The sequence below is a fragment of the Embleya sp. NPDC001921 genome (assembly GCF_053594475.1).
This window is the reverse complement of sequence record NZ_JBSFEO010000068.1, coordinates 1-45,119: the sequence shown is the minus strand read 5'-3', so window position 1 is coordinate 45,119 and position 45,119 is coordinate 1. Positions and strand designations below refer to the sequence as shown.

34 protein-coding genes, 4 pseudogenes and 4 CRISPR repeat arrays are annotated in these 45,119 nt (G+C 69.5%); of the genes and pseudogenes, 18 read left to right on the top strand and 20 right to left on the bottom strand.

Annotation, left to right across the window (positions count from 1 at the left end; genetic code table 11):
- Positions 1-693: 693 nt before the first annotated feature.
- The 5 genes from ACWCPW_RS46685 to ACWCPW_RS46665 form a co-directional block, all read right to left on the bottom strand.
- Complete coding sequence (locus tag ACWCPW_RS46685; protein WP_449767722.1) at positions 694-1,857, bottom strand: cytochrome P450; 1,164 nt, start codon at positions 1,855-1,857, stop codon at positions 694-696.
- 122 nt (positions 1,858-1,979) lie between these two features.
- Positions 1,980-3,053 carry a terpene synthase family protein gene (locus tag ACWCPW_RS46680; protein WP_449767721.1) on the bottom strand — a complete coding sequence of 358 codons (1,074 nt, stop codon included), beginning with the start codon at positions 3,051-3,053 and terminating at the stop codon, positions 1,980-1,982.
- Positions 3,054-3,067: 14 nt separating this feature from the next.
- Positions 3,068-4,537, bottom strand: a complete 1,470-nt coding sequence (locus tag ACWCPW_RS46675; protein WP_449767720.1) for a hypothetical protein — start codon at positions 4,535-4,537, stop codon at positions 3,068-3,070.
- A gap of 152 nt (positions 4,538-4,689) precedes the next feature.
- Positions 4,690-5,820 carry a polyprenyl synthetase family protein gene (locus tag ACWCPW_RS46670; RefSeq protein WP_449767719.1) on the bottom strand — a complete coding sequence of 377 codons (1,131 nt, stop codon included), beginning with the start codon at positions 5,818-5,820 and terminating at the stop codon, positions 4,690-4,692.
- Positions 5,821-6,002: 182 nt separating this feature from the next.
- Positions 6,003-6,533: a hypothetical protein gene (locus ACWCPW_RS46665; RefSeq protein WP_449767718.1), complete on the bottom strand. Its 531-nt coding sequence runs from the start codon at positions 6,531-6,533 to the stop codon at positions 6,003-6,005.
- 1,376 nt (positions 6,534-7,909) lie between these two features.
- Between ACWCPW_RS46665 and ACWCPW_RS46660 the strand changes: the two genes are divergently transcribed.
- Both ACWCPW_RS46660 and ACWCPW_RS46655 read left to right on the top strand, forming a co-directional pair.
- Complete coding sequence (locus ACWCPW_RS46660) at positions 7,910-8,212, top strand: CU044_2847 family protein (protein ID WP_449767717.1); 303 nt, start codon at positions 7,910-7,912, stop codon at positions 8,210-8,212.
- 83 nt (positions 8,213-8,295) lie between these two features.
- Positions 8,296-12,498, top strand: a complete 4,203-nt coding sequence (locus ACWCPW_RS46655) for an nSTAND1 domain-containing NTPase (RefSeq protein ID WP_449767716.1) — start codon at positions 8,296-8,298, stop codon at positions 12,496-12,498.
- Positions 12,499-12,500: 2 nt separating this feature from the next.
- Here ACWCPW_RS46655 and ACWCPW_RS46650 read toward each other — a convergent pair.
- Together ACWCPW_RS46650 and ACWCPW_RS46645 are read right to left on the bottom strand one after the other, a co-directional pair.
- Positions 12,501-12,773 (bottom strand): annotated as a pseudogene (locus tag ACWCPW_RS46650) (DUF6009 family protein); the annotation flags it as partial.
- 31 nt (positions 12,774-12,804) lie between these two features.
- Positions 12,805-13,185, bottom strand: coding sequence for a MerR family transcriptional regulator (locus tag ACWCPW_RS46645; protein WP_449767715.1), 381 nt, complete (start codon positions 13,183-13,185; stop codon positions 12,805-12,807).
- 207 nt (positions 13,186-13,392) lie between these two features.
- On the opposite strand from ACWCPW_RS46645, the gene ACWCPW_RS46640 reads away from it, so the two are divergent.
- Positions 13,393-14,049: an SDR family NAD(P)-dependent oxidoreductase gene (locus ACWCPW_RS46640; protein ID WP_449767714.1), complete on the top strand. Its 657-nt coding sequence runs from the start codon at positions 13,393-13,395 to the stop codon at positions 14,047-14,049.
- 419 nt (positions 14,050-14,468) lie between these two features.
- Complete coding sequence (locus tag ACWCPW_RS46635) at positions 14,469-14,639, top strand: hypothetical protein (RefSeq protein ID WP_449767713.1); 171 nt, start codon at positions 14,469-14,471, stop codon at positions 14,637-14,639.
- A gap of 228 nt (positions 14,640-14,867) precedes the next feature.
- Here ACWCPW_RS46635 and ACWCPW_RS46630 read toward each other — a convergent pair whose 3' ends face one another.
- Both ACWCPW_RS46630 and ACWCPW_RS46625 read right to left on the bottom strand, forming a co-directional pair.
- The gene (locus ACWCPW_RS46630; protein ID WP_449767712.1) at positions 14,868-16,907 is read right to left on the bottom strand and encodes an NACHT domain-containing protein; all 2,040 of its coding nucleotides are present in this window, start codon (positions 16,905-16,907) and stop codon (positions 14,868-14,870) included.
- Positions 16,908-17,667: 760 nt separating this feature from the next.
- On the bottom strand, positions 17,668-18,114 hold the full coding sequence (locus ACWCPW_RS46625; protein ID WP_449767711.1) for a DUF4267 domain-containing protein: 447 nt from the start codon (positions 18,112-18,114) through the stop codon (positions 17,668-17,670).
- Between the two features lie 155 nt (positions 18,115-18,269).
- Between ACWCPW_RS46625 and ACWCPW_RS46620 the strand changes: the two genes are divergently transcribed.
- The 3 genes from ACWCPW_RS46620 to ACWCPW_RS46610 all read left to right on the top strand — a co-directional run bounded on the left by ACWCPW_RS46620 (position 18,270) and on the right by ACWCPW_RS46610 (position 20,562).
- Entirely contained in the window at positions 18,270-18,455 is a 186-nt protein-coding gene (locus tag ACWCPW_RS46620) for a hypothetical protein (protein WP_449767710.1), read from the top strand.
- Positions 18,456-18,566: 111 nt separating this feature from the next.
- Positions 18,567-18,963: a CRISPR direct-repeat array (repeat unit 30 nt; unit sequence GGGGAGCATCCCCGCGTTCGCGGGGCCAAC).
- 400 nt (positions 18,964-19,363) lie between these two features.
- Complete coding sequence (locus ACWCPW_RS46615) at positions 19,364-19,744, top strand: hypothetical protein (RefSeq protein ID WP_449767709.1); 381 nt, start codon at positions 19,364-19,366, stop codon at positions 19,742-19,744.
- A 194-nt stretch (positions 19,745-19,938) separates the two neighbouring features.
- Positions 19,939-20,562 (top strand): DUF6000 family protein, encoded by a 624-nt coding sequence (locus tag ACWCPW_RS46610; protein WP_449767708.1) that lies wholly within the window; start codon positions 19,939-19,941, stop codon positions 20,560-20,562.
- Positions 20,563-20,816: 254 nt separating this feature from the next.
- Positions 20,817-21,149: direct repeats of the CRISPR family, unit length 28 nt; unit sequence GGACCATCCCTGCGGACGCGGGGCCGAC.
- Between the two features lie 484 nt (positions 21,150-21,633).
- A CRISPR array of direct repeats spans positions 21,634-22,028; the repeat unit is 28 nt.
- Positions 22,029-22,303: 275 nt separating this feature from the next.
- Here the strand turns inward: ACWCPW_RS46610 and ACWCPW_RS46605 are convergent.
- The 5 genes and pseudogenes from ACWCPW_RS46605 to ACWCPW_RS46585 all read right to left on the bottom strand — a co-directional run.
- Positions 22,304-22,549 carry a hypothetical protein gene (locus tag ACWCPW_RS46605; RefSeq protein ID WP_449767707.1) on the bottom strand — a complete coding sequence of 82 codons (246 nt, stop codon included), beginning with the start codon at positions 22,547-22,549 and terminating at the stop codon, positions 22,304-22,306.
- A complete protein-coding gene (locus tag ACWCPW_RS46600; RefSeq protein WP_449767706.1) occupies positions 22,549-22,863 on the bottom strand; it encodes a hypothetical protein in 315 nt (104 codons plus the stop codon). Before ACWCPW_RS46600 ends, ACWCPW_RS46605 begins: the two co-directional genes overlap by 1 nt.
- A gap of 297 nt (positions 22,864-23,160) precedes the next feature.
- A CRISPR array of direct repeats spans positions 23,161-23,620; the repeat unit is 28 nt.
- A gap of 96 nt (positions 23,621-23,716) precedes the next feature.
- The gene (locus ACWCPW_RS46595; protein ID WP_449767705.1) at positions 23,717-24,916 is read right to left on the bottom strand and encodes a methyltransferase domain-containing protein; all 1,200 of its coding nucleotides are present in this window, start codon (positions 24,914-24,916) and stop codon (positions 23,717-23,719) included.
- Between the two features lie 1,047 nt (positions 24,917-25,963).
- Positions 25,964-27,148 carry a VWA domain-containing protein gene (locus tag ACWCPW_RS46590; RefSeq protein WP_449767704.1) on the bottom strand — a complete coding sequence of 395 codons (1,185 nt, stop codon included), beginning with the start codon at positions 27,146-27,148 and terminating at the stop codon, positions 25,964-25,966.
- A 76-nt stretch (positions 27,149-27,224) separates the two neighbouring features.
- A pseudogene (locus ACWCPW_RS46585) lies at positions 27,225-27,530 on the bottom strand (histidine phosphatase family protein); the annotation flags it as partial.
- A gap of 173 nt (positions 27,531-27,703) precedes the next feature.
- Here ACWCPW_RS46585 and ACWCPW_RS46580 point away from each other — a divergent pair.
- The 3 genes from ACWCPW_RS46580 to ACWCPW_RS46570 are packed head-to-tail and all read left to right on the top strand — an operon-like array spanning position 27,704 to position 30,152.
- Positions 27,704-28,648, top strand: coding sequence for a phosphotransferase (locus tag ACWCPW_RS46580; RefSeq protein WP_449767703.1), 945 nt, complete (start codon positions 27,704-27,706; stop codon positions 28,646-28,648).
- Positions 28,563-29,657: a hypothetical protein gene (locus ACWCPW_RS46575; protein ID WP_449767702.1), complete on the top strand. Its 1,095-nt coding sequence runs from the start codon at positions 28,563-28,565 to the stop codon at positions 29,655-29,657. Before ACWCPW_RS46580 ends, ACWCPW_RS46575 begins: the two co-directional genes overlap by 86 nt.
- Positions 29,658-29,672: 15 nt before the next feature.
- Positions 29,673-30,152 carry a hypothetical protein gene (locus ACWCPW_RS46570; protein ID WP_449767724.1) on the top strand — a complete coding sequence of 160 codons (480 nt, stop codon included), beginning with the start codon at positions 29,673-29,675 and terminating at the stop codon, positions 30,150-30,152.
- A 56-nt stretch (positions 30,153-30,208) separates the two neighbouring features.
- Here ACWCPW_RS46570 and ACWCPW_RS46565 read toward each other — a convergent pair.
- Positions 30,209-30,295 (bottom strand): annotated as a pseudogene (locus ACWCPW_RS46565) (YnfA family protein); the annotation flags it as partial.
- Between the two features lie 250 nt (positions 30,296-30,545).
- Between ACWCPW_RS46565 and ACWCPW_RS46560 the strand changes: the two are divergent.
- A complete protein-coding gene (locus tag ACWCPW_RS46560; RefSeq protein ID WP_449767701.1) occupies positions 30,546-32,099 on the top strand; it encodes a protein kinase domain-containing protein in 1,554 nt (517 codons plus the stop codon).
- Between the two features lie 192 nt (positions 32,100-32,291).
- Here ACWCPW_RS46560 and ACWCPW_RS46555 read toward each other — a convergent pair whose 3' ends face one another.
- The 3 genes from ACWCPW_RS46555 to ACWCPW_RS46545 form a co-directional block, all read right to left on the bottom strand.
- Entirely contained in the window at positions 32,292-32,504 is a 213-nt protein-coding gene (locus ACWCPW_RS46555; RefSeq protein ID WP_449767700.1) for a recombinase, read from the bottom strand.
- Between the two features lie 493 nt (positions 32,505-32,997).
- Entirely contained in the window at positions 32,998-34,737 is a 1,740-nt protein-coding gene (locus tag ACWCPW_RS46550; RefSeq protein WP_449767699.1) for a hypothetical protein, read from the bottom strand.
- Between the two features lie 968 nt (positions 34,738-35,705).
- A complete protein-coding gene (locus ACWCPW_RS46545) occupies positions 35,706-36,092 on the bottom strand; it encodes an ATP-dependent DNA ligase (protein WP_449767698.1) in 387 nt (128 codons plus the stop codon).
- A gap of 558 nt (positions 36,093-36,650) precedes the next feature.
- On the opposite strand from ACWCPW_RS46545, the gene ACWCPW_RS46540 reads away from it, so the two are divergent.
- The 4 genes from ACWCPW_RS46540 to ACWCPW_RS46525 all read left to right on the top strand — a co-directional run bounded on the left by ACWCPW_RS46540 (position 36,651) and on the right by ACWCPW_RS46525 (position 40,802).
- Positions 36,651-37,451 (top strand): hypothetical protein, encoded by an 801-nt coding sequence (locus ACWCPW_RS46540; RefSeq protein ID WP_449767697.1) that lies wholly within the window; start codon positions 36,651-36,653, stop codon positions 37,449-37,451.
- 45 nt (positions 37,452-37,496) lie between these two features.
- On the top strand, positions 37,497-38,534 hold the full coding sequence (locus ACWCPW_RS46535; RefSeq protein ID WP_449767696.1) for a hypothetical protein: 1,038 nt from the start codon (positions 37,497-37,499) through the stop codon (positions 38,532-38,534).
- 448 nt (positions 38,535-38,982) lie between these two features.
- The gene (locus ACWCPW_RS46530) at positions 38,983-39,972 is read left to right on the top strand and encodes a hypothetical protein (protein WP_449767695.1); all 990 of its coding nucleotides are present in this window, start codon (positions 38,983-38,985) and stop codon (positions 39,970-39,972) included.
- Entirely contained in the window at positions 39,912-40,802 is an 891-nt protein-coding gene (locus ACWCPW_RS46525) for an NEW3 domain-containing protein (RefSeq protein ID WP_449767723.1), read from the top strand. Before ACWCPW_RS46530 ends, ACWCPW_RS46525 begins: the two co-directional genes overlap by 61 nt.
- A gap of 432 nt (positions 40,803-41,234) precedes the next feature.
- Here ACWCPW_RS46525 and ACWCPW_RS46520 read toward each other — a convergent pair whose 3' ends face one another.
- Positions 41,235-41,696 (bottom strand): DUF5959 family protein, encoded by a 462-nt coding sequence (locus ACWCPW_RS46520; protein ID WP_449767694.1) that lies wholly within the window; start codon positions 41,694-41,696, stop codon positions 41,235-41,237.
- Between the two features lie 481 nt (positions 41,697-42,177).
- Positions 42,178-42,567 carry a hypothetical protein gene (locus ACWCPW_RS46515; protein WP_449767693.1) on the bottom strand — a complete coding sequence of 130 codons (390 nt, stop codon included), beginning with the start codon at positions 42,565-42,567 and terminating at the stop codon, positions 42,178-42,180.
- Positions 42,568-42,710: 143 nt separating this feature from the next.
- Between ACWCPW_RS46515 and ACWCPW_RS46510 the strand changes: the two genes are divergently transcribed.
- From ACWCPW_RS46510 to ACWCPW_RS46500, 3 genes and pseudogenes are all read left to right on the top strand, one after another.
- On the top strand, positions 42,711-43,790 hold the full coding sequence (locus ACWCPW_RS46510; RefSeq protein ID WP_449767692.1) for a hypothetical protein: 1,080 nt from the start codon (positions 42,711-42,713) through the stop codon (positions 43,788-43,790).
- A 240-nt stretch (positions 43,791-44,030) separates the two neighbouring features.
- Positions 44,031-44,822 (top strand): annotated as a pseudogene (locus ACWCPW_RS46505) (IS5 family transposase).
- A 69-nt stretch (positions 44,823-44,891) separates the two neighbouring features.
- On the top strand, positions 44,892-45,119 hold a 228-nt coding region (locus ACWCPW_RS46500), incomplete at its 3' end, for a transposase (protein WP_449767691.1).

Sequence of the window (45,119 nt, the reverse complement as noted above, 5' to 3'; positions counted from 1 at the left end):
GGCAGGCTGCCACAGCTCGCGGTCGCAGACCCGGAATATCGGCTGGGCCCAGTTGACGGGGCACGGGGCGCCAGTGCTTACGGGACAGCCCTTAGGGGTAGCGCCGAGATACGGGTCAAAGGGGCAATGAGTTGATCTTGAACGCTTGATGCCGGGCGCGATGGCTGATCGTGGCCTACGTTGAAGAGGCCGGCCGGACAGCCCTCCGGGCCGGTGCGGGCTCCGGTTCCCCCGAGATCGGAGCCCTTTTGTGCGTCACAGCCTGGTCGGTGGTCCGGGTACGAGGTCGCGGAATGTCGTCCGCAGCGGTGAGGGTGGCCTGCGTACTCGGCACGGGCCTGCTCGACGGCTTCGGGGTACGCCTGGGTCTTGTCGTGTTCGGCGAGGGCCCGGTAGATGCTGGCGACGCTTGGGCTGAGCCCTTGCGTTTGCCGGTGGGGATGATCAGGTCGGGTTGGGATCTGCTCGACCGACTCGCCGTTCGCGCGGCGCCGGAGCACGGTGTGCAGCATGGCGTCGGTGATGACCTGGGGCCGGCCGCCATGCTTGCCCTTGCGGGCCGCGGCGTTCGGAACTTGGCCTTGGTGACTGGGCCCGGGTATCGGGCCATGTGCTGCGCGAGTTCTTGGTGGAGGGCGGCCGTTGCCCATCCGAAGGGTGCGTCGGGAAGTCTTTGACACGCCCCGATGTGCCCTATTTCCACCGCAGGGGGAGTGTGTCGATCCCCAGGACGAGGCTGGCGTGTTCCATTGGCTGGGTGTCTTCGCTGATCTGGTAGTTGGGGATGCGTTTGTGCCATTCGCGCAGGGCGGTTTGGATTTCGAGGCGGGCCAGGTGTGCGCCCGGGCAGCGGTGGGGTCCGGCGCCGAAGGACAGGTGTCGCCTGAGCGGTCGGTCGAAGTCGACAAGTGCGGGGTCGGGATAGGCGCGGGGGTCGCGGTCGGCCATGGCCAGCGGCAGCATGACCATGTCGTCCTCCTTCATCGCGCAACCGTCGACTGTGTGGTCGGCAGCGAGTTTCCGGGCGGTCAGCGTCAGCGTGTGGGCGCGCAGGAACTCCTCAACGGCAGCGGGGGCGAGGTCCGGGGCAGCGGTGATTCGGGCCCGGTCGGCCGGGTGGCGGGCCAGGTGCCAAAAGGCGTACGACAGTTGGGCGGCGACAGTGTCCATGCCGGCGAGGAAGAGCAGCATGCACAGTTCGAGTACTTCGGCATCGCTGACGGGCCGATCATCGATCGTGAACGAGAGAGCGGCGCTGACCAGATCATCGCGGGGCCGGGCACGGCGCTTGGCGATGAGATCGGTGAAGCAGTTTCGCAGGTCGTTCTTTGCCTCCGTGTTGCCTGGGCCGCCGGGGGTGGGATGCAGGATGGCATGCTCCCAGGTCAGAAACTGTTCGAGTTGGCTGGTGGGCAGCCCGATCAGCTCCAGGAAGATCGTCGTGGGATAGCGGCGGGCGAAGTCGGCCACGAAGTCGCACGACTGCCGGTCGACGAGGTCGTCGATCAGCACGGCGCACTGCCTGGTGAGGCGGTCCTGCATCGCTGCGGCTCTGGCCGGCGTGAACAGCGGGCGCAGCAGGCGCCGCCAGGTGGTGTGAGTCGGCGGGTCCATCATGATCGGGATCCACTGGTAGGCCGGATCGGGGTCCATGACGGAGATCGAGCGGCTCGAGAAGATCTGCGGATTCTGCAGCGCGGCGAGGATGTCGTCGTGGCGGGTGAGCACCCAAAACCCCTGGCCGGCGGTGCTACGGAAGACGCTGTGCTGCTCCCGCAGTTCGTCCAGGGCAGTGTGGGTTCGCCCGGCCGGGCAGGGCTCGGTGAACGGGTCGAAGCGCAGATGTGGCGCGGTCAAGTCGCCCTCCTCTGGTACATGGTGCCACCTGGCGGGTGCTGTGCCGGCCTGTCGACAGCAGGGGAAGGCGCGCCGTCCATGGGCCGACTCGGACATGTCGCGGGCTCGTCGGGGATCTGCCGCTACCTCGCTCGCGGTTGCGTCTCGCTCCGTGCGCGGCGGTCCAGGTCCTCGGGGAGGTAGTTGTGTGTGTCTTGGTTCAAAACCCAGTTGCAGTAAAAGTGCGTGGCGTTGATGAGGGCCTCTCGGGCCGCATGGAGCTTGGACGGGAGCGGGCGAGCCGTCATGTGTAGAGAGGTCATGGCCTGCTGGGCGGCGGCAAGGAGCGAACCAGTCGCCTGGTGCGGGCTCTTCCCCTCGTCAAGGAGCAGGGCATAGGCGTTTGGTGTGCCTTCGAGTTCTTCCCGTGCGGCCGAACGCAGGTCGTTGCAGAGCCTGACGGCACGCGTCGCGTGCAGCACTGCCGTGGTCCAAGCCCCGTGCTCCGGCGGCGTGAGGCCGGGGACGTCTGTCACGATGACGTAGACGGCGGCGAAGGCCGGCGTGAAGATCGAGAAATCTCCGTTCTCGATGTAGCGGTCATAGCTGGGTGGCGGGTCGAGGCGCAGCCGCCAGCGGGTTTCCTGCCGCATCGCGTCGATACATTGCGCCCAGGAAGCCGCGAGGTAATCCCGAGCCCAGTCGAAGGCGGAGTAGCGGGCGAGCCTGGAGAAGATGTCGTGGAGCGCCTGGACGACCAGTCGGTCGTCGGGGGCGAGTCCGTCGCCGGCGGAAGGGTCTGAAAGGGCGTTCTTGCATGCGCGGGCGAATTCTTCGATCTCGGGATGCGTATGTGTACCGAGGACGCCGTCCATGAGGTCGTCCAGGGAGAAGACCACCAGGGTGAGGGCAGCCAGTTCGAAGGCTTGTTGCCGGGTTCCCGAGGCGAACGCCGTCGCGTAGTGCAGGCTGCTGTAGGTGGCGCGGCTGGAGATATCGCCGGGGTGCCCCATGACGGGGTAGTTGGCCGTCCAGCGGGTGATGTCGGCGAGCACGGCACGGGCGGTCTGCAGGACACCAGCGCGGTCGGCCGGGGCAACGCATCCCAGCGGGTCGGGCTTGCTGGTGAGGGTCGAGTCCAGGGCGTGGTTGCGCACTCGGAAGTACCGGTCCGCCTCGATCGCCTCGGTGGCCGGCTTGCGACCGGATAAAGACATCTCGTCCTCCGTACTCAGTTGGCGGCGGGGTGCGAGGTCGGGCTGCCGAGGTGTCGATCGATGAGGAAGCGGGCGGCGAGCACCGCTGACCGCACGATCGCTGCGGGCCGGTAGAGGTCTTTGTCGTGCCACAACGCGGGCGGGTTGTCGGGGGCGTCGGCCAGGTGGTGTACGGCCCGCCAGGCGGCGCGCCGGGCCGGTTCGGCGGCGGGCGCCCCCGTGGTCAGCAGGATCTGGACGGCGTAGGCGGTCTCTTCGGCGCTGCCGCCGTCCTGTCCCCAGGATCCGTCACGGTGTTGGGTGTTCAGGACCCAGGCCAGGGCCCGGCCGATGCAGTCGCGTACATCCGGTCCGTCGTAGGCATTCAACGCCAGGGTCGCGGTGGCGGTGGCGTAGTAGGGGGACGCGTGCCAGCGGTCGGTCCAGTAGCCCTCGTGGTACTGGACGGAACGCAGCCAGGAGGACGTCTTGCGGATGGCGGAGCGGCCGCTGGTGTCCCCTGTCGTGCGGGCGTGCAGTCCGAAGGCGTCCAGCACGTGGGCGTTCGTGCTGGGGGACTGTCCTTGCTCTCCGGGCCAGGTCGCGAAGTGCGTGTCCGTCTCGTAGCCGGAGAGAACTCTGGGGTCTGCGGCGTGGCCACAGAGCATGAGGGCGTGCAGGACGACGGCCGTGCTGTCGGCGTCTGCCGGCAGGCCGGCGGCGGCCGGTGTGCCGTCGGTGCTCATCAGATCGGTCAGGCTCGACAGCAGGGTGGGGTGGGGCCTGAGGGGGATTCCGGCCCGCGCCAGAGTGCTGAGGACCCAGCTGCGTTCGAAGACGGTGATCGGCAGCGCACACGGTACCGGCCCGCCGAGCAGGGTGGTCGTCTGCTCCAAGTACCGGCGCGAGGGGTGGTCCGGGCCGGGGTCGTCGCCGAGCCAAGCGGCGGTGGCCGCGGGCGAGGCGCCCAACCCGCCGTGGGCGGGAATGGCGTCGCCCGGGTAGCGGGCCGGGAGCAGGGCTTCCGCGGCGTGCATGAGTTTCGGTGGCAGACGGGCGCCTGAGATGAGCGCGGCCCGCAGTTCGTGGAGCTGGTCGGGTCGGAGATCAGCGGGGACGGGGAGGGCTGCACGAGAGGTCTGATTGATGGATTCCAGCAGCGCCGAGGCCAGCAGTTCGAAGGCGGGCAAGTCCGGGGTCTTGGGCAGCTCGTTCAACATCCGCCTCAGCCAGGACAGTCCGCGCTCGCAGGCTGCCACATGCCCACCGGTCTTCAGCAGCGCATCGACTGCACTGAGGGTGGGAACCAAGGCATAGCCAGGGTCGGAGGCACCCCACCGGCCGTCTTCCTGCTGCGTGTCGGCCAGGAATGCGACGCGTTCACGGTGGCCGACCAGCCAGGGACTGAGCGCCACCAGTCTGCCCGTCTCGTAGACGGAGCCCGAGACCTGGCCCCAAGGCTGGGCGAGCAGGCTGTCCAGCAGTACGTGTGCATCGTCGATCACGTCAGTGCGAGTGTGGCGGCCGGGGGCAGCGGGCTCCGGGCCGGCGATGACGGCATCCGCCGAGTGCGTGCTGCGGTGGGCGTGCTGACGTGTCATGACTCCATCCAGGGCGGTAGGGGCTACTACCGGTGCGGGTGGGTGGGGTGGGGGGGTCATACGGTTCGGGTGGTGGCGTAGTGGGCTATCCGGCGCAGGGCCGTTGTGGTGGGGGCAGGGAAGGGGGCCCGGTCCAGTGCGGTCAGTGCCTGCTCGTACGGGGTCGCAATCATGTGCTCGATCGCCGTGCGGGCTCCGATGTCTTCGAGGACCGCCCGGATACGGGCGGCACCGCATTCCTCCGGATCGGGCGCTCCGACCAGGTCGCGCAGCGCGGAGCGCTGATGTGCGTCAGCGCGTTGCAGGGCCAGGGCGATCAGGACGGTGTGCTTGCCGTCCCGCAGATCGTCCAAACATGGTTTGCCGGTCTGGCCGGGGACCCCGAAGACGCCAAGGAGGTCGTCGCGGAGCTGGAATGCCTCGCCGAGGGGGAGAGCGAACGCGGTGCAGGCGTCCAGGACTGCGGGACCGGCGCCGGCGAGAACAGCGCCAATATGCAGGGGCCGCTCGACGGTGTATTTGGCGGTCTTGTAGCGGCTGATCCGGAGCGGGCTGTCCAGGTCGGCCTCCAGGGTGCCGGTGGAGATCACGTCGAGGTACCGACCGACCATGATCTCGGTGCGCATGGCGTCGATGACCGGCCACAGGGCGGCCAGACGGTCGGGGGGCAGGCCCGCGGTGTGCAGGAGCTCATCGGACCGGGCCAGGGCGAGATCGCCGACCAGGATCGCGCCGGAGGCGCCCAGCTGCTCGGCAATCCGGTGGCCCCGCCCGGCGTGGCGGGTGGCGAGGGATCGGTGGACGGTGGGATGGCCGCGACGGGTGCCACTCTGGTCCATGAGATCGTCGTGGATCAGCGCGAAGGCGTGGAACATCTCCAGAGCTGCCGCCGCCTGTAGCACGGGACGGGGGCATGTGCCGCCACGGGCCGCATCCCAGCCGCAGATGCACAGCACCGGCCTCAGCCGCTTGCCGCCGGATGCCAGGAAGCCGCGCAGGACATCGACGACCTGGGCCGGCATATGGCCGTCGGCAGCGGTGCGGGGCTTGCACTCGAGGAACTCCTCCAGCACCGCGTCGACCCGGCGACACAGATCGGGCACATTGAGGGGGACCTCGTTCACCGGCACGGTGGCACGCTCCCCCTCCGGGCCGGACAGGAACGAGCGCACCGGCATCGTCGTCACACCGAACTCTCCCTCCCGTGCCACGCTCTCACCACATCCGGATCAGATATCTCCGAGGAGACCAGATGCGCGCAGCCGACGGAAGACGCTTGCGCCCCCGTCCGGCGGCGATGACCTGAACCTGGCCGTCGGCGAGCTGGTCAGCCGCTTGAACCGCGGATACGCGGTCCGCTCGATCGAGGTCACCATCCCGCCCCACGCCCAGATGTGGTCGCGGCCGCGTCGTGACTGCCGCCGAGCCGCAGTTCCACCCACGGCCCGAACACCGAGGCCGGGTAGAACAGCATGTCCTGCGGATCGTGGATGTTGAGCCATGCGCGGGGGAACTGTTCGGGCAGCCCGGCCGGCGCCTCCACGCTGCGCAGCGCACCGATCTCGTGGAAGTACCCGGCCTGGGACCCCACGGTGATCAACCGGTCGACACGCGCGGGCGGATCCGTCGCCAGCAGGTCCACGCACGCGATACCGCCGAGGCTGTGCCCGAGCAGCGTGACCGGGCCGTCGCCGGGCACGTCGTCCACCGACCGCGCGATCAACTCGTGCAGCCCCTCGCCGCGCGCCGGGTACCGCAGGATGTCCCCCAGCATCGGGGTGAGCTTGTCGATGTGCTTGCCGCGACGTGCCTGCAGATACAGGGTGCCCAGGTCCTGCACCCACCCCGGGACCTTCTTGCGGATCGCGTCCAGGTCCCGCGCGACCGCCTCGAGCACCACGTTGCGACCTGCACCGGTCGGCGCCGGCGCCTCCCCAGGGACACGATCGCGTACGCGACCAACGCCCGCGCCACCACGTACCGGTGGGCGTGCGCGTCGATCTCCGCGGTCTTCGCCGCAGCCCGCAACTCCGCCGACGCCCGCGCCCGCACGAGCGCCTCGTCGAACGCGGCCGAAAGCCCGTACCCGGTCAGCGTCTTCCGCGGTTCCGGCGACGGCTCCCACCGCTGGATCCCCTGCGGGAACACCTGTTCGGCGGGTTCGGCACCGGGGCTCGCACGCCTGGCGGTCGCCTTCTGCAGGCCCAGGAGCCGCAACTCCCGCCAGGGGTCGGTGTACAGCACCCGCCACATCGCCGGCTGCTCGTCCTCGGGATCCGCACTCCCGCCGCCCGAGGCCTCGTAGCCCGGCACGGAGACCCCGCTCGCCGGGCGCGCGCCCTCCGCGTCAGCCCAATAGCAACCCCTGAACGGCACGTCCCGGAAGCGCTCCGCGCAAACCCCGGACAACACGTCCACGGTCTGGTCGAATCCTTCGCCTTCACCCCGGTCCCGTGCACGAACAGCACCGAACGCTCCATGCGGACCCCCCGGTCGGCGATCGCGCCGCCGCACCGACCGCGGCACCGCCCCCTGATCGCTCCGTAATCGAAGAGTCACGAACGAGCCCGCGACGCGCGAAGACTGGAACTCGATGGCCGGAATCGCACCCGCGGTTGCTCTTCGGATCCCCCGGGACCGGATGCCGTGTCCACCCCACCGCGCCACAAAGTCCCGGCCGCCCACCGTCGGTGCCCGGACACCCTCTCGTATGAGACGGCGTGGAGACGAGAACCGCGCCTGTAGCCGGCTCGGCTGCGCGGAACGACCAGAGTGGCCGGGTCCGGATGGACGTCCACGACCTGCCGAAGGGCACGACGCAGCCGGCCTTGCGTGGGCGCGCCGGGGGTGGTTCCCGCCATGGCGCCGTGAGTCGAACACCACCAATCTCGCCGACCGTTCCCGACCGGGGCGATCGTGCTCCGCGACCGACCGAGGCACCGCCACCGTGCTTCGGTGTTCCATGTCCTCGGCGGAGCGCGTCTTCCGAAAAACGCCACATCGACCGCACCCGGCAGGGATGATGCCGTCAGGGCCCAACCCGGGGACGGCTCGTCGGAGGGAAGTGGCAGGTCTCATGAACCTTCAATCTCGTGGCGGTCGTGCTCTCGACGTCGGCGCCGGCAGGCTCGACGTTCCTCGCGTTCGATCAGCCGGCCTCCCTCGTCTCGCGGCGTGTGCGCGCAGCGATGATGGGGCGACGCGATGAGCGAGCGACAGTCCTCCCACATCGTCGAAGTGCCTTTGGGCGACGGCGGAGACGTCGTCCGAGTCCAAGTGAACGAGATCGACGAAAGCCTGGTGCGCGTCGGTCGGGGCGGCCGCACCGTGGGGCGGGCCGAGGAGACACTCGGCCAGATGCTCAGCGTCATCCGTCCCGTGGCGAACGCCTTCGTCGAGCAGTGCCGACAAATGGCGTACCCGCCGGACGAGGCCACCCTGCAATTCGGCATGTCGCTGTCCGCCGACGCAAAGATCCTCATTGCCGGGTCGTCCGTCGCCGCGAACTTCTCCGTCGGCATGACCTGGCACAGGAACGACGGGCCGATATCTCCCACGAGCGGTCCGCAAGCGAACTGAGCCGGCATCGGGTCACGTTCACGGGGAGGTCGGCGGTGGCAGGAGACGGCGAGGGCGACACTCGAGGACCGGAGTCGGTACTCGTGTCCGCAGTCGTACGGATCAGGGGCGGAGACGGCACGATCGGCGGTGCCGGTTTCCTCGTCGCCCCGACCCTGGTCCTCACCTGCGCCCACGTGGTGTCCGACGTGCTCGACCTGCCCCGCGACACGACGGTGGAAATCGGTGCCGAGGTCACCGTCGACCTGCCGCTGGCCGACGGCACGGACGACATCCCCACGGCGACGGCCGACGTACTGCAATGGGTGCCCATCCGGGCGGACCAGAGCGGGGACGTGGCCCTGCTGCGGTTGCGCGAAGACCTCCCCGGCGCACTCCCACTGCCGATGGCCGACGCCGAGAGCGTCTGGGACCACCAGGCCCGCGCCGTCGGCTTCACCGACGACCACCCCGACGGCATCTGGCACGAAGGAAGGTTCCGCGGGCCCACCGGCCGCGGCTGGGTCCAACTCTCGCGCACAGACGGACAGGCCGTACACGTCAAACCCGGCTTCAGCGGAAGCCCCGTCTGGGACGACGACCTCGGCGCCGCGGTCGGGCTCATGGTTGCCGCCCAGCCGGCGCGCGACGCCCAGCAGGCGTTCGTCCTGCGCACCAGGGCAGTGCTGCGTGAGATCCCCCAACTGACCCCCGTGCTGCGCCCGGCAGCCCCTTTTCGGGGACTCGCCACCTTTCGTGAAGCCGACACGGAGGTGTTCTTCGGGCGCGACGAGGACGTGCACAGGGTGGTCGCGGCCCTACGGGGCGAACGACCAAGCGTCACGGTCTACGGGCCTTCCGGCTGTGGAAAGTCCTCCCTCGCGCTCGCCGGTGTGGTGCCCGCAATGCGCCTGGCCGACCACGCGGTGCTGGTGATCGACGCCGGTCACGTCGGGTCCGCGCGGGCGGCGCTCGCGACGGAGTTGTTCGAGACGGCGATGTCGAGCGGGCACGGGCCCGCCCGGGCAGACAGCGCCGACCGAGTGGACGACTGGTTGGGCGAGTTGGGACTCGTGGACGCCTTCCACCGGGCCACCGGGCGGTCGCGGGCAAGGCTGCTGGTCGTACTCGACCAGGCCGAAGCGCTGCTGAACACCCCGGAGCCCGAGCTCGCCGAGACCCTCGCGCTGCTGTTCCCCATACACCCCCCGGCCGGCCTGCGGGTCCTGGTGACCCTGCGCGCCGACTTCATGGACGCCGCCCTGAGCCACCCGCTCCTGGGCCCCGCCCTCGAGCGCGGGTCGACGCTCCCGCTCACCCCCATGACCCGGGACCAACTGCACACCGTGATCACCGAACCGCTCGCCCGCGTTCCGGCCGTCGAGTACGACCCCGGGCTGGTCCGGCGCATCCTGGACGACACCGGCGGCGAGCCCGGCATCCTGCCACTCCTGGGCTTCGTCCTGGAACAACTGTGGAAACGACGGAACGCGGGCAGGATGCGGGCCGCGACCTACGAGGACATCGGCGGGGTGTCCGGCGCGCTGCGCCGCCACGCCGACCAGGCATGGCGCGAATGTGTCACACCCGCGAGCGAAGCGGAGGCGCGGAGGCTGCTGACCGGCCTGGTGCGGGTACTGCCGGGCGGCGAGGCCCCACTGCGGCGCGCCCTGACCCGAGAGGAGGCCGGGGAGAACGCCTGGCGCCTCGCGCAGGCCCTCGCCGGCCACCGCCTGCTGGTCCTCCACGGCGGCAACGGCTCGCCCGAAAGCGCGGAACTGGCCCACGAGGCGCTGATCAAGGTATGGCCGACCCTGGCGGAACTGGCCCGGGCCGACGCCGACTTCCTCGCCGCACGGGCAGAGGTGCAACACGACCTGGAACGGTGGCGCCACGCGAACCGCCCCACCGACCTGCTGCCCGGCCCCCTCCAACTCGCCTCCCTGGAAACCAGACTGCGCGGGCGTGACACGGAACTCGCCTGCGATCAACGCGACTTCCTCGACCGCTCCCGCCGACGCCGACGGGCCTTGCGAATCCGAGCCCGCGTCGCGTGGATCACGGTCGCCTTGGTTCTCGCGCTGATCGCCGGCCTGGGCACCTTCCTCGTCCAGCAGTCACAGGTCAGCGCACGACGACAGGTCGAGGGGCGCTCGCGCACGCTCGCGGTGCAATCGGACGAATTCACGAAGAGCAACCCCGGGGTGGCCGCCCTCGCGGCTATCGCCGCGTACGAGACCGCGCCGACCCAGGAAGCCCGCAACGCTCTGCTGCGGCGCTACGAAGAGCTGAGGGACACGGCGTGGATCCTGTCCGGCAATGAGGGGAAGATCCTTTCGACAGCCATGAGCACCGACGGCGCGGTGACACTCGTGGTGACCGAGGAACGCCACGCGGTCCTGTTCGTCCGCTCCGCCGAGGGCAGGGTCCGACAACAGCCGCTCCGCCTCCCCTACCCCGTCCTGTCCCCCGTGGTCAGCCGGGACGGGCGACGAATCGCCTACATCCGCGACCTGGACGGAGTGGTGATGTGGCACGACGTCACGCCCGTCGGGAAACAACTGGTGGGATCGGCGCATCCACTCCAGGGATCACTCCAAGCCCCCTCTGCAGGCATCCGAATAGGCGGTGACACGAAGATCATGGACTTTTCCCCGGACGCCCGACGATTGGTCGGGGTATCGGCAACGTCGTCGACACTGCCGGCGCAGGTGTGGGACCTGGACACGGGACGACTGCAGACACTGCCGGCCGAGGTCGCCCACCTCGGGGAGGTGTGGTTCGGTCCCGACGGGAACACCCTGATTGCCAGCCACGAGACGGGGCCGGAGACGACCGCGATGGTGAAGATCGACATCGGCACCGCCACAATGCACGAACTGGCAGACGACATCAACAGCGCACGTGTCGCAGCCTCCGGGGACGGCAGCCTGGCCGTCGTCTGCAAACAGACCAGGACCGACCCGGCCCAAGCCCACTACGAGGCCATCGGCGTGCTGGACGGACGAGTCCTGCGTCGCCACCAGACGGAGGGCCTTTGCGGCAAGGTCGTCGTCGACGCGAAGGGTGAACACTTCGCGCTGGCCGCCGATTCGCCCGACGAGTGGGATCTCTTCGAAACACGCGGTGAGAGCCGGGCACAGCATTTCCTTGGTTTCCCGGACTCCACGAGCAGGGATACGGATCTGCCGCTCCTCGGAACTCCGCGCGAGCCCGTTCTGATCACCCAACGCGCGAACTCGTTGACCGCGTGGAAGCTGGCGAACGCGGACGACAGCATCACCTACAGCCCTCCGGCACTGCTCGGAGACGGCAGCACGATGGTGGTGCGAGTGGGCCGCGACGGCGCAAGCCTGAGAGTCTCGGAGACCAGGGGCGAGCAACCCACCCTCGTCGAAGTTGTGAACGAGGGACGAACACCCGCGGACCCGCGCCAAGAACTCGCGGTCAACCGTGCCCAGACTCTGGTGGCGGACGTGTCGGACCACAACCGGATCACCGTCCGCGCCCTGCCCACGCTGCGCCGGGTGGCCGAGTTCACCACTGCGGAGCCACCCACCGGCCAGGATGGAAAGGCAGGGCTGCTGGAATTTAGCTTCCTCGATGGGGATCGGCTCCTCACGGTCTCCGGCACGCGCGTCGAGTACTGGGACGCCCGCGACGGTCACCCCCTCTCGTCGCCGATCGACCTGAAGAACCTTCGACTCACCACGGAGGACCGGCCGAAGTACGTCGTCAGTGGCCACCCCGAGCCGGGGTATGTGGTGGTGGCCGTGCAGGGCGGACCTGACGTGCACACTGTCGATTTGCGAACCGGAAAGGAGATAGAGGAACTTCGTGTGCATCTTGTCGACGGCCTCGCTGCGATTCGCCTCTTGAGGGACCGTCACCACGTGGCCGTGTTGACCAGGAGCGGCATGGTGGAGCTGTGGTCGATCCGGCTTCGGAAATCAGCGAAGAGGGAGGCGGGACCATTTGGGCCGTTGAACCTGAATCGAGATCTGGTGGGCGAAACCGGGGGCTCCGGGTTCTTCCTGGCCAATGGCAGTTCCGTGCGCTTTATGAAGGCGGACGATCCCGGGTACGTCCAGAAGTACGAATTCGCGGAGGACCAGCGCTTTTTGGCGGCCACCAAGGACGGCAAGGCAGTGCTCCTCAGCCCCGTGTCAGGAGGAGCCCTACGGCTGGTCCGCTTCGACCCGGTCCTGTGGCGGCGGCACCTGTGCAGCGTCTTGGGGCGTGGTCTTGCCGACGATGAACGAGGCAGCCTCCCGGACGGCCTGCCGACCAAAATCTGCCCTCCGTGAATTCAGCGGCCGGCCGGAGTCATCGCGGCGGAGCCGCGCTGGGAGCGGGGGGTCTTCTCACCGACGCATCTGGGGGCGATGGTGCGCGGGTCGACCGCCTCTCCGGGCGCGCCCGCCTGACAGAGGCCCTCGGGCTCGCTGTCCCGGTCGTGCGGGAGGAAGAAGAAGACCCTGCGCAGTTGCAGGCCACTGCCGGGATCGGCTTCGGCGCTCTTGTCAGAGCCGCGGCCGCCGCCGAGGTGCCCGCGCCGAGCTTCGAACGGGGCGCGCCGGCGCGGCCGCAAGCCTGGCCGGAGGGCGTAGGGGCTAGCCGTTGCGGTCGGCCCCGGTGGTGATCGCGTCGCCTGCGTGGATGATCGAGCTGAGCATGGCGTGGGCGGCTTGGAGTTGTTCGATGGAACGGCTCAGGCGCTCGCGTTCGCCCCTGAGGTCCTGGGCCATCTCCTCGCACGTCGGCGCCAGGATGGCGCCCTCTTCGGTCATGCAGGGCAGCACCTCCCGGATCAGGTCGGTGTTCAGCCCGGCCGCGAGCAGGATCCGGACCCGGCGCACGGCGGCCACAGCGGACTCGTCGAACTCGCGGTAGCCGCTGGCTCGCCGCTGGACTCGCAGCAGCCCCTGCTGCTCGTAGTACCGCAGGCTTCTGGTGCTGACGCCGGCGCGCCTGGACAGCTCACCGATGAACATGTGACTCCCGACACAGAAGTTTGACTCTGACGTCAATGTCAAGGTTTAGCTTAATCGGCATGGCAACGAACCACAGCACCCAGCACAGTTCCACCATCGCCCCATCGCCCCAACGCCTCTGGCAGGCAGAAGGGCTGTCGTCACCGGCGGCACCATCGGCATGGGCCTGCCATCGTCCAAGCCCTGACCGACCGCGGCGCCGAAGTGATGTACACCGGGCGCAGCGACCGGCGACTCGCCGAGGCACAGGCGGCGCTCAACACCCCGCTCGCCCACCCGGTGCGCTCCGACGCCACCGACGCCGGCGCCATCGCCGCTCTTCGCGACCAGGTCTCCGACCGCCTCGGCGGCATCGACTACCTGTTCGTCAACCAGGGCATCGCCGAGTTCCAGACGCTCGAAGAGGTCACGGAAGAATCGTGGGACCGCATCTTCAACGTGAACACCAAAGGCGCCTTCTTCACCGTCCAGCAATTGGCACCGCTGATGTCCGAGGGCGGCTCGATCGTGTTCACCACCGTCTCCAACGACCAGATCTTCCCCGGACTCAGCGCCTACTCCGGGGCGAAGGAAGCCGTCGCCGCCTTCACCAAAGTGCTCGCCGCCGAGCTGCTCCCCCGCAAGATCCGCGTCAACGCGATCGCCCCCGGCTTCATCCTCACCCCCACCATGGGCGTCGCCGAACTGACCGACGAGCAGCGCACCGAGTTCATCGAACAAGGCAACGCCTCCACGCCGATGGGCCGGGGAGGCACCGTGGAAGAGGTCGCCGCCGCCGCGCTGTACCTGGCCGTCGAGGCCACCTTCACCACCGGTATGGAACTGCCCGTGGACGGTGGATTCAGCCAGGGCCTCGGCCAATGACCGCCTCCGCCCGGTAGGCGGCCCTCCCACTGCGACCGGCGCTGAGCCGGTCGCAGTGGGAGAAGACTGTCCCGCCCGAGCTGTTTCAACAATCGAGGCGGAACAGACCGCCTCTCCGTCGGCTCGACGGTTCCGCAACAGGCGACCGCCCCCACCCACAGCAACTCGCGCCCCGTGGCACCGGGGCCTACCGATCAACGCCAAGGTATGGACCCAGCTTGCCCGACGACCTCGATCCGACCAAGGCGCAGGCTGCCACAGCAGCAGACTTTCCCCGGCTCCGCCCGGCCCGGCCGGGCGGAGCGCGAGCAATGTGGGGAACGGCAACGCGAACAGCGGCGACTGCCAACTCACCATGACGTCCCGGGTGGCGTTTCACGACTGCCGCGGACGCGGCGGCGGCTGCGGTGCTCGCGGCCTTGGACCAAGCGGCCGAGGAGCACCTGGCCGAGATCCGGCCGTACAAGACTCGAGACTCCTACGCGCGGGACTGGGCGCTGTGGGAGGAGTTCCACGGCCGGCTCGCCGAGTGCACCGGCACCGCGCTGCCGAGCACCCGTTCACCGTGGGCACGATGGTGGGGTTCGTGACCTGGCTCGACCAGGTGCAACGGTCGGCGCCGTCCACGATCGAGCGGCGGCTCACCGGCGTCGCGGTCACCGCCCGCACCGACCACGGCGTCGAGATCCCCGACGACGTTGAGGCCCTCCTGGATCTCGCTGGAGGTCGCGGTCGCGCAGGTGGCGGGATACAAAAAGATCGTTATTCCTGCACACACAGCGCGCCCACGTACGCTTTCTGTGGGGGCTTCCTCTCGGTCACGGGTTGGGGTGTGCCGCGAGCCAGCTTTGGAGTTCGCGGTGGCGGAACTGGTAGGCCACCCCCGAGATACGGAGCAGGCCTGTCCCGTAGCACCAGTTCAGGAAGACGCCGAGGCGCCCGGGCAGCCGGTTTCGGGCGCAGTAGAGGAACACGAGGTAGCGGCGGCCGGCTCTGGCGAGCACGTACAGGCCGATCGTGCCGTGTATGAGCCCGATGGTGAGTCCGAAGACGGGCCCGGCAACGAGTCCGTACACGAGCGCGGAGGTGAGCCCGAGCGCGAGCCCGCCGGCGAGCCCGACCGTGAGATCGTCCCGCACCGGACGGCGGGGATCCGCGGGTGGGACGTCACCCAAGGGTTCCGCGAGTCCGAGCAGGAGCCCGAGCACGAGCCAGAACATGAATCCGACCGCGAGCCCGACCGCGAGCCCGTACCCGAGCCCGAACCCGAGTCTGACCCCGATGATGAGTCCGACTCCGAGCCCGAGCCCGACTCCGAGTGCGAGCCCGGCCCGGAGCATTTTGGCGAGATGCGGGCCGGGGCTCCGTAGCCGGTGGAGGTGGAGCACGGGGGTTCCCGCAACAGCGGCGCTGCTGCCCACCAGGATGGCCGGCAGGGCGAGCAGGGCGAGCGCTGTGTAGTTGATCAGATGTGGGAGGGAGGTGCCGATGCCGCTCATGGCCAGCAGCAGGCTTCCGTAGACAGTCGTGAGGATCGCGGCGAGGAGCGTGTCCGTGGCGCGCACGCGGAGGGGGCCGGCCATCGGCCACAGCTCGTGGAGCACCAGATCGGTGCCCGCGCCGGGGCGGGCGGCGGAATACGGCGTCGCGGTCGCGAGGTGCCGGGCGAGGGCGGCGAGTTGGCGATGAGTGGCGTCGGGGCGGTAACGGCCGGGCCGGGTGGGATGTTGGTGCACGGCGGCGGGCACGTACAGACCCAGCAGGTGGTCGCGGACCGCGCCGGGCGATGCCAGGGCGCACAGGTCGTCGGGCCGGCGCACCGGGAGCAGGGTGTCGGGGGCACGTTCCTCGTAGACGGTGGCGGCGAGGTTGAGGCGCCAGGGGGTGTCGAGGGACCGGGCGAGGGTGCCGCCGGGGGCGGTGTGCAGGGTGTGGATGACTGGCGCCCAGCGGATCGGGTCGGTACCGCGGGCGGTCAGGTAGGCGCCGGCCTGGGCGGGGGTGACGGGTTCGATCTCGACGCGGGCGGCCTCACGCATCCGCACGTCCAACGCGGCGAGTTCGGCGTACTGGACGCTGCGGCAGGTCAGGATCACCGGGGCGCTGCCCGCAGAGTCCTGATAGGCGTTGAGTTGCCGCAGCGCTGCTACAGCACGGCGGCGCGGCACCGGGATGGTGTCGTTGTCCATCTCGTCCAGGCCGTCCAGGACCGGCAGGATCCGGCGCTGCTCGACGAGGACTTCGGCGTCGGCGACGGTCAGGCCCCGGTCGCGGAACCGCCGGTGGACCTGGTCGAGCAGCCACTCGCCGAGCGGGCGTTCGGTGTCCCACCCGGCCAGGGAGATCCGCACCGGCACCGGGTCGGTGTCCGTGCGGGCGGGGTCGGTGAGCAGACCGAGGACCAGGTCCAGGGCGAGGACGGTCTTACCCGCCCCCGGCGCGCCGGTGACGACCAACCGCGCCGGGCGGATGCTCCGGTAGTAGGCGGTGATGTCGGACAGGCGGCCGGAGGCGGCCGCGCCCGCCGCGTTGTTGGCGACTTCGGGGCGGTATCGGTAGGTGAGGTCGATGCGGTGGGCACCCTCGCCGATCAACTGGGCGCGCTGCCGCGTCTCCGCGGCGGCCACGGCAGCGGCCAGCATCGCGGTTTTGGCCGCCGGGTCGGCTGCCTCGCGGCGGTCGTCGCGGTAGGCGAGCCAGGCCAGGAACGAGGCCGGCGCCGTCGGTGCCAAAGCGATCGCGGTGGCCGCCACGGACGCCACATCGAACCGCCACGCGAGCCACAACGCCAGTGCCGCCGAAGCCGCTTGCAAGACCCCGTAGACGACAGCCGCCCGCCCCACCCGCAAACGCCCCATGACACGCATCATCGCCGGCACCACCGCCCGCAGACAGGCGATCTCCGCCCCCGATGCAGGATCGTGACGACGCGCCACCATTACGGCATTCGGTCACCACAGTTGCGCCTCAACCACGCCCGTGGATTTCCAACAACCGCGGCAGCTCGTACGACTTCGAGGGATGGCAGTTCCCCCTGGCCCTGCGCGGAGACGTGCGTGGTCGCGGGGGCTGATCAACCCCGACGAGGTCCGCGTGTCCGATATCCCGTGGGTTCCCGTCGGGCAGCGATTGCCGCAGCGAGGATCTGACCATGGGTTTAGCGGTCACGTGCCCGCATTTCCATGTGGGGATCATGACGGTTCATCGGGAATCCTGAAGAACCGTCATGATCCTTTCAGGCAGCCCGATGCCTTCATCCCGCGCGAACATGGGACGACACGGCCGATCGGAGGGATGAACACTCAGGCGAACCCACGGGATTTCGCACAGTACGCGGGGCATGACCAGGCGGCCGCCCGCCGGCTGTTGCGCGAGGTCCGATCCGAACGCGACACGCTCCGCGTGCCGTACGAGCCTGCGCTGTCGGCGGGCCGGCCGGCCGCGTACGTGCCGGGTCCGGGTTGCCGGCCGGCAACCCGGACCGGGTCGACGCGCACCCGGACGCGGTCGCCCGCCACATCGTCGAGCACCCGCCGAGTGAGGGGCAGCCGACCGCAAGGGAGCGGCGCTGCATCCCGTCGGCGACACAGGGCACCGGTGCCGGCGTGGCCCGAGGGGTCAACGTGTGGCCGGGACGCTGACGCGCGGGGTGGTCGGGGTGGGGGCGGGGGTGGTTGCCCGGGCCGGGCGTTCGCGCAGGAGCAGGCCTGCGGTGAGTGCCACCAGGCAGGCGGTGAGGCCGTGGACGCCGAGGGCCGTGGCGGCGGAGCCGTCGTTGCCCAGCACGACCGTCATGTCGCCGGCCGGGATGAAGGTCATGGCGAGCATCGTCCAGCCGAGCGCCCGCCGGTGTCCGGTCAGCAGGAGGGCGAGTATGACCAGCCCGGTGCCGATGTCGCGGACGCCCTTGACGGCGAGGAATCCGGTGCCCTCGTGCTCGGGCCAGGTGGGCAGGCCGAAGCCGGACGCGGTCGACTGCGGGGCGAACAGGTAGGCGAGGCCGACGTAGATGATGAACGCGCCACCGAGGGCGGCCAGGATGGTGGTCAGGGTCCTGAGCTTCATGGGTGTTCTCCCGAGTGTCGGGCCGGTGGGACCGGCCGTCGTCGCCTTGTGGGAACAGCCTCGCCGGGTGGTCCTGGAAGGAACATGGAAGCGACTTGGAGGCGACCCGGACGGCGAGCGGAGAGCCGCCGGGGCCGGGCCCGGCGCGTCGGCGCGTGGCTCGCGCCCGCGCCGCTCGTCGCCGCCGTCAACACGTGGTGGCCGCGCTCGCCGCCAACGTCCGCATCGCCGACCGCATCCTCGTCACGGACACCGGACGCATCGTCGAGACCGGGACCTTCGACGAACTCGTCGACGTCGGCGGCCCCTTCACTGAGCTCTACAAACTCCAACTGGGCTGAAGCAAAGCAACCCCGCACGCGCCCCGGGCTCGTCCGGTGCGGGAACCCCCGCAGTTGCCGGCACGTCCGTTCCGGTGGCAGAGCGGCCACGGCGCCACTTCGGCCAGGACGAGGGAACATCCCCGCGTTCGCGGGGCCAACGAGGACATGACCGATATCTCGGTCCGCCCCTGGGGAGCATCCCCGCGTTCGCGGGGCCAACCTTGAGCGCGTCCACCTCACCGAGGATGACGAGGGGAGCATCCCCGCGTTCGCGGGGCCAACAGCAGCCGTGCCGCGACTTGGTACCACTCGTCGGGAGCATCCCCGCGTTCGCGGGGCCAACAGGTCCGGACCGTCCGAGATGTTCGCGGAGTCGGGAGCATCCCCGCGTTCGCGGGGCCAACCGAGCCACCCAAACTAGTCCTGAAACGGGCCGGGGAGCATCCCCGCGTTCGCGGGGCCAACGAGGACATGACCGATATCTCGGTCCGCCCCTGGGGAGCATCCCCGCGTTCGCGGGGCCAACACTGGATGACCTGGGGTTCTATCAGCGGGTAATACCGATTTCGTTTAGTTGCATCTTGCCACCTGCTACTGGCCTGTCGCGAAGCTGACCTCCTTCAACCGCACGGTAGTTCACCCGACAGGCTCCTCATCGCACTTCCCGCGGACTCCGTGAAAACGACCACCGAGTCCCGGCTGCGCCGCGGCTGGCGGCCGGACGGGCCACGCGCGAACCGACGACGGTGAGCGACGGCACCCAACCCGAGGGCGCCTCCGCGCCTGCGCGGAACCGACATCCTCGCCGAACGCTTCCGCGACTCGTGCTCCTCGTGGACCGCGGCAGCACCGCCGGCCTGATCGTTGGCGGGCAGGTCCGGGTCGGCATCATCTCGGCATGACCCCGGCAGCCCTTTCCCCGAACGGTGCGCGCCGTCGACACCGACCAACTCCTGGCTCTGCAACAGGCCGCCGCGGCCTGCGGCTTCAGCCAAAGGCTCGAGATCGCCCGGCTCCGGGAACACCTCGCCGCGGGGGCGACGCACCACCTCTTCCCCGTGCTCGTGCACGAGCTCGGCCATCGGCCCGAGGTGTCGCCCCAGTGGCGATGTCGACTCCTGCCGACCGTCGGTACCGGTGAACGGATCCTGGGCCTGCTCGACGTCCTTCCCGACACCTTCGACGAGATTCCGGAGACCTTGGACGCCGCAGCGAAGTCGGAGATCGCCCGCCGCATGGATCGAGCCGTCAGCGTGCGCGGGTGGTCGGACCGGACGGCCGGAACCGCGACCCTTGCAGGGGGCTGACCGACATCCGAACCCGGCCCGTCACTCATTCAGTTCCCTTTCGAAGACCGTCGCGCACCGGCACGCTGCCTTGGCGGCGACGTCGGTGAACAGACGGAAACCCGCGTTCGGCTGATTGAGAATCGCAACAACCCGGGTTCCCGAGCGCGCCTTCACGCCTGGTCCACAATCGGGTTCCAGGCCAGGATGCGGGTGTGAACCTCCCACCACCGATACCCGGCACCGACACCGTTCGCCATTACGTGATCGGCACCACCGAACACCGTCGCTACACGGCCCTTGCCGGCGGGAGCTTCGTGCGTATGCCGCCAGGGGAACGTGCCGGGTTCCTTCGGGACCTCGGCCGCGACGCGCGGCAGGTCACCGACACCGAACTGGAGTTCCTCCTCCGTCCGGAATGGCGCTCGCGGACCGTCGCCGCCTGGATGATCGGCGTGGACCGCCGCGAACGGTTCCGGAAACGCCTCGGCGAACTCCTCCTCGCGAGCGAACTCACCTACGCCTGCGAGGGCTACTGCGTCGCGCTCGCCATGCTCGGTACCCGCGAGGACGCCGGGCTCCTCGTCTCCTACCTGGACGTTTACCTCCGGCGGCCCGAATGCCGCTACGACCAACCGTGGGCACTCGGCGCGCTCCTCCACCTCGACCGGGCCCTGGGCAGCCATCGCGCTGCGGCGTTCCTGGAACCCGACGGGCTCTGGGAACACTGGGCGGACGAGCGAACTCCCGAACCCGCGCAGATGGAACGGCACATCGCGCAGATGTGTGCCCTCGCCGACCGATATGCGCCCGGTACCGACGAGGCGGAGCACCACTGATCCGGCGGGCTGGGGCAAGGGAAGCTTCCGCAGGCAGGACCGACCACGGCGCTGAGCAGTCCGTCTACCACCGCACATTTCCGCCTTCGCGCGGCCGACATGAGCACACCCGTTCGTCATCGTCGGCTTGGGCCGACCCTCCCGCGTTCGCGGGGCCGACAGGCCCATGGCCCACGTCGACGTGTAGAAGACCGGAACACCCCCGCGTTCACGGGGCCGACCCTCGCCGCGCTTTCAACGGCGGCCGTCTCGTAGGACCATCCCTGCGGACGCGGGGCCGACTACCCGGGGAACCTGCAAGTGCGGCTGAAGGACGGACCATCCCTGCGGACGCGGGGCCGACGAGATGCCCGAGTGCCACGACTGCGGCCGGCCGGGACCATCCCTGCGGACGCGGGGCCGACCAACGGCGCATCCCCCGCGCCCTACCAGCGCCGGGACCATCCCTGCGGACGCGGGGCCGACCCCGTGGGCAGCGCGCGCGAGCGCGCCGAGTACGGACCATCCCTGCGGACGCGGGGCCGACCGCGCGGTGCGATCTCCGGCCGGGCGAGGTGTGGGACCATCCCTGCGGACGCGGGGCCGACGCTGGATGACCTGGTCTTCTACCAGCGGGTAATACCGATTTCGTTCAGTTGCATCTTGCCACCTGTTGTCGGCTGTCGCGAGGTGGATCTTCTTCGGCCCCACGGTAGTTCACCCGGAAGGGCCGGGCCGGCAGTGAGTCCGAGGCATGACATCGGCCATCCGGAACCGGGCCTTACGTCGGAGCATTCCAGCCTGCGCGGGGCGGACGTGCTGGGGGCCTCGCCGGTGTCGGGCACCGTGGGACCATCCCCGCGTTCGCGGGGCCAACGTGTCCCCCGCAAATGACCAGAGAGGATGCGGAGGAGCATCCCAGCGTTCGCGCGGCCGACGCGTTCGCCGGCTCCGTCCAGGAGCGCGGCGAGGGAACATCCCCGCGTTCGCGGGGCCGACTCGGCGGTGAACTCGCCGAGGGCGAACCAGTCGGGCTTATCCCCGCGTTCGCGGGGCCGACCGCCCACACGAACTGGAAGCCGACCGACCGCGCGGAGCATCCCCGCGTTCGCGGGGCCGACGACCCACTCGCCTGCGGCCAGCGCAAGGTCGAGGGAGCATCCCCGCGCTCGCGGGGCCGACCCGAACCTCGGTGATGGTGCGCTCGGGCAGGCGGGAGCATCCCCACGTTCGCGGGGCCGACTGAGCCGCCAACAGGCACGGGTCCGTGGTGCGGGGAGCATCCCCGCGTTCGCGGGGCCGACCATGGCGCACAAATCGCGGGCGTAGTGGGGGCGGGAGCATCCCCGCGTTCGCGGGGCCGACGACATCGCCCCCCAACCCAACTACCCGGGACAGGGAGCATCCCCGCGTTCGCGGGGCCGACACGGTCAAGGCCGACCTGCTCGACGGCCCCGGGGGAGCATCCCCGCGTTCGCGGGGCCGACGCTGGATGACCTGGGGTTCTACCAGCGGGTAACACCGTTTTCAATCGGTTGCATCTTGCCACCCACTGCTGGTCGTTGCGACGCAGATCTTCTTCGGCTCCACGGTAGTTCACCTGATGGTCTCGTCATCGGCACTTCCCGTGGACCTCTGCCTGCCGCTTTGCGAAGTCCGGTCAGGGGCGTGTTCATACGTTCGCGAGGTCGGCTGGCGGCGGTCACGGAGTCTTGCCGGTAGTGTTCCCGATCGTCATCGGCCGGGTCGGTGGGCGAGTGGTCTATCCGATGTAGGTGATGTCCATGATGACGACGGTGGCGGTCTGGACCTGGATGGTCAGGGTGATGAGGCCGCCGGCGGTGAATTCCATGTGGCGCATTTCCTTGAGGTGTCCGGCGGCTCGGGTGGATGTCCAGGGGTCGGTGGAGAGGCGGGACTCGGCGTGGGTGAGGGCGTTGCGTGCGTGGGCTGGGAGGGTCGCGGCTTGTTGGCGGGCTCGTCGGTCGTAGGTGACGGAGTACGGCATCAGGTGATCCCGTCGCCGTCGGCGATGATTTCGCGTGCTCGGGCGGTCATGGCCTCGTAGCCGGCGCGGTCGCGGCAGGTGACGGCCATGTGTTGGATTTCGGTGAGGGTTTCGGTGGCCTTGGCGAGGTGGACGGCGAACTCGTCGTATCGGTGGCCGTCCCAGGCCTCGGCGGCGGCTTTGAGGGCGTGGCCGACGGTGCGTTCGTAGTCGGCGCGCAGTTCGTCGTCGACCACGGCGAGGGCCTGGTCGGTGATGCGGGCGTGGAGTCCGGTGCCGGTGATGGTGAGGTGGATGTCCGGGGTGGTGTCCATGACCCCAGCGTGACACCGCGGCCACGACGACCGGTAGGCGGCGCGCATGGGCGCATTCGCGCACATCCCCGCCCTGCACGAGCCGACCGCCACAAGCCCAGGGCTTTGGGCGAATGGCAGGCAGCAATTCCGGTGTTCACGGGGCCTGCCACTCCTCGAGGTGCCCGTGAGCCGGGAGGACGGGAGCATCCCCGCCCTCGCGGGGCCGACTCCTCGCCGAACTCCCCCCGAACCCACGGAACATCCCCGTCTGCGCGGGGCCAACCTCTATCAGCGGGGGACCCAAATCCGAGTCCCGGGAGCATCCCCGCCTGCGCGGGGCCGACGAGCGGGTTGAGGGGGTCAACTCCCTCCGCTGAGGAACATCCCCGCCTGCGCGGGGCCGACTCCATCTCGGTGATCAGCTGGGCGAGCATCGCCGGAACATCCCCGCCTGCGCGGGGCCGACGCAAGCTCATCCCAACTCTGCGCGCTCCTGCCCGGAACATCCCCGCCTGCGCGGGGCCGACTACCGGCCCCCGTATCGGATCGCTGTGCACCGGGGAACATCCCCGCCTGCGCGGGGCCGACTCGGACGACACGGGAACGCCGGCGAGTACGGGGGGGGGGAACATCCCCGCCTGCGCGGGGCCGACGTCCACCCCGTGAAAACGGGGCGGCCCCGGGCGGGAACATCCCCGCCTGCGCGGGGCCGACCCACGTCGAGTACACCCTCGATGCCCAAGGGCGGGAACATCCCCGCCTGCGCGGGGCCGACGCTGGGTGACCTGGGGTTCTACCGGTGGGTAACGCCGTTTTCACTTAGTTGCATCTTGCCACCTGTTGCCGTCTGTCGTGAAGCGGAGTGGAGGGGTCATGTGTCGAGTGGGACGGGCCAGAAGGAGCCGCCCGCTTTGTCGCAGCGAACGGTCTGGCTGCCGTCGGGTTCGATGGCGAGCACGAATTCGTCGAAGGCCGGGCGGCCGGCCGATGTCCACCGGGACCAGGCGGCCTCGGTCTCGTCCCACAGGTGGCGGGGGCCGTGTTGGCGGACGTGGAAGGTGTCGAGTTGGCGCCCGTCGTAGTCGATCGTGGCCCAGGAGGTGAGCGCGTCGTCCCAGACCCACAGTCGTGACCGGAAGGCGTCGCCCACCTGTGGGTCGTCGTTCCAGTGGGTGTGCAGGCCGGGCAGGGTCAGGCCCATGACGGCCTCGGTGTGTCGGTCTCCGCCCGCGACGTCCCACGGCGACAGCCGGGTGCTGCCGCTGTCGGGGTTGTCCGAGGGTCGGGCCAGGGCCGCGACGTCGCGTACGGCGGAGCGGTGGTCGCGCATCGCCATGAACGCGCCGCCGTGGGCGAACCGGCCGCGCGCGGTGCCGTCGTGACGGGGCGTCAGGACGAGGTTTCCGTAGGTGGCCCATGCCGTGGTCCACGGGGTGACGATCGAGCCGCCGGGCGCCAGTTGTTCGAGCCATGCGTGCGGGACGCGGGCCACCGAGCAGGTGCCGAGGATCCGGTCGTACGGAGCCTGCTCCGCCCACCCCTTTGCCCCGTCGCCCGTCACGACTGTCGGATGCAGTCCGAGGGCCTTGAGTCGTCCTCGGGCGGCCGCTGCCAGTCCCGGGTCCACTTCGATCGTGACGACGTTCGCGTCGCCCAGTCGGTGCGCGAGCAGGCCCGCGTTCCAGCCGCCGCCGGTGCCGATCTCCAGGACCCGCTGTCCGTCTGACACGTCCAGGGTCAGGAGGGTGCTCGCGACGATCGAGGGTTGGGAGACGGACGAGGACGGCCAGGCGGGCTCGCCCGGTTCGCCCTCGTGACCGTCGCGGACCTGGATCACCGCGGGCACGTCGGACCAGGCGGCCTGTTCCCAGCGGTCGGGGTCGACGGTCCGGTCGACGGGCGCGTGGTCGGGCATGCCGTCGACCAGCCGTACCCACACCACGTCGGGCAGGAACGCGCCGCGGGGCACGTGCTCGAAAGCGTCACGCCACGGGCCCGGGAGGGGACCGGTCACCCGTTCCACGAGACGAAGCAGGCCCGCCGGGGCCCGCTCCGTGGTCTCACTCGTCACCTATTTGTCCTTCTTCGGGGTACCGGGGTTCGGCGGCTTGTCAGGAAGGATGGGCGGGGGCACAGGCCTCCCGGGCTGGTTGCCGTCGCTCGGTATGGGACTCGAATGATCACCCACGTCGACGATCCCTTCGGCGATGTTGGCCTGTTCCCGCCACCGGGCCGGGCCATGACGATCGGGCGGCTCGCTACGGTCGGTGAGGGAAGCTTTACGCTTCAACAATACGGCCGTGGCAACGCCTGCGGAATCCCCTCACGCCGACCTCCGACCACCCGGCCCGCGTTGAGACAGGCAATGCACGTCCGCGAGCGGAATGACCGGCAACGGCCGAACCTTTGGACAGACCGGACTCGTGAACTCGCTTGCGCGGGGCCGATTCCAGGTCGAGAGCTGTGTGAGTCTGGATCTCAGAGGCATGCGAGGTCGACGGGTCCCGCACTGAACCGCAGGGGACTTCCTGCGTTCGCGGGGCCGACTCGTCGTTCCGCCGGCCGGTCTTGGCCTGCGCCGGCTCCCCGCGTTCGCGGGACCGACCACGTTGGGCAGCCCTCTTTGACCAAATACGTGAACCATCCCCGCGGACGCGGGGCCGACCGGCGGCTCCAACCCGAGCTCGGTGGCGAGGGCCGCGAATCGGCCAGGACCATCCCTGCGGACGCGGGGCCGACGACCAGTTCGGGCCGACGGTGGTCGTCCCGGCAGGACCATCCCCGCGGACGCGGGGCCGACCGTGTCATCCTCGGCGCCAAGAGGCGGCCTCCGGGACCATCCCCGCGTTCGCGGGACCAACCGCCGCCGGGACGTACTGCCCGGAGAACAGGGACCATCCCCGCGCTCGCGGGGCCGACGACTACGCCGGCGCTGCCGTCGAACTGAACTGCGGAACATCCCCGCGCTCGCGGGGCCGACTTGTAGGCGTGGTGAGTTGAACCCCTCAGGTGGGGAACACCCCACGTTCGCGGGCCGACTCCAAGCCAACTGAGGTCGCACACCGCTGACGTTCGCGTCACGCGCGTCGTTGCGGTCGCTTGGGTACGGGCGGGTCACCTACTGAAGAATGCCCGCTGCCCTTGCGGAGGCCAACCAGCTCGGGAACTCCTTCATGAGGCAGTCGTACAACTTGGCATCACTGCGGCGTTCCGGTTGTTGGCCCGCTCCGAAATACCCGGCGTTGTCGATCCGACGGCCTTGCAACGTGTCCAGGCTGCGAAGGAAGCGAAGATCGCGGCTGTGGCCGAACCCGACGAACTGCCAGAAGATCGGCAGCCTACTCGACTCGCGCAGCAGTTCCCGCGTCTCTCGACGGTCCCAGGGCTCCCCGTCGGTCTGGAAGACCACGAAAGCCGGATCTTGGGAACCGCTTGCGCGGTAGTGCTCGATGACGGCGCGCATGGCGGGCACGAACGAGGTGCCGCCCCAGTCGAGCCCGGAGTGCAGGGCCTGGACGCGTCCGACGTGATTGTCGAGGGTGATGTCGGCGACGAGGTCGACCCCACCGGAGAAGAACGCCAGGGGAACTGATCCGTCGTCGTCGAGGTTCGCTGCCAATCCCAGGACCTGTTCGGCCAGGTGCTGCATGGTCCCGTTCTCGTAGAACCAGCCCATGCTGCCCGAGTGATCCATCACCAGGTACACGGCGCCGCGTTGGTGGGAGATTCCTTTTTCGCGCAGGCACTGTGCTGCGGTCGTGTATAGGTCAACCAAGCCCGGAGCGGCGCTGCGTATTTTGTCCAGACTGACGACCGCACGGGCGCCGGCTGTATCGGCGGGCGGCCCCACGACTGACGCGGACTGCGGGCCGGGGTCGTCGACGACGATACCGAAGTCGATTGCCATGCCCGCAAGATCGTTCGAATAGCCCTGTCCGACGGCTCGCACCTTCCACGCCGACGCCAGGGTCGTGGTGTTCCACAGATGCGGCACGGGCGGCGTGCCCAGGACGGTGTTGAGGGCTTCGGCGATGCGTATGCCCACCGCCTTGCCCAGCCGGTCGGCGAAGGTGAAGTCACCGTTCTGGACGGGGCCGTTGAAGAACACGACGCTCATCGGGCTGCCTCGGATCGTCGGCGCGGCGCTCCCGGCGGTATGGAACATTCCCGCGCGCAGCTCGTAGCGCAGGATGCCCGCGTTCGGGGTCTTGGCGGTACGGGCCTGCTCCACCAACTCGGTGACGGGGCGGCGTTCGAGGATCGCGCGCAGGGCGAGGATCGCGGTGTGGTGGGTGACGGCCACCGCCGCCGCCGTGGCGCCCGCGGTGTCGTGGAGGGTGTCGACGAAGGCGGCGGCGCGCCGGAGGAACGCCCTCGGCGAGGGATTCGCCGCCCGGGCCCGGCGGGGTCCACAGGTGCTTGCGCGTCTGCCGGTCCTCGGTGCCTTCGGGGTGGGTGGCGAACAGCTCGCGCTTGGTCAGGTACGTGGCCTCGCCGTAGTGCTGCTCGTTGAGCAGGGCGGTCACCCGCACCCGGCTCTCCCCGAGGGTGGGGAGGGCGATCGCCGCGGTGTCGATCGCCCTGCGGTATTGCGAGGTGAACACGCCCGGTGCCGGGCCCACGAGTTCGGGAAGCGTCTCGGCGAGCCATACGGCCTGCCGGAAGCCGCGGGGGGTCGGACCCACGATGTCCCGGGCCAGGGCGTGCGCGGTCGGGCCGGTCCACGGCCGGGGGTCCTGGTGAAGCCCGTGTATTCGGTGGCGTTCTCGGTGGACTCCGCGTGGCGTACGACAGCCAGGATCATGGCGCCGCACGGTATCCACACACACGCCTGTCTCAGGAGAAGGAACGGATTCGTATGAGCGAGAGTCAGTGGGAGTTCGTCAAGAACCGCACCGCCGCCGACGACGGTGCGGTGTGGCGTTCGCCGGACGGGAGGTTCTTCAAGCGGACCGGCGGCGCCGACCTGCGCGAGGAGGCGCGATTCCAGCGCCGGATCGGCGAACTCGGCTATCCCGTCCCGCGCGTCGTGGACGAGGGCACCGAGGCAGGCCGGGCGTACTTCGTCGAGGAGTCCCTGGGGCCGGCGTCGCTGCACGACACCGCCCTCGCCGCCACCGGCGGACGGGCGGCCGTCGTGACCGACGAAGTGGTCGACGACGCGGCCTCGATCGCCGCCCTGCTCCTGGCGGCACAGGCCGCCCACCCACAGCCCGCCTCTCCCGATGCGCTGCGTGGGTGGGTCGAGCGGGCCGGGTTCACCGCCGACGTGTTCGCCGAGAACCCCGACCTCGACACCCCCCGCGTCCACGCGCTGACCGGCAGGGCCCTGAGCCGGCTGGAGTCGGTCCCGATGGTGTGGTCGCACTTCGACTACGGGCTGCCGAACGCGTTCCGCGCCAGGGTCATCGACTGGCAGCACCACGGCCCGGCCCCGCTCGGGTACGACGTCGTCCCGGCGCTGGAGATCATCGCGTTCAAGGGCGGTACCAAGGGCTACACCGCCGACGCCGCCCAGCGCTCCCGCTACCTCGCCGCCCTGGACGCGGTGTCGCTCCCCGCCACCGGCCACCGGGTGAGCGAGCACCTGGGCGAGTTCCTGCTCGTCAAGTGCATGTTCTTCCTGGCCCTCATGAAGCCGGCCGACCCGACCCGCGCCGACAAGCTCCTCAAATGGGACTACCGCCGCCGACTCTTCACGATGGGGCTGGATCAGTATGAGCACTCCGCGACCGTCGACACCGCCGTCTTCCCCACCCTCGACGAGTTCACCGCTGGGGACCGCGTTACCGGCCATTCGTGACCGCGACTACCCCCTGGACCGGCACGGAGTCGTCTTCAAGGTCATCGGCGACGTCCACCCGGGCAGCCACTACGTCGGCTACGTCAAATACCACCCGGACGACAAGGGCGACCGGCAACTCTTCGGCCGCACCTACCGACAGAACAGCGTCGTCTCGAAAGCCTTCGGGATCCTGGCCGACCGATCCGAGTGCTACGTCTACTCCCACGCCGTGGGATGCGTCATCACCGGCGTGCCCCGCGAGGACGTGCTCACGCACTACTCCTGCCGCCAGGCCCTCACGGCCCTGCACCGATCCCCCGAACTCGTGGACGGCTCACCGGTCGGGAGGGACCTGCTCGCGATCATCGACCGGGCCGTGTCCACCGGGGCCGCCGACGTCATCGGCGTGACCGGCTCGTTCCTCGTGGGCTGCTTCAACGCCGACTCCGACATCGACCTCGTCTGCTACGGACCGCGCGGACACCGGGCCGCGCGCGAGCTGTTCGCCGACCGCTCCCTGATCCGCCCGTACGAGGGCAGCACCCTGACCAGGCTCTACCTGCGGCGGGCCAAGTACATGTCCGGTAGCTCGTTCGACACGCTCATGAAGCAGGAGGCGCGCAAGCTGCAAGGGCTCACCGCCACCGCCGGGGCGCACATCAACTGCGAGCCCCTGCGACCCGACGGCGACAAGACGTTCTCCCGGGTCGTCGCCAAGGAGGTCGGGGCGATCAGCGTCATGGCACGGATCACCGACCACACCCAGGGACGGGCGACCCCGGCCCTCTATGGCATCGAGGTGGACACCGTGATCCAGTCCACGGTCGACGAACCCGACGTCTTCGCCCGCCGGATCACCCACATGCGCTCCTACCTCGGCGCCTACACCGGGGCGTTCCGCGAGGGCGACACCGTGTACTTGTCCGGGAGGCTCGTCCACATGCAGGGCGGCGAACACAGCGGCTTCGGCATCGAACTCACCCCGTGGACCGCCACCGAGTCCTACCTCGCCAACCTCGCCCACTGATCGGAGGAAGCCGCGATGCCCCGACTAATCGAGCGCGGTCTCCCGGCACAACCCCGCCCCCGCGAGGGAGCGGATGGGTTTCGTCGCGACCGGGACGGTGCCCACCTCACGCTGCATCGCCGTCCGGTCCTGCTGCCACCCACGCTTGCCCGCCTGGTCGAGGAACAGTTCGCCCAACCCCGAATGCACTCCATGCTCGGCGACCCCGACACCCACGGTCCGCGCTTCCTTCCGCCGGGAGAACCACCCCACCGGCCACGCAACGTCGAGGGACTCAAGCAACTCCTGAAGCAGCACGGCTTGCCCACCCGCAGTGCCCGCAACACCGCCATGATCGAGGCGGCGGCCGAACTGCCGCCCATCGTGATCAGCGCCCTCCTCGGGGTCCACCCCGGCACCGCCAACACGTGGGCGCCACGCCCGGGACAACTGGGCGGACTACCTCGCGGCCCGCCGAATCTGCGAACAAACGGAACCCCGAACGCCGCCGGATGACGCGTCGACACGGCGCGAAGGTCGCGAGCCGACGCACGGGTAATGACCGGCCGAGGTCGGCCTCGCGGGGCGTACATGATCACACCCACTCCGGCGAGGCAGATCAGGGCGCCGAGCGAGTTCTCTCGCGGAGGACCATCCGCGGGCCGCAGCCTCACGGCGCAGGCGGGTGTTCGCGACACGATCGGTGCTGCCCATGGGCGCCTCCGTGCGGCTGCGGCGAACCTGACCTCAACCGTGGGACGCGCTCCTCCGGGCGTCGGCACGTGACGTGTTTACGGAGCAGGCCCGATGTCCTGGTGGTTGGGTAGGGGTGCGTGGTGCCGGAGGGCGCGTGTTCTGGTGGAAGGGGGACGTGGGATGGAGCCGCTGGCGGCTGGAGATCCGGCGCGGATGGGCGATTTCGTGCTTCATGCCCGGCTGGGGGCGGGCGGAATGGGCCAGGTGTTCCTGGGCCTGTCGCCGGGTGGGCGCGCGGTGGCCGTGAAGGTCGTGCATCCGCACCTGGCGCACCACGAGGAATTCCGGCGTCGCTTCCGGCGGGAGGTGACCGCCGCGCGAACGGTCAGCGGGGCGTTCACCGCACCGGTGGTCGCCGCCGGCCCGGATGACGCACCCCCGTGGATCGCGACCGTCTACGTTCCCGGGCCGACGCTGGCCGAGGCTGTCACCAGGGCCGGGCGGTTGCCGGAAGACTCGGTGTGGCCGCTGGCGGCCGGGTTGGTCGAGGCGCTGCAGGCGATCCACGCCGTGGGCCTGTGCCACCGTGATCTCAAGCCTTCGAACGTGCTGCTCGCGGCGGACGGCCCGAGGGTGATCGACTTCGGGATCGCCCGGACGACGGATTCCACCGCGTTGACGAGAACCGGGGCCGCGATGGGAACGTGCGGCTTCATGTCTCCGGAGCAGGCCGAGGGCGGCGAGGTCGGGCAGGCCGGCGACGTCTTCGCCCTCGGCGCCGTGCTCGCCTTCGCCGCCACCGGAACCGAGCCCTTCGGCCACGGACCGCCCCTGGCGGTCATGCACCGCGTCGTCAACGGCGAACCGCGACTGGACGGGCTGCACGACCCGCTGCACGCCCTGATCACCGCGTGCCTGGCCAAGAACCCCACCGACCGGCCCACCACCGCGCAACTCCTCGACCGGATCGTCTCCCACTGGACCCCGGCCCCCCACACCACGCTGTGGTCCCACGCCACGACCGTCCTGATCGACACCCACACCACACGCCGGTACACCCAACCCCCACCCGCCGCCGCCTCCGCGACGGCGCAGGAACGAGAAGAACTGGCCCTGCGCCGCGACCGCGCGTGGGAGGTGGCTCAGGCGGGGGATCACGCGGAGGCGGCCCGGTTGTACGCCGAGTTGGCGGTCGACTCCGAACGTGTCCTGGGGGCCGACCATCTCGACACGTTGGCCGCCCGCCGTGAGCACGCCTGCAATCTCGGCGGTGTGGGCGACCATGCGGAGGCGGCCCGGTTGCACGCAAAACTGGTCCTGGACCGGACACGCTTTCAAGGTCCGGACCACTTCGACACGCTGACCAGTCGTCATCATCACGCCTGGGAAGCGGCACGGACGGGGAACCCCGCGGAGGGGATACGGGTGTACGCCGATCTGATCGCCGACTCGACACGCGCCCTGGGATTCGACCACCGCGAAACCCTGAACGCCCGCGCCTGCCAGGCGCCCTGGTTCGGAGCACTCGGGGATCACGCGAAGGCGGCACGGTTGCTGGCCGAGGTCGTGGCCGCCCGGATACATGTCTTGGGATCCGATCATCACGACACCCTCGGCGCCCGCAACAACCATGCCTGGCAGGTGGCACAGTCGGGGGAACGTGCGGAGGCGGCACGGCTGTACGCCGAGTTGGCGACCGATCTGGAACGTGTCCTGGGACCCGACCACCCCGACACCCTGGGCGCCCGATCAATGTCAGACCGCTGAGGGACTGAGAAGCACTCGATCGCTTCCGTGTTCCGCCGACGAAACATGCAGCGTCTCCGGGCCGTCACCCCCGAAGTGGAGAAAGCCCGCTGCCCAACCTCGGGTGGGGCCACGTTGCGAAGAACGGGGTGTGCGCGTCATCCTCCGGTGACAGCGCGATCGTCGGCGATCCGCATGATCCGGTGCCGAGGCTCATGGCGCCTCCGCAGGGGGGTGCGGCGTGACGCCGGGCATGCCGAGGTCGACGGAGGGGCGTTGGATGCGTCGCCGCGTCTCCTCTTGTTTGGTTCGCAGGTGGGTGAGGGTGAGGTTGACGCCTTCGATCTCGCCGAGCCGGCCCTCCGATTCCGCGTGTTTCCGGCGGGCGATGAGGTCGGCTTCGAGGTCGTCGAGGCGGGTGAGCATCTTTGGTGCTGACGTGGAGCATCGGGCAGCGGACGCAGGCTTGACCGAACCGATCTTGATACGGCGCCTCTGGGCGCGAGGATCGGGCTGGTAACAGAGCGTGGCAGTAGTTGATCGCCTGGCTCGGAGGTCTGGCGTATCGCGGGTGGGTCTGGAATCAGACGGAGTCGATCAGGTGGCGTGAAGGCCCGTAGCCGATCTTCCAGCTCGCGCAGTAGCCGATGAGCCCGTCGGTGGTGCAGCGGACTGCGATGCTGACCCAGCGGATGTCCGAGGTCGGGCCGTCGCCACCATGGTCCGCCGGGACTCCGGCTCTGCGCGGCCGTCGTCGACCGCCTCATCCTCGGCGACGATGCGGCGATGATCGCGCCGCCGCCGGTGTCCTTACCTCGACGACGGCGACACTTCGGTTCTTCGGCCGAAGAACCGGCGAGCGCAGGTCGGGGCATTCGGCCGAGATCGGCCGACTACGACGACCACGTGGCCAATGGCGCTACGGGTAGAAGATGTCGTTCACCGACACGACGACGTTGTCCTTCATCTCCACCTGAAAGTGCTTCGGCGACTCCGGACGGAGGTAGTCACGCACCTTCTCGGCCGTCGACGGGCAGGCCGGTGTGTCGGGGTTGCCCTTGCGGAGCGGGCAGGTGGTGTCGTGTGCCGTGGTGAACTTCGTCTTGGCCGTGAACGTGAGCCGGAGCCGGGTCTTGTCGGGATTGATCGAGTAGTACTCGTTGCACCAATCCCCGCTGTCGGGGAGCGTCTCCCCGGCCTTGATGCACGCCGCCCGCGCCTCCTCGCCCCAGAGAACCGTCAAGGGGTCGACCACGATGGTCCGGCCGCCGGTGTCGACGGACGCGAGCAGGACGTCGTGGACCCCGTCGGGCAGCGTCGGGGCGTAGGAGACCACGGCGCTCGGCGCCTTGAACTCACCGAGTTCACGCAGCAGGTCGGCGACTTCGAAGACCGACTTGGCGGAGTTGAGCATGCCCTTCAAGGTGTTGACCGCGAAGGCCGCGGTCTCCCGGCCGATCCGGTCCAGGCCCACGGCCACGCATTCGCGGACCAGGTTCGCCAGCCGCCGGCCGCTGTGTTCCTCGAGGGTCGACCAGATGCGTTTGGCGCATCCCATGGCGTCCAGCAGGCCGTTCGCCGCGGTGAAGAGGTCCGAGCGGCCGGGTTCCGCGAACTGCCGGTCGTCCAGCATCCGGCGGGCCCGGACGAGGAAGTCGTCCGCGCTGTGCCGGCCGACCGGCACCAGTTCCGCGAAGATCCTGGCCAGGACCTTTGCGCCGTCGTCGACCGACTTCGCGGCGGACATCAACCCGAAGATGACGTCGAATGTGGTGGTGAGCGCGGCGAACTCGAGGGCGACCCGGGCGGCTGCCGGAGTCTTGTCGGTGAAGGGGAGCTCCGCGCTGTTCAGGCGGGGAACCATGCTGTCGCCCGCGAGGGATTCGAAGTAGCGGGCGAGCATGACGTGGGCATCGTCGATCCTGCGGGCGTCGTACGACGACCAGCCCACGTCGAAGGCACCGTTCGCCTCGATGGCGAGGGGGAACTTGCGGCGGTTCTCGATGCGCAACGCCCGGCGGGTCGGCTTCTGGTCCTCCTTGATGTCCACGACGCAGGCGCGGATCCAGCTCTTGTCGGGTGTGACGGCGATGTCCTTCACGCGGGTGACGGTCACGCCGGCCCTGGTCGAGGGGCTACCGTTCGCGTTCCCGCAGTCGATCCTCTTGTCGTCGGGGAACTCGCCCTTCACGTCCTTGTAGGCGTCGATCATCTCGTCGGCCGCCTTGTCGACGGCGGCCTTGAGCGCGTCGATGCCCTTCGTGACTCCGGTGTATTCGATCGTCGGGATCCCCAGGCGCCCGGGCCTGACCTTGATCGCCGAGAGCAGCGAGAAGTGCGGCGCCGTGGCGACCAGTTCGCGCGTGGTCCCGTCGTACCGGGTCTCCAAGGGGAACCACAGGCCCAGCGCCCCCTCCCAGATGGCGATGTAGGCGTTGGTGAGCGTGGACGGCTGTTCGCCGGTGCCATTGGGAAGATCCCGCTCGGGGTCGAACGAGAATCGGATCTCCGCGTCGGCCACCGGCACGGACGGCTTGACGTCGACGACCGGGCCGATGCGGACGGTTCCCGGCAGCATGCCGTCGGGCGGGGTCGCGTCCGGAACGTCGGTACGCATCCGCACCTGCCCGGTATCCAGGCCGGGCTTGGCGATCCGCACCCCCAGCCCCGCGGAAGACGCCCAACCCTCCCGCCATCGGACGGTCTCGTCCCCGGACGGTCGTGCCCCGGCCGCCGGCGGCGATCCACGGGTGCCGCCCGAAGGCACCGGACTCTTCCTCGGTTTCACGCCCCCGTCGGTACACGCGACGAGCAGCAGCAACAACGTCAGCGCGATCACCCCGCCACGGGCACCCCACCCTGGTCTCCGAACCGCCATTGCCGCCCCCCGGCAAGAGTTCCGAGTTCCCTGGAGACTTCCCCATCCCCACCGACGAGTCTGACCCCGCAAGGTTCCCGAAGACCAGGGCCGGAACGTGCTCCCGATGGCGCGAAACGTTTCCTTTGCGGAATCACCGGCGCTCGCCGTCCGGCAGTTCGAACAGGCTGTCGGTCCACCGGCGAACTTGACGGCCGTAAAGCCCGGAAGCCGAGCGCCACAAGGGAGCGTTGGTTCCGCGTGAGACCCTTGCCCGGGAGAGGTGGACCGGTCGGAGCCTCGACCACTCCCCTGCTGAACCGACGATCGCGGAACTTGACGGCCGTAAAGCCCGGAGTCGAGACCATCGGGAAGTCAGCCTGGCCCAGGAGCGTTCGATTCGCGATCTTGCCTACGCCGAGGAACTTGACGGCCGTAAAGTCCACGCCCCAACGGAGGCATGGCGGATGGCGCCCTTCGATGCCCTGCCGTGGCTTGCGGTCTCGCGGAGCAGTCCCATACGACCGAGCCCGACGAGCGGATGGTGATGAGCGAGGCCGGGCGAACCGACCCGGACGATGGTCCACGACGCGTTGACCCACTCCCCCACACCTGCGGCCCGATCCCCCGTGTCGGCGCACACCTTTATGTCTCGGGGAGATACATCCGCACCCCTCCTTCGTGTTCGCTGTTCCGGCTGGACGGCATGGGATGGCCGGGTGTAAACGAGAGGTGGGGTGAGCGGGGCGTGGGGCACACTTCGCCCGTGATCACCATGCGACCGGTGCTGAGGGGCACAGCGCCCACGGCGGGCCCAGGGCGTGCTCGGCGAACAGCTCCTCCAACGCGGCGCGGCGGGCGGCGTACGGCAACGCGGTCAAGTCCCGCTCCCCCACGCGCAGCCCGTCGAACGCCACAAAGTTGGCCGGGTGTTCCCGAGCCACACTCAGCGCCGCGGCGCGGGTGCGGTTCATCCGGCGCTGGAGCAGATCGAACGCCGGCTTCCCGTCGTGCCAGACCACGAGCTCGCCGTCCAGGAGCACGTCCACATCCGGCAGATCCCGATCGGCGGCCCGCGCAATGTCCGCGAACGCGTCCGACAGGTCGGTGCCCCGCCGGGACACGACCCGCGCCGGGCCACCGGCCGGGCGAGCCACCCAGGAACGGAACTTGGGAACAGTCGGGGTGTATCACGTGCCCGGATGTCTCAGGTACTTCGGGTGGTTGCATGGATGGTTCTGTCTTGGGTCGGGGTGTCGGGTGTCTCGGGGTGGGGTGGAGTCTTCATCCGATCGTGTCCGGTTCCTGTCGACGGCCCGGTGTGGTGGCGTGCCCTGTGCGATCACGTGCGACCGGCGTGGCGGGAGCGTGGTGGTGGGCGACTTCGGGGGCGGGCGGGTCGGAGCCCGGTGCGGGGTGGCCGGCGATTGTGTGCCGCAGGTTCGAGGGCCGGGTCGATTGCGGCCGAAAACCGAAGGAGATTGGCCGGATCGGCGATGCGGAAAGGGCCCGATGTTCGTGCTGAATGGGTGGTGATCGAAACGACCCGAGAGGTGAGGGGAGTCGGAGCGGGGCATGGGCGATTTCAACGTGCGGATCACCGCGGGCCGGGCCGGCACGTGCCGGGTCGCGGCCACGGGGCAGTGGTCGCTGACGATCGACTCGTGCCTGAGCGCGGTGTTCGGGTTCGACGACCCCGCGCGCATCGACGCCGCGTGCGGGAACTTCTCGGCCGGGAGCCGGACTGCTGGTATCTGCACGACCCGACCGTCCCCCGGCCCTGGCCGAACCACCACGAGTACGACGACATGTACGCGCTCCTGGGCCGCGAGCCCGTGACCGTGACCGTCCGTCCCGTGAAGGCGGAATTTCTCGACGCGACTGTCGTTCCCGTGCTCGCGCGGTACGTCGAATGGCACAACACCGGCGACGACACCGCCCCCTTCTCCGCGAGCCTGGCCGCGGTGAAGACGGAACGCGTCACCTACGCCCTGTCGGCGGTCCAGGCGATCGCCGAACTCGCCACCGTCGACGTCGACATCGCCATCGGCGACGTCGGGGACATCTCCGGCGAGGCCGACTTCGCCTTCATCAAGACGTGGTCCGTCCCGACCCCCGACACCCGCGAGATCACGGTCGGCCCCGACGCGACCGCGAGCGCCGACGTCCCCGCCCACTCGACCACGACCGCCTACCTGTGGACCGGCCTGTGCACCGCATGGTTCCGCGTCACCTACCAGGCACGACTCGAGGGCATGGTGATCGTCGTCCACACCGACGGATACACCGGACACCAGCTCTACGGAGTCTCGCCCGGCGCGATCCCGAAAGCCTCGGGGCAACCCGAGACCGTCACCGTCGACTACGACCACCTCGTCACCCACTACGGCACCACCGTGGTGGACGTGGCCCCGGGGGCCTACGACCCGAACCGCGAGGCACCGAAACCGACGCCCGCCCACGCCGTGCGCCTGACGCCCCCGGGAACCGGCCCCGGCCCCGTCGGGGCACGCTGACACCCGCCTACACACCGCACCATCGCACGGGAACGAAGGAGAAGAATGCCGACGTGGACGAGCGTGTCGAACCTCTCGGTGACACTCGGGAACGGCGACCGGAAGTGCGACATCTACGCGAACGGACGCAACAGGATCGGCGTGACGATCACCGTCGAGCCGATCGACGAGAACGCGCAGCCCATCCGGATCGACCCGGAACACCTGCTGGCGAACCTGTGGCTCATCGACTACGCCGACGAGTCGAAGCTCCCCTGGAAGAGCTACGCGAGCTGGTCCTACACGGACGCCGCGAACGAGTTCACCGCGACCCCCGGCGCGTCGAGCGAGCACACCAAGGCCTCGACACACGACGACGGGACCCGGCACCTCACGCTCTACGTGTACTGCTCGCCCAACGCGGACCCGAAGTCGATCGGCGTGCAGGTCCGGACCGACTCCGGCGACGTCGTCAAAAGCTCCCTGAACGGGACGTACCACGGCGAGGTCACCCTGACCCCGCGGGCAGCGGTGTCCCATCGGCGGGAGGACGTCGACTGGGACTGCTCACGCACGCCGACCGCCAACGGCGACACCGCGGGGAACGTGACGACACAGGCCTGGAACTACCACCTGTCCCTGAAAGCCGACGAGAACCACTTCGTCACCTTCTCGGCGGGTCACTGCTTCACCGATGCCGGCTACGACGGGCTCTTCGCATACGACATCACCCCCGACGACGGGCGTGACAACTTCTACGGCGCCTACGTCTGGTACCACGAGCCGCACGACTCCGCCTACCACCCCCAACAGGACGGACAAGGCAGGGGGCAGATCGTCAACTTCCCCGCGGTGAACGCGTGGTGCGACTACGCGACGATCTACAACAGGGAGCACCCCGAGCGATACCTGTGCCTCACCTGGGTGCACTCCACCACCACCGGCGGCGCCGGATGGCACGTCCCGAACGGGCCGATGCACACCTGGAAGGAGTACTGGCCGCTCAAGATCGTCGCGAACGACAAGTACGGCAACACGGGCATGTTCTGGGTGGACGGATCGGATATCACCGGCGCGCTCGACCTCTCCGACCGCGAACCGTAAGGGCAGGTCACCCGTAACCGTGCCGAGGAGTGCCGGTGTCATATCCCCGCCCGAGTGACGCTGTGTGGTGGGGACACTTGTCGAGGGGTGGTGCATACGTCGGCCCGGCGGCACGTTCGGGAGCCGGTGGCGCGGGGGCGGTGAGAGACCGGGATCCGGTTCGAGGACGGTCTTGCGCCGACCCGAGCACTCGCGTGGCAAGCGCGTCGTCGTACGCCCCGCGTCTCGGAGTTCGGTTTCGTCGTCGGGCCGCCGGTTGTCGCTCGGCCCCGTGTTTCGCTCGTTCCGTGTCCTTCGATTGCCCTGCCCACAGGTGTGGTTGGCGTATATCGTCGCGAAGGATGCCGAATCTTCCTGCCCCCGGCGTCCGTTCGCCGCCTCGCGCCGGTACCGCGAAGCGGACGGGTTCTGTGATCTCCGGTCTTTCTCACGACAAGGAGCAGCGGTCATGGCGAACGCGAGCACTTCAGGAATCGGCCCACAACCCGCGGGCCTCGCGCAGGGCACCATCACCACGGTGGTGGGCGGCTCGCAGGGACCCGCCCAAAAGATACCGGTATATATGGGTTTTCCGGCGCGTCCGGCGATGGACGGGAGCGGGAACCTGTCCTGGGCCGACATGACGAAGCACCGGGTCTACAGGGTGGATCCCCAGGGGATCGTCGCCGCGGTTGCCGGCAACGGTACTCCCGGAGGTGCAGCCCCCGGCGGATCGGCCGTCGCCGCCCAGCTCAACTACCCCGCCGGCGTGGCGGTGGACGCCGACGGCACCGTCTACATCGCCGAGCAGTTCAACCACGTGGTGCGCAAGGTGAGTACGGCGGGTGTCATCAGCGGCGTCGACGCCCCCGGGATCAAGGGGCCGTCCGACGTGGCGGTGGACACCGACGGCAACCTGTACATCGCCGAGTACGCCCGCCACTGCATCAGCAAGGTGGACACCAAGGGCGTCTTCACCACCATCGCCGGCAACGGCAACGGCGGACACACGGACGACGGCAAACCCGCCACCGCCATCGCCTCTCCCTTCTGCATAGCGGTGGACGGCGGCAAGAACCTGTACATCGTGGAGTACGGCTCCCACCGGGTGCGCAGGATCGATCCCGACGGCGTCATCACCACCGTCGCCGGCAACGGCACGGCCGGGTACGCGGGCGACGGCGGGCCCGCGACGTCCGCCCAGCTCAACTTCCCCGCGGATGTGACGGTAGACGACGCCGGGAACCTCTTCATCGCCGACTCCTACAACCACCGGAGATTCGCAAGGTGGGCACGACGGGTGTCATCACCACGGTCGCGGGCACCGGCAAGGGCGGGTACTCGGGCGACGGCGGGCCCGCGACGTCGGCCCAGCTCAACGGCCCCAACGGGGTCGCCCTGGACCGGGCCGGGAACCTCTACATCGCGGATACGAGCAACTACCGCGTCCGCGGGGTGACGTCCGTGGCCACCATGACCCCGCCCTCGGCGGACCTGTACGGCGAGGTCGTCAACCCCGCCTCCGTGACCCCCGGCGAGGAGTTCGACCTCGGCGTCCGCGTCAGGAACCGCGGCCCCCACCCCGCGGCCCGTGAACACGTCACCGTCGTCCTCACCCTCGCCGACCCCCTGCGCGGCCCGACCGGCACCACCGACCGGCACGTGACCCTCACCTTCACCGGCCCACAACTCCAGCCCGGGCAGAGCCATCTCGACGCCACCGCCCGCGTCACCGCCCCCGCCGACACGCCTCCCGGCACCTACACCTGCACCGTGGAGATCCGCTATGCCGGCGACCCGGACCTGTCGAACAACACCTACACCCTGCCCGTCACCGTCGTCGCGGCGACGCGCCCCGACGACAGCCCCCTGCGCGTCGTCCAGGTGAACGTGCCCCGGGCCGCCCCCGACCAATTCACCCTCCTGAACCTGGAGATCCGCGCCCTGGGCAACCGGCCCGCGGGCACCGCCCCCGGCCCCGTCGAACACCGCCTCACCGCCCCCACCGGCTTCACCTTCACCGGCGGCGCCTCCCACGGCTGGTACTACGACCGCAACACCATCACCGGAGGCCACGACACCCGCCTCGAAGACGACGGCAGGACCCTCGTCTTCTCCTTCGACCCCTACTACGACCCCTACGCCGGCACCGAAACCACGCACCGACACGGGCTGATCCTCACCATCGGCATCCACGCCCTGCCCGACGCACGACCCGGCACCCACGACGACGGCAGCATCGCCATCGGCGACCTGCCGGCCGTACCGCTGACGGCCGCGATCGACTGAGCCGACACGGCGGCATCGGGGGGCGGACGGGTCCGGCCCCCGATGCCGCCGTGCAGGCCCCGGTTCTCCCGAAGCCGCCGCGGCACGACGGGCGACCGTCCGCGGCGATCGACGGCGCGTTCGGCCGGTCCTCGGGAAACCTGTCCCCGTGCTCGTGCCCCGGAGTCACCCTCGTTGTGCCACCGCGACGGAGGGAGCGCCGGTCCGGACCCCTGTGAACCCGTACGGTCGCTTCGAACCCGACACGGGCTCGCACCCGGGGATCGCATCCCCCGGCCGCGGCTCCCGACACCGGCGATACCCCCGGCACGCGAACGGCCTCCGCCTCGCCACGTCGGCAACGGGAGCGGCCGGACGCGACGTTCGCGCCCGGCTCGACCCGCGACCGCGGTGTCGTCTCCGTCGGGGGGGCGGAGTGTGGGGCGTGTGCGGTTACGTCTTCGGGCCGCCCTCAGGGAAGCCGAAATCGGCGCGGTCCGCGTCCCAACGTTTCATGGACTCGGTGATCCAGGCCCGGCCCTGGAAGAGCGGCACGGACACGAACACGTCGGTGTCGGCGCCGTCGTGGATCTCGACGCGGCGGGCCTTGCCGAGGACGAACCGCAGCCCGGCGGGGTCGGGCGAGCGGGGCCAGTCCGCGGTGAACCCGTCGCCGGGTTCGGGGTCGTCGTCGTACTCCTCCTCGTACTCCGCGATGGTGCGCAGGATCATGCGCCAGGACTCGGTGTCCCGCCACTCGAACCGCGTCCGGACGGAGCAATTCACGAAGTCGCCGGCGACGGCGAACTCCGCCTCGTAGTGCGACTCGGTCGCGCGTATGCGAACGGTGACACCCGGGGCGGGCTCGGCCAGCGGGATCCACGCGACGGCGTCAGGCCGTGTGTTCGTGTCCATGGTCGGCAACCTACCGGCGCGACACGTGTGCGACGACGGGCTGGACGATTCCGCCCATCACGCCGCCCCGCCGACCCCGCTTTTGAACACGACATCCGGCGAACGCCGACGTGTATCGCGCTCAGTCACACATGTGTCCCGTGCCACCGAACCTTGATCGCGTGCCATCGCACCTTGATGGACGCGAGTCGGTGACATCGAAGTTTGATCACCCCTGGTCAAGGGGCCGGCTGTGCGGTGGCGTGGCGTCCGGTTCCGGGTTGCGTGCCGCCGTACGAGTCGACCGAAGACACTCGCTACATAGAGTTGCATGAGTGACGCTCGGTGTAATTATGTTGGTGATCGTCTTCGTGGTCGGCCCGGAGCCCGGCGCCCCCGGGTCGTCGTAGGGCCGGGCGCGGGTGAAGCGGCTTCGACGAGGAGTGGGTGTGACGGACGGCGCGGTGCGTGAAGTGAGCGGGCAGAGCCTGTGGCGGGCGGTCTACACGACCGCGGAAGGCTGGAGCGGAGCCGAGCCGTTCACGGACCATCTCAGTGCGAGGGGTGCCGCGCTCGCCGCGGTCGACGGCACCTTGTACTGCGCCCACAAGGGCGAGGGTTTCCGGGGCACCGCGGCTCCGGTGATGTGGACCTCGTTCACGCCGGCCTCCGTGCGGCCGTTCGTCGAGGCGTTGGACGAGGCGTCCAAGCCGCTGCCGGAGAAGGCGTCCGAGGCGGAGGCTGCCGAGCGGCACAAGAGGATCCGGGCCGCTTCCGAAGCCCTGGACTCCGCCCGCAGATGGACCGCGGACACCGCCACCGGTGTCTCCAGCAACGTGCCTCCCGCGCTCGTGAACGACGGCGGGACGCTGCGCCTGATCCACCAGGTCAACGACGGCAAATATTACGAACTGCGGGAAGTGGTGCTGGCGGGCAAGGACGGCGCGGTCGACTCCCCCCGGCGCCCTCAAGTACCGGGGCGGCGGCTGGTCGGCCGCGGCGGCATTCGACGGGACGGCCCACCTCGTCTGCGAAGTGGGCCTGACCAGGATCGTTCACCTGGCTCGCGGCACCGACGGGAAGTGGGCGCCGGACGTCGACGCCAACGGCGCCGCCGTGAAGGCCCCGGACGCGGGCGAGTCGTTCGGGCCCTTCGCGCTCGCCGTGCACGACGGCAACCTGCACCTCCTCAGGAGCGCGTGGCTGACCAAGCAGAACCCTGATGATTTTCTGGGTCGGGGCGAGCAGGAACGCGAGTACCGGCTGTGGCACGCCGTGTTCGACGGCACCGCCTGGAGCGAGGGCACCCTGCTCCACGCGACGCACGTGTCGCGGTACCCTCCCGCTCTCGCCTCGTACGACGGCAGGCTCCACGCCGTCTACTCGACGCCCGAGAACGCCCTGCGACACACGACCTGGACCGCGAAGGACGGCTGGGCGGACGCCCGGGACGTGGAAGGCCGCGAGTCGGAGGAGATGCCCGCCCTGCTGGTCTTCAAGGACGGGCCCACCGGAGCGGAGCGCGAGGCGCTGCTGCTGGTCAACCGCGGCGTCGAGAAACAATACGTGCCGCCCGCCCCGCCCGAGCCCCCCACACCCCCGACCCTGGACGACGTCGCCGACCGGGGCACCACCGTGTCCAGCGAATACCACCGCGACCACAGCGAGGGATGCTGGTCACGCGTCACCCACCGCCTCTCCCTCACCCCCGCCACCCTCAAGAACGGCACCAGGGCCGCCATCGCCACCTGGGAGGCCAGGGCCGAGTACTACTGGGGATCCGGCTACTACCCCGAGAACCACTCCGGGTACACCCCGCGGATCCGAAGCGGCACCCTACGGCTGAAGAAGAAGGGCGACACCGGCGCCAGGATCCACAAGGACTTCTCCGGCAGCTTCGACCCCGACGGCCGCTACCGCCACGACGTCCTCGTCCCCGACCTGGACCCGGGCGAGTACGAGCTGTACCTGGGCGCGATGAACACCACGAAGGAAGGCGGCTACTGGTACGGCAGCAGGACCGTCGTCGAAACCAACGACACACCGCTGAAGGACCCCGGCCTGTGGACCCGCATCGACGACTTCAGCCGCGCCACCGTCACCACCACCATCTGACCCAACCACCCAGAACGAACGGCTTCGACCACATGCGCGCGCATGTGGTCGAAGCCGTTCTTGTTGTCTCCCAGTCCAACAGACAGCGGCCGCGCCGCAGAGTTCTACAAAGCCCGGAAGCGGCCGGCCCTGGTCGGGGCGAGCAAGTCGGCCAGGTCGTTGATCCGCTTCTGGGCTGCGGCGATGCTCTCGCGTAAGAAGCCGTCTCATTTGGATCGGTAGTCTGGGGCGGTGACGCTTGTGGAGCGGTTGGTGCCGGACGAGTTGTGGGAGTTGTTCGAGCGTGTGGTGCCGTCGAGGCCGACGCGTCCGCAGGGTGGCGGTCGTCGGCGGTACGGGGATCGTGAGGTTTTGGCGGGGATCGTGTTCGTGGCGACGTCCGGTTGTACATGGCGGCAGTTGCCGCCGGTGTTCGGTGCCTCCTGGCAGACGATCCACCGCCGATTCACGGAGTGGAGTCGCGCCCGTGTATGGGCGAAGCTGCACCGGGTCCTCCTGGACGAACTCGGCGCGCGCGGCGGGTTGGACTGGTCACGATGCGCGGTGGACTCGCTGAACATGCGGGCCCTGAAACGGGGGAGTTGACAGGTCCGAATCCTGTCGATCGAGGGAAGTACGGGTCGAAGATCCACTTACTGACCGAACGCACCGGTCTGCCGATCTCGATCGGCATCTCCGGGGCCAACACCCACGGCAGCCAGGCACTGATACCCCTGGTCGACGGCATCCCACCGATCCGCTCCCACCGCGGACCACGCCGCCGCAGGCCCGCCAAACTCCACGGCGACAAGGCCTACGACCAGCTTCATCCGCGACTACCTGCGCAAACGCCGCATCACCCACCGCATCGCCCGACGCGGCATCGACTTCTCCCAACGTCTGGGACGACACAGGTGGGTCATCGAGCGAACGGTGTCATGGCTCAACGCCTTCCGCCGACTCCACCGCCGATACGAGGTCAAGGCCGAGCACTTCGGCGCCTTCGTCAGCCTCGCCGCCGCACTCACCTGCTACCGGCGATACGCCAAATGAGACGACTTCTAATACTGCAACGACACTCCGTGACCGGAAGTCATCACGGTCGTTGGTCCGTTCGTGTCGATGGAGATAGTTGACGGTTGGTCAGATGCGTTCACGGACTTCGCGGGGCGGTTCGCGGGCCGGTTCGGGCGGGTGGAGCCGCGCCGGCGGATGGTGTCCTACCTGCGGGGATTGCTTGGCGAGTCGGAGCGCAAGAACGGCTGGACTCTGGCGGAGGCGGCCGGGGAGGCCGGTCCTCAGGGGATACAGCGGCTGCTGAATCACTACCGCTGGGACGCCGACGCTCTG

Bases quoted from the DNA above. Each gene is read 5' to 3' on its own strand.
- ACWCPW_RS46605 (WP_449767707.1), bottom strand. From the start codon at position 22,549: ATGCCGTACTCCGTCACCTACGACCGACGAGCCCGCCAACAAGCCGCG.
- ACWCPW_RS46535 (WP_449767696.1), top strand. From the start codon at position 37,497: ATGCCGACGTGGACGAGCGTGTCGAACCTCTCGGTGACACTCGGGAAC.
- ACWCPW_RS46640 (WP_449767714.1), top strand. From the start codon at position 13,393: ATGTACACCGGGCGCAGCGACCGGCGACTCGCCGAGGCACAGGCGGCG.
- ACWCPW_RS46575 (WP_449767702.1), top strand. From the start codon at position 28,563: ATGAGCACTCCGCGACCGTCGACACCGCCGTCTTCCCCACCCTCGACG.
- ACWCPW_RS46530 (WP_449767695.1), top strand. From the start codon at position 38,983: ATGGCGAACGCGAGCACTTCAGGAATCGGCCCACAACCCGCGGGCCTC.
- ACWCPW_RS46570 (WP_449767724.1), top strand. From the start codon at position 29,673: ATGCCCCGACTAATCGAGCGCGGTCTCCCGGCACAACCCCGCCCCCGC.
- ACWCPW_RS46580 (WP_449767703.1), top strand. From the start codon at position 27,704: ATGAGCGAGAGTCAGTGGGAGTTCGTCAAGAACCGCACCGCCGCCGAC.
- ACWCPW_RS46680 (WP_449767721.1), bottom strand. From the start codon at position 3,053: ATGTCTTTATCCGGTCGCAAGCCGGCCACCGAGGCGATCGAGGCGGAC.
- ACWCPW_RS46560 (WP_449767701.1), top strand. From the start codon at position 30,546: ATGGGCGATTTCGTGCTTCATGCCCGGCTGGGGGCGGGCGGAATGGGC.
- ACWCPW_RS46630 (WP_449767712.1), bottom strand. From the start codon at position 16,907: ATGGGGCGTTTGCGGGTGGGGCGGGCGGCTGTCGTCTACGGGGTCTTG.
- ACWCPW_RS46645 (WP_449767715.1), bottom strand. From the start codon at position 13,185: ATGTTCATCGGTGAGCTGTCCAGGCGCGCCGGCGTCAGCACCAGAAGC.
- ACWCPW_RS46520 (WP_449767694.1), bottom strand. From the start codon at position 41,696: ATGGACACGAACACACGGCCTGACGCCGTCGCGTGGATCCCGCTGGCC.
- ACWCPW_RS46555 (WP_449767700.1), bottom strand. From the start codon at position 32,504: ATGCTCACCCGCCTCGACGACCTCGAAGCCGACCTCATCGCCCGCCGG.
- ACWCPW_RS46625 (WP_449767711.1), bottom strand. From the start codon at position 18,114: ATGAAGCTCAGGACCCTGACCACCATCCTGGCCGCCCTCGGTGGCGCG.
- ACWCPW_RS46600 (WP_449767706.1), bottom strand. From the start codon at position 22,863: ATGGACACCACCCCGGACATCCACCTCACCATCACCGGCACCGGACTC.